The sequence below is a fragment of the Streptococcus sciuri genome, from assembly GCF_024814375.1.
In the GTDB taxonomy this organism is placed as follows: Bacteria; Bacillota; Bacilli; order Lactobacillales; family Streptococcaceae; genus Streptococcus; species Streptococcus sciuri.
The window spans coordinates 1-57,671 of sequence record NZ_JANUXX010000003.1; the positions used below are offsets into that span (position 1 = coordinate 1).

Annotated in this window: 49 protein-coding genes and 1 tRNA gene (1 of these 50 running past the window's edge); 9 read left to right on the forward strand and 41 right to left on the reverse strand. The window is 38.2% G+C overall.

Annotated elements, in window-relative coordinates; all coding sequences use genetic code 11:
• Positions 1-250, reverse strand: a 250-nt coding sequence (locus NXS10_RS03310; RefSeq protein ID WP_259137635.1) for a hypothetical protein, incomplete at its 3' end; no start/stop codon positions are given.
• A gap of 174 nt (positions 251-424) precedes the next feature.
• Here NXS10_RS03310 and NXS10_RS03315 point away from each other — a divergent pair.
• Both NXS10_RS03315 and NXS10_RS03320 read left to right on the forward strand, forming a co-directional pair.
• Positions 425-495 (forward strand) — tRNA-Thr (locus tag NXS10_RS03315).
• Between the two features lie 1,190 nt (positions 496-1,685).
• Positions 1,686-3,803 (forward strand): AAA family ATPase, encoded by a 2,118-nt coding sequence (locus NXS10_RS03320; RefSeq protein WP_259137637.1) that lies wholly within the window; start codon positions 1,686-1,688, stop codon positions 3,801-3,803.
• A gap of 871 nt (positions 3,804-4,674) precedes the next feature.
• Here the strand turns inward: NXS10_RS03320 and NXS10_RS03325 are convergent.
• The 21 genes from NXS10_RS03325 to NXS10_RS03425 form a co-directional block, all read right to left on the reverse strand.
• Entirely contained in the window at positions 4,675-5,721 is a 1,047-nt protein-coding gene (locus NXS10_RS03325; RefSeq protein WP_259137639.1) for a D-alanine--D-alanine ligase, read from the reverse strand.
• Between the two features lie 71 nt (positions 5,722-5,792).
• Positions 5,793-7,769 carry a transketolase gene (gene tkt / locus NXS10_RS03330; RefSeq protein ID WP_259137641.1) on the reverse strand — a complete coding sequence of 659 codons (1,977 nt, stop codon included), beginning with the start codon at positions 7,767-7,769 and terminating at the stop codon, positions 5,793-5,795.
• A 184-nt stretch (positions 7,770-7,953) separates the two neighbouring features.
• Positions 7,954-9,045, reverse strand: coding sequence for an L-ascorbate 6-phosphate lactonase (gene ulaG, locus NXS10_RS03335; protein ID WP_259137644.1), 1,092 nt, complete (start codon positions 9,043-9,045; stop codon positions 7,954-7,956).
• A 181-nt stretch (positions 9,046-9,226) separates the two neighbouring features.
• Positions 9,227-9,430, reverse strand: coding sequence for a hypothetical protein (locus tag NXS10_RS03340; protein ID WP_259137646.1), 204 nt, complete (start codon positions 9,428-9,430; stop codon positions 9,227-9,229).
• A gap of 105 nt (positions 9,431-9,535) precedes the next feature.
• Positions 9,536-11,053 carry an FGGY-family carbohydrate kinase gene (locus NXS10_RS03345; protein ID WP_259137648.1) on the reverse strand — a complete coding sequence of 506 codons (1,518 nt, stop codon included), beginning with the start codon at positions 11,051-11,053 and terminating at the stop codon, positions 9,536-9,538.
• 54 nt (positions 11,054-11,107) lie between these two features.
• On the reverse strand, positions 11,108-12,091 hold the full coding sequence (locus tag NXS10_RS03350) for an amidohydrolase family protein (protein ID WP_259137651.1): 984 nt from the start codon (positions 12,089-12,091) through the stop codon (positions 11,108-11,110).
• Between the two features lie 59 nt (positions 12,092-12,150).
• Positions 12,151-13,599, reverse strand: a complete 1,449-nt coding sequence (locus tag NXS10_RS03355) for a PTS galactitol transporter subunit IIC (protein ID WP_259137654.1) — start codon at positions 13,597-13,599, stop codon at positions 12,151-12,153.
• Between the two features lie 85 nt (positions 13,600-13,684).
• Positions 13,685-14,641, reverse strand: a complete 957-nt coding sequence (locus NXS10_RS03360) for a 2-hydroxyacid dehydrogenase family protein (RefSeq protein ID WP_259137657.1) — start codon at positions 14,639-14,641, stop codon at positions 13,685-13,687.
• On the reverse strand, positions 14,634-15,662 hold the full coding sequence (locus NXS10_RS03365; RefSeq protein ID WP_259137659.1) for a hypothetical protein: 1,029 nt from the start codon (positions 15,660-15,662) through the stop codon (positions 14,634-14,636). The genes NXS10_RS03360 and NXS10_RS03365 overlap by 8 nt, the downstream gene beginning before the upstream one ends.
• 177 nt (positions 15,663-15,839) lie before the next feature.
• A complete protein-coding gene (locus NXS10_RS03370; protein ID WP_259137662.1) occupies positions 15,840-16,820 on the reverse strand; it encodes a LacI family DNA-binding transcriptional regulator in 981 nt (326 codons plus the stop codon).
• A gap of 801 nt (positions 16,821-17,621) precedes the next feature.
• Positions 17,622-19,283, reverse strand: coding sequence for a BglG family transcription antiterminator (locus NXS10_RS03375; protein WP_259137926.1), 1,662 nt, complete (start codon positions 19,281-19,283; stop codon positions 17,622-17,624).
• Between the two features lie 84 nt (positions 19,284-19,367).
• A complete protein-coding gene (fsa, locus tag NXS10_RS03380) occupies positions 19,368-20,012 on the reverse strand; it encodes a fructose-6-phosphate aldolase (protein WP_259137666.1) in 645 nt (214 codons plus the stop codon).
• A 138-nt stretch (positions 20,013-20,150) separates the two neighbouring features.
• Complete coding sequence (locus tag NXS10_RS03385) at positions 20,151-20,867, reverse strand: L-ribulose-5-phosphate 4-epimerase (RefSeq protein ID WP_259137670.1); 717 nt, start codon at positions 20,865-20,867, stop codon at positions 20,151-20,153.
• A complete protein-coding gene (locus tag NXS10_RS03390) occupies positions 20,867-21,730 on the reverse strand; it encodes an L-ribulose-5-phosphate 3-epimerase (RefSeq protein ID WP_259137672.1) in 864 nt (287 codons plus the stop codon). Before NXS10_RS03390 ends, NXS10_RS03385 begins: the two co-directional genes overlap by 1 nt.
• Before the next feature lie 3 nt (positions 21,731-21,733).
• A complete protein-coding gene (locus NXS10_RS03395; protein ID WP_259137674.1) occupies positions 21,734-22,399 on the reverse strand; it encodes a 3-keto-L-gulonate-6-phosphate decarboxylase UlaD in 666 nt (221 codons plus the stop codon).
• Positions 22,400-22,440: 41 nt separating this feature from the next.
• On the reverse strand, positions 22,441-22,923 hold the full coding sequence (locus NXS10_RS03400; protein WP_259137677.1) for a PTS sugar transporter subunit IIA: 483 nt from the start codon (positions 22,921-22,923) through the stop codon (positions 22,441-22,443).
• Between the two features lie 145 nt (positions 22,924-23,068).
• Positions 23,069-23,350: a PTS sugar transporter subunit IIB gene (locus tag NXS10_RS03405; RefSeq protein WP_259137678.1), complete on the reverse strand. Its 282-nt coding sequence runs from the start codon at positions 23,348-23,350 to the stop codon at positions 23,069-23,071.
• 63 nt (positions 23,351-23,413) lie between these two features.
• Positions 23,414-24,865: a PTS ascorbate transporter subunit IIC gene (gene ulaA, locus NXS10_RS03410; RefSeq protein ID WP_259137680.1), complete on the reverse strand. Its 1,452-nt coding sequence runs from the start codon at positions 24,863-24,865 to the stop codon at positions 23,414-23,416.
• Positions 24,866-25,053: 188 nt separating this feature from the next.
• On the reverse strand, positions 25,054-26,778 hold the full coding sequence (gene ezrA / locus NXS10_RS03415) for a septation ring formation regulator EzrA (RefSeq protein WP_259137682.1): 1,725 nt from the start codon (positions 26,776-26,778) through the stop codon (positions 25,054-25,056).
• Positions 26,779-26,912: 134 nt separating this feature from the next.
• The gene (gene gyrB / locus NXS10_RS03420) at positions 26,913-28,859 is read right to left on the reverse strand and encodes a DNA topoisomerase (ATP-hydrolyzing) subunit B (protein ID WP_259137685.1); all 1,947 of its coding nucleotides are present in this window, start codon (positions 28,857-28,859) and stop codon (positions 26,913-26,915) included.
• Positions 28,859-29,419 carry an HAD-IA family hydrolase gene (locus NXS10_RS03425; RefSeq protein WP_259137687.1) on the reverse strand — a complete coding sequence of 187 codons (561 nt, stop codon included), beginning with the start codon at positions 29,417-29,419 and terminating at the stop codon, positions 28,859-28,861. The genes gyrB and NXS10_RS03425 overlap by 1 nt, the downstream gene beginning before the upstream one ends.
• 171 nt (positions 29,420-29,590) lie before the next feature.
• Between NXS10_RS03425 and adhP the strand changes: the two genes are divergently transcribed.
• On the forward strand, positions 29,591-30,607 hold the full coding sequence (adhP, locus tag NXS10_RS03430) for an alcohol dehydrogenase AdhP (RefSeq protein ID WP_259137689.1): 1,017 nt from the start codon (positions 29,591-29,593) through the stop codon (positions 30,605-30,607).
• A 32-nt stretch (positions 30,608-30,639) separates the two neighbouring features.
• Here adhP and NXS10_RS03435 read toward each other — a convergent pair whose 3' ends face one another.
• Positions 30,640-31,833 (reverse strand): FtsW/RodA/SpoVE family cell cycle protein, encoded by a 1,194-nt coding sequence (locus NXS10_RS03435; RefSeq protein WP_259137691.1) that lies wholly within the window; start codon positions 31,831-31,833, stop codon positions 30,640-30,642.
• 208 nt (positions 31,834-32,041) lie between these two features.
• Positions 32,042-33,412 carry a 23S rRNA (uracil(1939)-C(5))-methyltransferase RlmD gene (gene rlmD, locus NXS10_RS03440; RefSeq protein WP_259137695.1) on the reverse strand — a complete coding sequence of 457 codons (1,371 nt, stop codon included), beginning with the start codon at positions 33,410-33,412 and terminating at the stop codon, positions 32,042-32,044.
• A 620-nt stretch (positions 33,413-34,032) separates the two neighbouring features.
• On the opposite strand from rlmD, the gene recX reads away from it, so the two are divergent.
• The 3 genes from recX to NXS10_RS03455 all read left to right on the forward strand — a co-directional run bounded on the left by recX (position 34,033) and on the right by NXS10_RS03455 (position 35,827).
• A complete protein-coding gene (gene recX, locus NXS10_RS03445; protein WP_259137698.1) occupies positions 34,033-34,806 on the forward strand; it encodes a recombination regulator RecX in 774 nt (257 codons plus the stop codon).
• A 118-nt stretch (positions 34,807-34,924) separates the two neighbouring features.
• Positions 34,925-35,458 (forward strand): nucleoside tri-diphosphate phosphatase, encoded by a 534-nt coding sequence (gene ntdP, locus NXS10_RS03450; RefSeq protein ID WP_259137701.1) that lies wholly within the window; start codon positions 34,925-34,927, stop codon positions 35,456-35,458.
• Positions 35,459-35,518: 60 nt separating this feature from the next.
• Positions 35,519-35,827 carry a DUF960 domain-containing protein gene (locus NXS10_RS03455; protein WP_259137703.1) on the forward strand — a complete coding sequence of 103 codons (309 nt, stop codon included), beginning with the start codon at positions 35,519-35,521 and terminating at the stop codon, positions 35,825-35,827.
• A 36-nt stretch (positions 35,828-35,863) separates the two neighbouring features.
• Here NXS10_RS03455 and thiI read toward each other — a convergent pair whose 3' ends face one another.
• Positions 35,864-37,078, reverse strand: a complete 1,215-nt coding sequence (gene thiI, locus NXS10_RS03460) for a tRNA uracil 4-sulfurtransferase ThiI (protein WP_259137706.1) — start codon at positions 37,076-37,078, stop codon at positions 35,864-35,866.
• 1 nt (position 37,079) lies between these two features.
• Positions 37,080-38,225 (reverse strand): cysteine desulfurase family protein, encoded by a 1,146-nt coding sequence (locus tag NXS10_RS03465; protein ID WP_259137709.1) that lies wholly within the window; start codon positions 38,223-38,225, stop codon positions 37,080-37,082.
• A gap of 224 nt (positions 38,226-38,449) precedes the next feature.
• Between NXS10_RS03465 and NXS10_RS03470 the strand changes: the two genes are divergently transcribed.
• Together NXS10_RS03470 and NXS10_RS03475 are read left to right on the forward strand one after the other, a co-directional pair.
• Positions 38,450-38,908 carry a DUF6556 family protein gene (locus tag NXS10_RS03470; RefSeq protein ID WP_259137711.1) on the forward strand — a complete coding sequence of 153 codons (459 nt, stop codon included), beginning with the start codon at positions 38,450-38,452 and terminating at the stop codon, positions 38,906-38,908.
• Positions 38,909-38,965: 57 nt separating this feature from the next.
• Entirely contained in the window at positions 38,966-40,207 is a 1,242-nt protein-coding gene (locus NXS10_RS03475; protein WP_259137713.1) for a bifunctional folylpolyglutamate synthase/dihydrofolate synthase, read from the forward strand.
• Between the two features lie 19 nt (positions 40,208-40,226).
• On the opposite strand, the gene gorA is transcribed toward NXS10_RS03475, so the two are convergent.
• The 8 genes from gorA to NXS10_RS03515 form a co-directional block, all read right to left on the reverse strand.
• Positions 40,227-41,579: a glutathione-disulfide reductase gene (gene gorA, locus NXS10_RS03480; RefSeq protein WP_259137715.1), complete on the reverse strand. Its 1,353-nt coding sequence runs from the start codon at positions 41,577-41,579 to the stop codon at positions 40,227-40,229.
• A 118-nt stretch (positions 41,580-41,697) separates the two neighbouring features.
• On the reverse strand, positions 41,698-42,033 hold the full coding sequence (locus tag NXS10_RS03485) for a YlbF/YmcA family competence regulator (protein WP_259137717.1): 336 nt from the start codon (positions 42,031-42,033) through the stop codon (positions 41,698-41,700).
• 17 nt (positions 42,034-42,050) lie between these two features.
• Complete coding sequence (locus tag NXS10_RS03490) at positions 42,051-43,157, reverse strand: prephenate dehydrogenase (RefSeq protein ID WP_259137721.1); 1,107 nt, start codon at positions 43,155-43,157, stop codon at positions 42,051-42,053.
• A 25-nt stretch (positions 43,158-43,182) separates the two neighbouring features.
• Positions 43,183-44,349, reverse strand: coding sequence for a chorismate synthase (aroC, locus tag NXS10_RS03495; RefSeq protein ID WP_259137723.1), 1,167 nt, complete (start codon positions 44,347-44,349; stop codon positions 43,183-43,185).
• Between the two features lies 1 nt (position 44,350).
• Complete coding sequence (gene aroB / locus NXS10_RS03500; RefSeq protein WP_259137725.1) at positions 44,351-45,418, reverse strand: 3-dehydroquinate synthase; 1,068 nt, start codon at positions 45,416-45,418, stop codon at positions 44,351-44,353.
• A 24-nt stretch (positions 45,419-45,442) separates the two neighbouring features.
• Complete coding sequence (locus NXS10_RS03505) at positions 45,443-46,312, reverse strand: shikimate dehydrogenase (protein WP_259137728.1); 870 nt, start codon at positions 46,310-46,312, stop codon at positions 45,443-45,445.
• The gene (aroD, locus tag NXS10_RS03510; RefSeq protein ID WP_259137730.1) at positions 46,302-46,979 is read right to left on the reverse strand and encodes a type I 3-dehydroquinate dehydratase; all 678 of its coding nucleotides are present in this window, start codon (positions 46,977-46,979) and stop codon (positions 46,302-46,304) included. Before aroD ends, NXS10_RS03505 begins: the two co-directional genes overlap by 11 nt.
• Positions 46,976-48,136, reverse strand: a complete 1,161-nt coding sequence (locus NXS10_RS03515) for a class I SAM-dependent rRNA methyltransferase (RefSeq protein ID WP_259137732.1) — start codon at positions 48,134-48,136, stop codon at positions 46,976-46,978. Before NXS10_RS03515 ends, aroD begins: the two co-directional genes overlap by 4 nt.
• A 136-nt stretch (positions 48,137-48,272) precedes the next feature.
• On the opposite strand from NXS10_RS03515, the gene NXS10_RS03520 reads away from it, so the two are divergent.
• Entirely contained in the window at positions 48,273-50,444 is a 2,172-nt protein-coding gene (locus tag NXS10_RS03520) for an LTA synthase family protein (protein ID WP_259137734.1), read from the forward strand.
• Positions 50,445-50,495: 51 nt separating this feature from the next.
• On the opposite strand, the gene NXS10_RS03525 is transcribed toward NXS10_RS03520, so the two are convergent.
• From NXS10_RS03525 to NXS10_RS03555, 7 genes are all read right to left on the reverse strand, one after another.
• Positions 50,496-52,931: an LTA synthase family protein gene (locus NXS10_RS03525; RefSeq protein ID WP_259137736.1), complete on the reverse strand. Its 2,436-nt coding sequence runs from the start codon at positions 52,929-52,931 to the stop codon at positions 50,496-50,498.
• A gap of 55 nt (positions 52,932-52,986) precedes the next feature.
• On the reverse strand, positions 52,987-53,766 hold the full coding sequence (locus NXS10_RS03530) for a glycosyltransferase family 2 protein (protein WP_373317985.1): 780 nt from the start codon (positions 53,764-53,766) through the stop codon (positions 52,987-52,989).
• On the reverse strand, positions 53,759-54,112 hold the full coding sequence (locus tag NXS10_RS03535; RefSeq protein WP_259137740.1) for a DUF2304 domain-containing protein: 354 nt from the start codon (positions 54,110-54,112) through the stop codon (positions 53,759-53,761). Before NXS10_RS03535 ends, NXS10_RS03530 begins: the two co-directional genes overlap by 8 nt.
• Positions 54,112-54,834, reverse strand: a complete 723-nt coding sequence (locus NXS10_RS03540; protein WP_259137742.1) for a glycosyltransferase family 2 protein — start codon at positions 54,832-54,834, stop codon at positions 54,112-54,114. Before NXS10_RS03540 ends, NXS10_RS03535 begins: the two co-directional genes overlap by 1 nt.
• A gap of 5 nt (positions 54,835-54,839) precedes the next feature.
• Positions 54,840-56,099: a lipopolysaccharide biosynthesis protein gene (locus tag NXS10_RS03545; protein ID WP_259137744.1), complete on the reverse strand. Its 1,260-nt coding sequence runs from the start codon at positions 56,097-56,099 to the stop codon at positions 54,840-54,842.
• 172 nt (positions 56,100-56,271) lie between these two features.
• The gene (locus NXS10_RS03550; protein WP_259137746.1) at positions 56,272-57,054 is read right to left on the reverse strand and encodes a glycosyltransferase family 2 protein; all 783 of its coding nucleotides are present in this window, start codon (positions 57,052-57,054) and stop codon (positions 56,272-56,274) included.
• A gap of 54 nt (positions 57,055-57,108) precedes the next feature.
• Positions 57,109-57,671: the 3' portion of a DUF2142 domain-containing protein gene (locus NXS10_RS03555; RefSeq protein ID WP_259137749.1), read on the reverse strand. The gene runs 949 nt beyond the window's last position; only the last 563 of its 1,512 coding nucleotides appear in the window; its start codon lies off the right edge, out of view; it ends in the stop codon at positions 57,109-57,111.

The window sequence follows — 57,671 nt, forward strand, 5'->3', positions numbered from 1 at the left end:
CATTCGCATCTGTTGTCAATTCGTATGGTTGACCTGCTACTAAAACGTCTACTTTTGTACCTACTACTGGTTTACCATTTTGGTCTACAACGCTAATACGAGTTGGAGATACTGTTGATTCTGTTGAAACAGTAGTTGGAGCTACATCTGTGTCTGCGTGAACATCAGTCGAATATGCTACCGCTGCTCCCAAAATCGCTGTACTGGCCAAGCTTACCAAACCAGCCCGAAAAATTTTCTTCGTCTTCATGTGACATCCTCCTGTTAATATACATACTATTAACAAATATTATTTGTATACCATTATTCTACCCCCCCCCCCAACATTTTTGTCAAGTATTTTAAGCGTTTTTTTAAGTTTTATTGATATTTTTTTCTAAAAAGACTTGCCTAAAAAAACATTTCATGATACTATTAAAAAGTCGCCGCTATAGTTAAATGGTATAATAGAGCAATGGTAATGCTCAGTTCCGAGTTCAATTCTCGGTGGTGGCAGTTTTTGATTCTTTGAAAGCCTTGTTTTAAAGGCTTTTTTCTTTTTTGGCACAAATCACATTTTCGTTAAATAAAATCGCATTGCCAATAGATAAAATAGAGAGGCAATTAAATTAAACTATAGCAATTTTAGATTTCTTGATTGAAAATCAATACATAATACGTCATTCTGGGTCAAGAGCAATAAAAAGACGGATAAAGAAAAAATATTTTTCAAAGATAATTGGTATATAGTCCTCACATATGACTAAAATACCGTAGAATTTTTGTTGAAAAATATAAATTCTTTTAAAATATAAAGATGATAAGTCAATAAATCTACCCTTTGGGTATCACTATGAACTTCCTATAGCGAGAATTTAATAAAACGAAATCATACAGACCCTCAGCTAATAGATAACATTTCTAGTACTTCTTTTATATCTATCCAACTCTAATAAAAAAGCTATGCTACAAATATGACTTTTAACTCACCTATAGAACCTACTTCCCTCACCGCAAGGGGCTTCAAATCTGAAATAGAGTAACCGTTATATTGTAAATAACACAGCACCTATCTTCATACTATACTTGAATAAGATAATGAGCTAACGGAATCACTTTGATAGCTCTCATTCTCATCATTTTCTTCTTTTTAAATTAAAAATGTGATTGCTAGAGTTCATTTAGATAATCTTGGTGATTTTCTAGATAGAGTCTCACCTCTTTTAACTGTTTTCGTACTAATTTTTACCTGCTATACTAACTGCTCCCATCAAAGGCACAAGAATAATAGTTAGCAGTAGTATTGAATATTTTTGTTATTTCACTATACTTTTGAGTGTAGACTCCGTTCTCCCATTTTGCATAAACACTTTGTCCAATACTAAGTCTATTGGATTTTTTTCTTGTGTATAATCCTCTTGTTTTCTTTTCTCTTTCAAGCGTTCAGGATAGAAATCTCTATCTTGTTTTTTGTTTCGTTTTAACCTTGTATCGTACGATAGTATCATTTTTTACTCTATTTTTTTATTTTTAGGGTTGACTTTTTTGTTAAATAAGAGTATAGTATTAGTTAGAAGGCGGTTGAAAAACCTAAATTTTACCACTAAAAACACACCTCTCAAACGAACTGGATAAAACCAACGTGGTAAACCTTCGAAAGTTACACTATCATATGATAGTATCATTTTTTACACGAGGTATATATTATGGCAAATAACACTTATGGACGCGATCCTTTTGGAAGCATGGATGACATTTTTAATCAACTCATGAGCAATATGGGAGGATACAATACAGAACGTCGTCGCTATATGATTAACGGACGTGAAATAACTCCTGAAGAATTTGAAGAATACAAGAAAACAGGCAATATTCCTAGCAACACGAGTCAAGTTTCTGCAGCAAATGCCAAAAAAACAGATGGCATCTTAGCTAAGCTGGGGACTAATCTCACTGAAAAAGCTCGACAAAATGAGCTTGATCCTGTTATCGGACGTAACAAAGAAATCCAAGATAGTGCAGAAATTTTGGCACGTCGTACCAAAAATAATCCTGTGCTTGTCGGAGATGCTGGAGTCGGTAAAACCGCCGTTGTCGAAGGTTTAGCACAAGCTATTGTCAACGGAGAGGTGCCAGCTGCTATCAAAAATAAAGAAATTATTTCTATTGATATTTCTGGACTAGAAGCAGGCACACAATACCGTGGAAGCTTTGAAGAAAACATTCAAAACCTCATCAAAGAGGTCAAAGAAGCTGGTAATATTATTCTCTTCTTTGATGAAATCCATCAAATTTTAGGCGCTGGATCAACTGGTAGTGACAGTAGCTCTAAAGGTTTAGCTGATATTCTAAAACCTGCGCTTTCTCGTGGAGAACTAACTGTGATTGGTGCGACGACACAAGATGAATATCGTAATTCTATCCTGAAAAATGCCGCACTCGCTCGTCGTTTCAACGAAGTTAAGGTGAATGCTCCTTCTGCTCAAGATACCTTTAACATTTTGATGGGAATTCGTGATTTATACGAAAAGCACCACAATGTGGTTCTTCCAGATGATGTACTGAAAGCAGCTATCGATTACTCTGTTCAATACATTCCACAACGTAGCCTACCAGATAAGGCGATTGACTTGATTGATATGACAGCTGCACATCTGGCAGCTCAACATACTGTGACAGATGTAAAAACCATTGAAAATGAGATTCAGCACCAAAAATCCATTCAAGATAAGGCTGTCGCCGACGAAGATTACGAAGTGGCACTCAATGCTAAAACACGTATCAAGGAATTAGAAAAACAAAAAGACAATCACACAGAGGGGCAAAAAGTCACAGCAACTATCAACGATGTAGCAGAATCTGTTGAACGTCTAACAGGTGTTCCTGTTTCTCAAATGGGTGCCAGTGACATTGAACGCCTCAAAAATATGGCAAATCGTCTTAAAGGGCGCATTATCGGACAAGATGAAGCGGTTGAAACTGTTTCTCGTGCTATTCGTCGCAATCGTGCTGGTTTTGACGAAGGCAATCGTCCTATCGGTAGTTTCCTCTTTGTCGGACCAACTGGTGTCGGTAAGACTGAGCTCGCTAAACAACTCGCTCAAGATATGTTTGGCTCTAAAGAAGCTATTATCCGCTTAGATATGTCTGAATTTAGTGACCGTACAGCTATTTCAAAACTTATCGGTACAACAGCCGGTTATGTTGGTTACGATGATAATAGTAACACCCTAACTGAGCGTGTCCGTCGCAATCCTTACGCTATCATCCTACTTGATGAAATCGAAAAAGCTGACCCTCAAGTCATCACACTTCTTTTACAAGTTCTAGATGATGGTCGCCTAACGGATGGTCAAGGTAATACCGTTGACTTTAAAAATACTGTCATCATCGCAACCTCTAATGCAGGATTTGGCAATGAGCGCTTAACAGGTGATGCAGACAAAGACTTAAAGATTATGGAACGTATTGCTCCTTACTTCCGTCCCGAATTTTTGAATCGTTTCAACGCTGTTATTGAATTTTCACACCTTACCAAGAATGACCTCAACGATATTGTGAACCTTATGTTGACAGAGGTCAACCAAACGATTGCTAAAAAGGGGATGGATTTAAAAGTAAGCGAAACTGCTAAGACTTATCTCATCGAAAAAGGATATGACGAAGCCATGGGAGTTCGTCCACTACGTCGCGTTATAGAACAAGAAATCCGTGACCGCATCACCGATTATTATCTCGACCACCTTGACAGCAAACATCTTCTAGCTAATCTTGTTAATGACTCAATCGTCATTAGCGAACAGCAGGAAACAAAGAATGCATAAAATGTAAAACACCTCTTCTACTAAATAAAAGAGGTGTTTTTATACCTACATTTCAGAAATATTGAGACTAATATTGTAAATTGTCTCCACCATTACAGTACTACAATTCTATGGTCAACTTCCAAAGATTTGTCATATCCTCAAATTCCTAAAGTTTTTTTCTCAAAAGCTTCCTGTTATTCTCTGATCAGAGCCATCTGATATTCAAAGAAGAGCTTGTCATGCCCTAAAAAATAAATACTGAAAAAACACATTCAGAATCCGTATCGTAAAAACTGTAAGAGTAAACTTTACCCTTATAACTCAAATCTATCTCTCTAAAAGGGGCAAACAGTCTAGCGCTTACGTGTGAGTAAAGACTTTCAGGATAGATTACACATCACTTCTTTTTTACTTGAGTCGCAAAAATCTCTTCGTTTAGAAAATCATTTATTTTAGGGTAAATATCCGTTGAAATCAATATAGTAAAGAAAACTGAAACACCAACTCGCAGACGACATCTGCGTTTTTTCATTTTTCAAAAAATTAACTCTCTAACATCAATCAGCCAAATGAAACCAATAAAATCAAAGTATATCACTGTACGAATGATTAAATTTGTCTCAATTAAAAGTACAGTATTTTGGAATTTTGTTTAACAACATAGTTCGACTGTAGCTTATTTGTCGAAAAAAAAAACTCAGCTATGAATCGCCTAATAAAATATTATTATCAGGTGCAAAACAACGCTTTTTATAACTATCTAATAACTGTTTTTGAATGTCTTCTAAAGTTTTCATTCTTATCTTTCTTCATAGAAAAAACAGGTCGGAAAAGACCTGCTCTCTCGATTTATTGTGGTGTTTAACTTTTATTAGCTAAACTTTTTTGCTTACAAGAGATGGCTTTCGCGTTTTTCAAACATCTCTTTAGCTAATGTAACCAACTCAGCAATCACATCCGTATAGTTTATTCCCATATTCTCCCAGAGAAGAGGATACATAGACCACTGAGTAAACCCAGGCATCGTGTTGAGCTCATTGAGATAAATCTGACCTTCCTCAGAAAGGAAGAAGTCACAGCGTGATAAACCACAACCACCAATTGCCTTAAAAGCTTTACAGGCATAATAACGCATTTTTTCAGCTATCTCTGTTGGGAGTTCTGCTGGAATCGCCATAGTGACTTTATTATCAACATACTTTGCCTTGTAGTCATAAAAGGCAACATCTTTTACCACCTCACCTGGCATAGTTGCTCTAACATCTGTATTGCCTAAAATACCAAGCTCAATCTCACGCGCCACAATACCCTGCTCAATCAAGATACGGCTGTCGTATTTGAGCGCTAAAGTCACTGCTTCAATCAACTCAGTATCATTTTGTGCTTGAGAAATGCCGACACTTGAACCCATATTAGCTGGTTTAACAAAAACAGGATAGTTCAGTTTGTCATGAACATCTTTTATCACCTCATCCAAACTATCTCCATCTATATACGTTACATAGGCAACCTGTGGTACTCCTACACTTTCTAAGATATGTTTAGTTGTAATCTTGTCCATAGCAACGCTTGATGATAGAATGTTAGTACCAACATAGGGCATTTTTAAAATCTCAAGAAAGCCTTGGATAGAGCCATCTTCTCCCATCGGTCCATGGAGAACTGGAAAGACAATCGCCCCTTTTTCATAGATAGCGCTTGGGCTGATGATTTTCTTTTTATCAATCGTTTGATTAGTCATCAGCTTGACATCCTTAGTCGGTGTTTCTGTAAATTCTTGCGTTTTGACAAATTCACCATCTTTGCTGATAAAGTACGTTTTAACGTTAAATGCATCATAATTAATCGCTCTCATGACACTCTCAGCAGACAAGACCGAAACTTCACGCTCTGCAGAACGCCCTCCATACAAAATAATTAAGGTTTCTTTAGACATAAGGTATCATTCCTAACTCTATTGGTTTTATTAACTATCATACCACAAATGACTTAAAGTTTCAAAATGACCTAGTCTAAACCTTTAACCACTTTCACAACGTTTTCAACGGTGAAGCCGTATTCTTCGATGACTTTATTGGCTGGAGCGGATGCGCCGAAAGTATCAATACCAAGGACTGCTCCGTCAAGACCGACATACTTGTACCAACTTTGAGTCGCTGCCATTTCGATGGCTACACGACGACGAACTGCATTTGGCAAGATTTCTTCCTTATAGGCTGCGTCTTGGGCGTCAAAGAGTTCCGTTGATGGCACGCTGACCACACGAATTTTTTGACCTTGAGTTGCCAATTCCTTGGCTGCTGCCACTGCCAAGTTGACTTCAGAACCTGAAGCAAGGAGAATGGTGTCAAAGCCACCTTCTGTTTCATAGACCACATAAGCACCTTTTGCGACCTTATTGAAATCTGTTCCTTCTTCCACAGTCAAATTTTGACGGGTAAGGACAAGGGCTGATGGAGTAGACTTGCTAGTCAAGGCAAGATACCAAGCAGCTTGAGTTTCACGAGCGTCCGCTGGGCGGAAAACATTGAGATTTGGCATAGCTCGAAGTCCTGCTAAATGCTCAATTGGTTCATGAGTAGGACCATCTTCACCGACTGCAATCGAATCATGAGTAAAGACATAGGTCACTGGAAGTCCTTGAAGAGCTGACAAGCGTATCGCTGCCTTGAGATAATCAGAGAAGACAAAGAAGGTACCACCGTACACTCGAAGACCACCGTGGGCTGCCATACCGTTCAAAACAGTTCCCATAGCAAATTCACGGACACCAAACTGGATATTGCGGTTGAGGCGATGATTATCGTCTTGAAGTCCATCTTCCTTGATATAGGTCATGTTAGAATGAGCAAGGTCTGCTGAACCTCCAAGGAAGGTTGGCAAAACTTTTGCTGCTGCGTTAATTGCATCCTGACTAGAATTACGAGTTGCTTGTGAGAATCCTGTAGCATAATCTGGGAAGTCCGATACTTTTAACTCAACAGTATCACGTCCCTCAAGGATAGCAGTCACTTCTTCTGCCAATTCTGGGTAGGCAACTTTGTAGTCTGCGACCAATTTTTCCCAAGCGGTATAGGCTGCCTGACCACGATCTGCGACCTTTTTCTTAAAATCAGCATAGACTTCTGCTGGTACTTCAAATGGAGCGTAGTTCCAGTCAAGAGCCTTGCGGGTTGCTTCTGCCTCTTTTGCACCTAGTGGAGCACCATGAACAGCATTCGTTCCTTGTTTGTTTGGCGCACCATGTCCTATGATTGTTTTCACTTCGATAAGAGATGGTTTACCAGATGCTTTAGCTGCCTCAATAGCTGCATTGATAGCTTCAACATCCGTTCCGTCTGCAACAAAGTCAGTATGCCATCCGTAAGCTGCGTAGCGAGCACGTACATTTTCTGTGAAAGCATCGTCAGTACTACCGTCCAGACAGATATTATTTGAATCGTAAAGAACAATAAGTTTATCTAGTTTTTGAAGACCAGCATAGGAAGCTGCCTCACCAGAAACTCCTTCCATCAAATCCCCGTCTCCACAAATGACATAAGTGTAATGATCAAAGATTGAGAAACCATCACGATTGTATTTGGCAGCAAGGAAACGCTCTGCTTGAGCAAAACCAGTTGCTGTTGCAATACCTTGACCAAGAGGACCTGTAGTCGTATCCACACCAGCTGTATGTCCATACTCTGGGTGACCAGGTGTTTTAGAGTCCCATTGGCGGAAATTTTTGATTTCCTCAAGAGAAACATCTTTAAATCCAGAGAGATGAAGGATTGCATAGAGTAACATCGAACCATGTCCAGCAGAAAGAATAAAACGGTCACGATTAATCCAGTTAGGCTGCTCTGGATTGATACGCATTTGTTTAGCGAAAAGGCTGTAAGCCATAGGTGCAGCACCCATAACAACACCTGGATGACCAGATTTTGATTTTTCGATTGCATCGACACCCAAAAAACGAATCGCATTAACAGATAAATTAGACATATATTTCTCCTTTTTTACTTCACTTATCATCATACCATATTTTTGACTTCTTTTAAAATATCCGCACATCGTGCGATATGCGGATATCAATCGTTTGGTTTTAAGTACATTACTATCTCACATACTCTGACAACTCAATTCAACTCTCTCCTATAGGAGGAGCTATAAATTAGAGGGAGAGTTCTTATAGAAGAGCTTTGAATTGGATGTTAGAGTCGTGTTCAAAAGCATCGTCAAAACCACGTGGGTGGTGGTATTCAATTCTGTCTTTATCTTGTGGATAGGTGTACTTGCCACCAACCTCCCAAATAAATGGGTGAAAATTGTATTGAAGGCGTTCTTTTCTCATCTTCCAAAGAGCCAAAATTTCATCAGTTGATGCCATAAAGTTTGACCAAATATCGTAGTGAACTGGGATGATGACTTTAGCACGAAGATTTTCAGCCATACGAAGTAAGTCAATAGAAGTCATCTTATCTTGGATACCGATTGGATTATCTCCATAATTATTAATAGCTACATCAATATCAAAATCTTTACCGTGTTTAGCAAAATAGTTTGAGAAGTGAGAGTCCGCACCATGGTATATAGTTCCGCCTGGCGTTTCAAAGACATAATTAACTGCTTTACGAGCCATTTCTTCATCAGTTACAGCAAGACCTTTAAGGTTATCGTCATTTTCTTTAGCGCCTTCAACTGGAAGCGTTACAAGACACGTACGGTCAAAAGATTCTACAGCTGTTACTTTAACATCTTTAAATTCAAAGCTATCACCTGGTTTGATGACGATGATACGATCTTCTGGTACACCCCACTTTTTCCAGATTTCGCCACATTCGTAAGGTCCTACGAATTTCACGTGATCAAGATTTGGATTGTTGACAATTGCTGCCGCTGTGTTGATATCAATATGATCACTATGGAAGTGAGACACAAGATAGTAGTCTAATTCATTGATGGCAAATGGGTCGATAACCATCGGTTGTACACGAAGGTTTGGTTGTAATTTACGAACCCCCGCCATGTTTGCCATTTGGTGTCCCCAGACCATGTCTTTGACTTTTTTAGTGGATTTACCACGATTTGACCAGAGATCCATCACAATATTGGCACCACCTGGTGTCTTAATCCAAACCCCACAGTTACCAAGCCACCACATGGCAAAATTATCTTCTGGCACAACTTCTTCTTCGATTTCTTCATTGAGCCAAGTTCCCCATTCTGGGAAGGTTGATAAAATCCATGATTCTCTTGTAATATCTTTCACGTTAGCCATTTGCTAATTCCTCCTTGTATTTTGTTACTTTTTTCTTACACTATTAGTATAGCTTTTGTAAACGCAAACAAAAAGGCCAAATAAAACACAGGTATGTGTTCAAATTTGGACTATATAAAGAAAAAATACTTGCAAAAGCAGGGACACTTACTCTGACAAAGACAATTAGAGTGTTTTGAATTTAGATTAAGACATCATTCATTTGTCTTGAACAATTTTTTATAGACTGTTCTTTCAGAGGAAGTAAGAGCGCATCATCTTGAATAAAGTCTTCATTGATACTGTAAAAAAGAGATAATCCTAGCTCATCGGCTTTTTGTTTGATAGCAGGAAGTTCTGCATTGATATTCTGGAGAAATTCCCACCAAATTTCAACTCGCTTCAAACCTAAATCCTTAACCTTACCTAGCAAATCAACTTGAGAGATTCCTCGGTCTAAATCCTTCTTAAATACAATCGTGTTTATAATAATATCTTCTTTTTTAGCATATCATTCCTTTCTTAATTCACAAAGATCAGACCAGACAGGAGTTAGAGCTTCAAGGAGTTTTTGGTAAAGGCGATATTTCTTCTGGTACATTTGACTTTCAGCTAATCGAGGTTCAAACCGCTCCTTGACACAAACCATTTTTTCCATACTGTCTGTCAAGTCTAGCTTATCCAGTGCTTGAAGACAGGCTATAGCTCCTCCTAAGCCACCAACTTCAGTAGCCTCTGTAATTTCAACTGGAAGTTCCAAAATATCTGCAAACATCTGCATCCAAGCTGGAGAATTAGTCCCTCCTCCAGACAAACGCAAAACTTTAGGAGACTGCTCTACAGTCTTGAGCAAGTCCTCCACATGCTGCTTGTGAGCATAGACTATCCCCTCATAGACTGCTCGCACCATCTCAGACTTGCTGGACTGAGTAGTCAATCCAAAGAAACAACTCTCGGCTTCCTGACCAACATTACTACCATAAAGGAAAGGTAAGAAGATAATCTTACTGTAGCTTGCAGAAGTTGCAACTAACAACTCCTCCAAGCTATCATAAATAGATCGACCGTTTTCTTTATGATTTCTGATTTCCTCCTGCGTAAGCATTTTTAAAATAGCGTCTAAGTTCCCCGCAGAAGTTGGACTGCTAGCTTCAATTAAAAAATCTCGATTTGGGAAATAGGAATTCATCAAGCCAGTTGAACGAGAGGCAGAAGTCTTACTCGGGTAAACATTAATGCTCCAAGTTCCTGCAATAATACCAAAAGTTTCCGCATTCAAAACTCCAGATCCGATCGCACATGCATCAATATCAAAAAGTCCACCAATGACAGGCGTTCCTGCTACCAACCCCGTTTCTGCAGCTGCTTCTGAACTAACACCACCGACAACTTCCGCATAGTCAACCAGAGGAGCTAAAACATCTGCCATTTCTTCAATTCCGAAAAATTCAGTAATTTGCTCATCATACTGCCCCGTTTCAAAATTGATCCAATGATTACCTGAAGCATCACCTATTTCCTGCTGAACTAAACCTGTCAACTTAAAACGAATATAATCTTTTGCAGATAAAACTGCTCCTATCTGCTCATATATTTCGGAATCATACTCTTTGAGCCATCTGAGTAGGACAGGACTTTGGGGAGCCACTACATGCTGCCTAGTTAAGGACCAAATTTCCTCTAAACGTGCTTCAAATTGACTAGCTAACTCGCTCCCTCTACTGTCCGCTGATAAAATTCCGTTAAAAAATTCCTTATGATTTTTGTCCAAGAGATAGAGACCCTTACCGTGACCAATACAGGCTACCGCTGCAATCTGTTCAGGTTTTAGCTGACTGAGTTTCAAGACGTTCCAAATCGCATAACTGATGGCTTTCCATGTCTCTTGCAAGTCAACTTCTCGAAAACCAGCCCGCTGCTCAATAACCTTAGTCGAAAAAGCGGAACTTGCCAGCTGCTGACCACTTTCATCAAAAATGACCGCCTTGGTATTCGTCCCACCATAATCTATACTTAATAAATATCGCATATTTACCCTTTCTATACAAAAATAGAGAAGAGGGAGGACTCCCTCTCACCCTATTTAGAGAATATCTTTAGTCACTGAATCTTCGGATTCCCTATTAGCTGCAACAGCAGATGGTTTAAAGTAAACGCGTTCAGCGTTATTGTAAAGTACATCTTGCAACTCTTCTGAACTAAAAATATCCACATGCTCTAGCCAAGTTGCCAATTCTTCATAGGTGTTGAAGGTTGCTGACCACGGAGAATCTGTTCCCCAGATAATGCGTTTCGCTCCCAAAATTTCCTTGGCAATTCGAACACTTTGTTCAGATTTTGGAAACGGAAAAACATCTGGGCTATCAATATCCTGGATAGCAGAAATATCAGTGTAAATATTATCATAATCTTTCCACATAGACAATTCCGCCCGTAAACGATCTTGATTTGCCACATGTGGAAAAGATAAATGGCAGACTACAAAATCAAGGCTAGAATAATGACGAGCAAGGTTGGCAATAGCATCTGGCTGATGACTAATTTGGTCATAATTACCATAATCAACAGTGACGACAAAGCCTGGATAATCTAACAAATAAGTCAAAATCAAGCTAACATGTGGATCGGTATCCAAACGAAACGGTGTTTTTTGTCCACGATAACCATGAATTCCGCCTCCTTGACTGATTTCAAACTTAATCGCTCTAAAGCCCAATTCTTCAACATGACGACGAACAATAGTCATGGCATTTTCCACATAAGGATCAACCGAGAATGCTCCTGTAAAACGGTCTGGATATTGCTTAATAGCTTGGTAAGTATAGTAATTTTGGTAACCGTTGAGATGACCTTGAAGAATAACGGCCTTTTCTACTTCATTTGCGTCCATGAAGGCTAGGAGAGATTCTGCCTTGAAATCCACAGAACCATAGCCATCTGGAATCAATTTAATCAAATCACCATCATCCCAAATGGCATAACCATCACTAAGCGCATTTAAACGCCCCTTGCCATTGAATCCTGCAATTGCATTAACAATATGAGCATGTCCATCAATTTTTTTCATGCTTTTGTCCTCCTTATTAACAAAAATGAATCTTACAAATTCTGTGATAAATACTTAATCTAATCTTCTCCAATAAGAATTTTTTCCTTGCTGCCATCAAAACCACTGTTTTTATCAGCCATAGTCTTAAGATAACTATAAATAGACTCACGCTTAGTCCGAAGCAAGAAGAGAGAAACAAGATAAACAGCGATAGAAATACCAATGTAGAGAGGATTTCCAGAAATCCAAGCAAAGAACACGACAGCAGTCAAAGGGTGAGCCAAGAGGTTAAAACTCATGATGAGGGTTACACCTGCTGGCAAAGCTGCTCCAAACTGCTGAACAGCATCGGTATAGATAGGACCTAAGGCACTAGCTGCATAAAGTCCAAGAGAGAACCAAACAATTCCATTTAGGATAGCTTTCAATATATTTCCCTTAGTCACGGCAATCATCGCTTCGATCATGAAAGGAATGGCAATTAAGTCAACAACTGGTAGAGCCTTATTCCCTGGTAAAAGTAGGGAAATAAAAACCATAATAGGTACTAAAATCAAACCTGCAATAATTGTCGCTGGTTCTCCAAAACCAACCCCATCATCCACAGCAATAAACCAACGTTTCTTATCTACCTTTCTTTCTGATTCACTTTCTTTTTTCTTATTGCTTTCCACTGCAGCAGCAAGCGGTGCAAAAGCAGAGGCAAAAACTCCGGTAATCAATGGGAAGATAGTCATAACAGCCGCTAGGGATACAGCGAAACTAAGTATTCCACCCCAAGCCTCAAAATTTCCCAATTCTTTCAAACTACCAAGAACTCCGATAATCATTCCAAGGATAAAACCAAGAACCATCGGCTCTCCAAAAATACCAAGTTTATTTTTCAAAGACTCTGGATTAAGCTTCACCTTATTGATACCCAACATATTCCAAATCGGGTCAAGAATCAAAGCAGGAATTAGCGTTTCAATATTATGAATGGAATTGATAGTAGCATTTTTAACCCCGTAATAGTCCGCCCAACGGTCAGCCAAGACTTCTGACATGACCAATGAATAAAGAAGTACAAAGACCATAAAAGCAAAGGAAAGAGCAAAATTTCCCGTTGTAGCATAGGCCATGGTTCCCCAGACCATGTATCCAAAGTTATTCCAGAGATTAGATGGAACAAAGACACGAGTAATACCTACTAGGAAAAGTCCTAGTTCAATCAAAAGACCAAAAACAAAGAAAGACAGACCAATTTCAGAAGAGAAAGCGGTCAAAGAACCTGCCTGCCAACCAATATCCACAATTGGAAGATTGAGACCTGTAGTCTCAACCATTTGTTGGATATACTTGGTCACCAAGGGAGCAAAAGACGAGATAACCCAGCCAAATCCTGTCAAACCAACTCCTGCGCGCAAGGCACTGAAAAAAGCTTTTTTAGGATTAACTTTTAGGAACAAGCTGACAATGAAAATCATAGCTGGAACAACAGTTGATGCGCCAAATACATCAAAAAACTTATGAAGTGCTTCTAACATACCATTTCCCCTTTTAGTTAAAACGCTTACATTATGGTTGAAGAATGAAGAGATAGAATCCCTATCTCCTAGTTCCTATTCTCTATTAAGGGTTCACAATATTGACTGGTTGACCCGCAAAGAATGCTCGAATATTTTCTGCTGCTTCTTCTGCCAATATCCGACGTCCCTCAATCGTACCAGTTCCAGCATGAGGAGCCATAATAACATTATCCAAGGCTCTTAATCGTTCAGAAACTTGTGGCTCAAACTCAAAAACATCCAAGCCAGCTCCAGCAATTTCTCCACTTTCAAGAGCTTCAATCAAGTCTTCCTCAGACACAATCGGACCGCGAGCTGCATTGATAAGATAGCTACGATTCTTCATTTTCTTAAAGACTTCCTTATTAAACTGATGCTTAGTTGATGGTAAGAATGGAGCGTGAATAGTAACGACATCAGATTGCTCTACTAATTCGTCAAAAGAAACATAAGTTACACCTAATTCTGCCTCTTGCTCTGCTGATAATTGATACACATCATGGTAAAGCAAGTTCATGCCAAAAGCTTTGGCAAATCGAGCTACAGTTGAACCGATACGACCCATACCATAGATTCCCAGAGTCGCTCCTTCCAAAGTTAAACCTTGATAGCGACGTTCGCTCGGATCTAGCCAGTCACCTCTGCGAACTACTTGATCATAAAAAGCCAAACGTTTGGTTGCTGCAAGCAAGAGGGCAAACGTCATCTCAGCTGTTGGTACTCGCACCGCCTGTGGTGAATTAGAAACCACAATTCCCTTGCTCTTAGCATATTCAATATCCACATGGTCAAAACCAACTGCATTGAGAGAGATCATTTGTAAATTTTTCCCTGCATCAATCATTTCTCGGTCACCCTTTTGCCCCATGAGAAGCCAAGCATCGTATTCACCTAAATGCTCCAAGACATACTCACGAGAAAATGGCTCTCCATCTGAGTAAGTCACATCATACTCCTCCATCAAGGTTGTCAACCCTTCCTTAGGAACAATTCCTGTTACTAATACTTTTTTCTTAGACATCTGTATTCTCCTTTTTCATTTCGTACAATCCGACGATATGTTGACCATTATTTGCTGAAAAAATATAGGCTTTCCCTTCTTTTTCAAAAGCCAGACAATTACTAGACGCAACCCCTGCCTCAATGACTTCTTGAACAAACCTTCCATCTTGGTAGTGAAAAGCAACAAAGTCTTTCTTACCTGCTCGCCAACCAAAGAGAAAGACCTCTTTTCCTAAAAGAGAACCTGCCCAAAGAGCATGCCCAAATGGTGTAGCTTCGGGGTAAGTAAAACGTTCCTCCTTGAAATCCTCTGATAAAATTCTAAATCGATCTCCGTGAAAGTCCTGAATGATGGCATTTTCCAAACGTCCATCTCCGTCCACATCTAGTTGAACAATGTCGCTGGTTTCCTCTCCAAAAATCTTGGTTAAATGCCACTGTCCATCTTCTCCAGGATAGTCCAAACGAAAAATCCCTTCAACTCCTGTAATCAAGGAATAGGCTTGATCATGAACTTCATAATAGCCATGATTCTTCTTCAATCGAAGAGACAATTCTTCCAGATTTAAAATATTGTTTTTCTTCGTATCAAATTGACCAACGAAAATCTTACCATCATCAGACCAATCCTCAGAAAACGCCTTAGAATTGGCAATAGTACAGCCTATAAAGAGAATCTTTCCACCATGTTCCACCAAGTCAAAGCGATGCAAATAGGGGAAAGAAGTCACTTCTGAAATCTCCCATTGACCAGCTCCTTGGAAAGTTCCACGGACAATACGGCAACTAGCAGCGTCAAATCCAGGATAGAACCTCTGGGTCGCTAGAAAATCCATACTTTCAGGAATCTGAATGATAGACATCGTACCACCAACTTCACCCCAAACCTGAGTCTTTTCAAAGTTTCGATTGACATCATAAGCCAAGCAAGCTTCCTCCACCTCAGACGCTACTAAAAGATAATCGTGAGAACCATGATAGATACGAGAGACTGCATAACAGGATGGTAAAACATCTGATAAAACCTTTGTAAATTTCACTTTTTCTCCCTTCTAGTCAATCGTTCAATATCTGGTTAAACGATTAACCTAAATTTAAAAAGAAATAAGTAATTCCTGTAAGAAACGACTTTTATAAAAGCAGTTAAACGTTTCACTTGTTTTTATAAATCTATTCTACACTATTTTCTCTTGGATTGCAAGCGATTACATATTTTTTTAAAACGAATCCCTCAGAACGACCAAACTAGGAACGACCAAGAGTTGTGGAGGATTGATTGGTATCTCATCTTTTAACTTTTGAATCAAGTGCCTGGCTGCCAATTCTCCAATCTGATAGGATTCTTGACGAATGCAGGAAACCTTAGGACTTAACACCTCCATCCACTCTAAATCCTCATAAGACCCCAGACCAAAATCTCTAGGATAGCTATAAGGTGAGTTATTGACAATCTTCATAAATGCTAGTAGGGTTGGACCATTCATAGTAAAAAAGGCTAGCTTTTCTGTTTTCTGAGCAATCAAATCTAAAATCCTATCTTCAATGCCCTCCTCTCCCAAAATCAGAAGCTTTTCAGGATTATCTGAAACAACTTCCTTAAAACCTTGATAGCGTTTTTCTCGAGTTGAAATACCTGCTAAAGGAAAAGAGACAAAGTAAATATCTTCGTAGCCAGCAACTTTCATCTTCTCTAAAAAAGCCTTGGTTGAGGCGATATTGTTGGATACTACAGTATCCAAAACCAAATTCTTAGCTTCTCGGTCAACCATGACAACTCTAGTATTGTCCAATTCCTGCAAAAAAGGACGATTAGCGTCTGTCGGATCAATAATCATGCCAGACACATGTTGTTGCTCCAAACGATGAATATTTTCCTCCTCAATCAAAGGATCATTATCCGAATTAGTAAAATTGACTGTGTAACCATAGATTGTACAGGTATCATGAACCGCTTTCATAACCGTACTAATAAAAGGGTTCGTAATATCCGCAATAACTACACCAATAGTCTTGGTATCACGAGTCACCAAGCTCTGAGCCACCTTATTAGGTTGATACCCCGTTTCCTCTATCACTTGACGAATCCGTTCGCTAGTTTTCAGCGACATCTTATGAGTATTTCCATTGAGATAGTAAGAAATAGTCGCCTTAGACACCCCAACCTGCCTTGCAATATCGTTAATCGTTACTTTTTCCATTTTCTCGCTTACCTCTTTAAAATCGTTTTAATTATATCATGTTCAAGTACAAATTTCTAGCCTATCTAAGCTACATCAAAATATGAATGTTCACTCTCAAAATGTAGGCACACTTTCTAAATAGTGCAATATCTTTATATGACTCTTTAAGACTATGATATTATGATTTTTTAGGATTGAATTTTAACAACAAAAAAGATTGATGGAAATTGTGAACCTATAATATCCATAGGAGGTAGTTCCACTGTAGAATCATTAGGCTTTTTGAGCATAACGAAAAAGTGCCATATCATTTATAATGAAAAACAGCCAAACCATCATAAAAAACATATGGAACATGTCAAAAATACCTCACTTTTATTCCGATTGAAAGATCTAACTACAATCATCTTGTTCTTCCTCAAACACAAGATTCCTATTGAGATTAGAGCAAAGCTAGATTACACGACCAGCCTACACTCGTTGTCAAAGATAGCACTTCCTATCCAGAACTTTTGACAAACTCTAACGTCTCAAGAGTTTGTTCAGAAGAGCTTATTTTCACTTAAGTTGCACTATTACTACGATTATCAGCTACTGATTCAGGATAACTCAGAATTTTCTAAAGTATGAAATCTATATCACCAACAACCTTACCAAAGACATCGAACAGATAGCTTTTGGCTTTTGAAACTTCAAAAACTTTAGAGCCAAAAGCTCATCGCTTTGAACATGCAAAAAGAGAGAACGAATCTCGTCCTCTCCTCGCACATAGTTTTTCATCAACCCACTACAGTTGACAATAAGATAAATACCAAGCTTTTACTTTAAGTGTCGTAATAACTCATCGCGAAAAACTTTTTCTAATTGATTACGCAAGACATACCGTTCAGACTCATCCTTGATATGATTTCCCAATAATTGATCCAAATCCTGCGATAAATCATCGTGTGTCCTCTTGCCATTGGAATAGACAAAAGACACTAGACGAATGATGTCATCATTGGTCAATACAGAATTAACTACCAACATAGGAAGTTTCGTCTCAATCCCATCGCTTGTTGCAATAACAGCATCAGCTGAGACAATATCTCTGACACTATTAAACTGTTCAGAGGTAAAAACCGCTTCGATGTTTGCCTGAGGAATGTAGCGCTGGCATTGCTTGAGCAAAAACTTACGAGAGCCTATGCCTTCATCACATACTAAGATAAGTCTAGGTTGATAGTGATCCTGCACTCCAATATGATAAAGAGCCCCTCCGAGATGAATGGTCAAATAAGCGATATCATCGTCATTCAAACGAATAAACCAAGCGTCCTCCAAAATATGAGCACATGACTTTGTCATGGCAAAAAGATTGCCATATTTGGATTTTACTTGTTCTGTCATCGGATTTAATGAGAAGATACCATAAGTCTTTCGGTAAAGTAGAGCTTTGCAATGAGTGAGCAATTGATTATTCAATTCATCCTTGTGCTCAAAAGAAACGTGATAAGTCCTTTCGCAATCATCTAAAAAGTCCTTAATCACATTGCGCATCGCATCAAAATCAGAACTACCATTGTGACTATCCTTATCTTTTCTAAAAGAAAGGAGTAACATAGCAATGATGCTGATTTCAACATCATCATAGGCAACATGAAACCTTTCTTCAAAGTCTTTTGCAATACGCTCAGCAATATGATACTCAATACGCTCTTTTGCCAGTAAAAATTCTTTTTCTAAGCGTTTTCTTTCATTGGAGCTGATAACCATATTGCGATAGCTCATCAATAGATACGGTAAAATATTAAACATAAACGCACTATCTTGCGTATTCAACTTTTTACCAAGTTCTTTTTTAGACTCATCTAATAATTGACGTAAATAATCAAGTTTAGGTTGAGAAAACAGCTTATCATAGCCTGTAGATACCACTATCTTATCATGCATGATTTTTTGAAAGCTACCAGACTCTGTGGTATAGATGTTGTAGAGAGTCCGATGAACAAACTGCATTTTAGCCAAAGGGTGAGCTTCTAAGTAATAACCTCTCGTCTTTGTCACATGAATTTTCACATTATACTGATCTAAAGATAAGCGTTCACGCAAGCTATTAAGATCATTGAGCACAGTGTTTCGTGAGACTTCTGTCAGCTGCATAAGCTTCTCAAGGGTCACACGGCTATCAGCCACTGCAATGTAAATCAATAGCAAACATATCCGCTCGTGACTACTCATAACATAGCTATAAGCATCTAGCTCCTTTAGTAGCTTTTGGCAAGCCTTTTTTTGATTCTCACTCAGAACAATACCCACACGTGGAAAACTCACTATCTTTTCCACATCATCTGATAAAGATTCATTAATCTTATCTAAATGATAATAGATTTTTCGTCGTGACTGTCCTAAATGTTTTGAAATCGCCATAACCGTCTCTGGTTCATCAAGAGAAATCAAGTAAGACAGTAGTGCCGAACTCTTCTTATCAAGCACAATCACCATGTGTTCTCCTTTTATGAAATTACTTACATTATATCATGTTTTTCATAAAAATGCTTGCGTATAATTGACTCCTTAAAAAGCTTATTTTTTAAAAGCAGCCCAGTCTTTCATAAAGGTTGCAATACCTTGGTCTGTTAATGGATGTGAGAAAAGTTTGGCAAAAACTGTATCTGGGATAGTTGCAATGTGTGCACCTCGCTTAGCTACACCTTCCACATGAGGAAGCCCACGAATACTTGCTGCAATAATCTCAGCGTTATAACCGTAAAAATCAATAATATGGCGCAAATCTTCTATAAGAGCATAGGCATCTGTCCCTATATCCTCTAATCGTCCGATAAATGGACTGATATAAGTCGCACCAGCTTTAATAGCTGAGAGACCTTGAGAGACAGTAAAGATAAGGGTTACATTCGTTTTGATATTTTCTTTTGAAAGGACATTTACTGCAGCTAGTCCTTCTTCTGTCATTGGAATTTTAATAATAACATTATCAGCCCATTTTGAGATGTTACGGGCTTCTTCAATCATCTCTTCACGTGTAAGACCTGTTACTTCTGCACTAACAGGTCCATTCACAATAGTACATATTTCTTTGATGACAGTCTCAAAATCACGTCCTTCACGTGAAATGATAGTCGGATTAGTCGTTACTCCATCCACAATTCCTAATGCATTTAAGCGTCTGATTTCATCAACATTGGCAGTATCTAAAAAGTATTTCATCTATAGTAATCCCTTTCATTTTTTTGATAAGAAAAGCGAGATAGGAAATTTATCTCGCCAATAGTGGAGATAGTTATGCAAAAATAGTGATAACTGCTTACTATACAGCCACAACTATCTGACAATAAGGAAGAAGTACTAGTGGTTATCTCCTTTTTGACCGTAATAAGCATTTGGACCATGTTTTCGAAGGTAGTGCTTATCCATAATGTATTTTGGTGCAGGTTCAACCCGTGGGTTGATTTGCTCGGTTAAACGGTTCATCTTTGCAACTTCTTCAAAAACAACTGCATGGTAAACTGCTTGTGCTGGATCTTTACCCCAAGTAAATGGACCGTGATTGCGAACAACGATACCAGGAACAGCAACTGGGTCTAAGTCACGATTTGCAAATTCTTCAATGATGACTGTACCAGTTTCTTTTTCGTAAGCAGAGTTCACTTCATCTGCTGTCAATGAACGTGCACATGGGATTGGTCCATAAAAGTAGTCTGCGTGTGTTGTCCCGTAAAATGGAATATCACGACCTGCCTGTGCCCAACCAACTGCTTCTGTTGAGTGCGTGTGCACGATTCCACCAATTTCCGGCCATGCTTTATAAAGCTCAACGTGTGTAGGAAGGTCAGATGATGGATTGAGGTCTCCTTCAACGATGTTTCCATCAAGATCGGTCACTACCATGTTTTCTGGTGTGAGTTTGTCATAATCAACACCTGATGGCTTGATAACGATAAGCCCTGCTTCACGATCAACTTCTGACACATTACCCCAAGTAAATTTAACTAAGCCATGTTTTGGTAGGGATACGTTGGCTTCGTACACACGTTGACGCATTTCTTTTAGTGATTTTGGCATTATTTTAACCCCGCTTTCTCAATCAATGGGTAGAGGAAGTCCTGTGCTTCTTTAATAGCTGCACGTGTTTCTTCTACAGTTTCACAATTTTCAGACCACATTTCAATCAAGAAAGGTCCTTGATAATTGGTTTGTTTCAAGACAGCAAACATGTTGTCCCAATCCACACAACCTTGTCCAAATGGCACATCACGGAATTGCCCCTTAGAAGTTTCTGTTACAGCATAGGTATCTTTCAAATGAAGGGCTGCAATAGAGCGATGTCCTAGATAAAATTCGCTATAAATATCATTATGCCATGCAGAAACATTTCCAGTATCTGGATAGACAAATAGATATGGTGAATCAATCTCTTTTTCTACTGCCAAGTATTTCTCAATCGAATTGATAAATGGGTCGTCCATAATCTCAATCGCTAACATCACCTGTGCTTGCTCTGCCCAATCACATGCTTGACGCAAGTTCTTGATGAAGCGAGCACGGGTTTCTGGTGATTTTTCTTCGTAATAGACATCATAACCTGCAAGTTGAATGACACGAACACCTAAATCTTGAGCCAACTCGATACATTGTTTCATGGTTTCAAGGGATTTAGCTTCAAGAGCTGGGTCATTAGAACCTAGAGGGTATCTGCGGTGTCCTGAGAAACAAATGGTTGGAATACGAACGCCTGTCTCATAAATCGCCTTAACGACTTCTAGACGCTCTTTTTTGGTCCATTCTAAACGAGCCAAACGTGCGTCGCTTTCATCTACTGACATTTCTACAAAGTCAAAACCTAACTCTTTAGCAAATTGTAAACGCTCCAGCCAAGTAAAATGCTTGGGCGTTGCTTTTTCGTAAATTCCAATTGGTCTAGCCATGGTTTACCCCCAAATACGACGAATTTCATCCTTAAATTCACGAGCTGCTGCTGCTGGATCCGGTGCCTCAGTGATACCACGACCAGCGATAAAGGTAAAGACATCTACACCTTCAAAGAGTTTCAAAGTGGCCACATCAAGACCACCTGTTACAGAAACACGGAAGCCCATTTCAACCAATTTTTTCACTTTGTTAAGGTCTTTTTCACCCCAAGTTTCTCCAGCAAGAAGGGCATCACGAGATTGGTGATAAATCGCTTGAGAGATGCCAGCGTCAAGCCATGCTTGCGCATGTTCATAAGTCCAATCTCCGTAAAGTTCTACTTGGATTTCTCCCTTATCACCACGAACTTCTTGGATAGCTTTCAAAGCTGCTTTCATGGTTGGAATAGTTGCTGAACAGATACAAGTCATCCAGTCTGCACCACGAACAGCATTATTTTTAGCAACAGTTCCTCCAGCGTCCGCACATTTTGTATCAGCTACGATGATTTTATCAGGGAAAAGGTTACGTAATACTTCTACCAATTCACTACCAACTTGGAGAAGACAGACAGTACCTGCTTCGATAACGTCTACCTCATGACCAACAGACACTGCTGCTTTAATGGCACCTTGCAAATCAGAATGGTCGAGAGCTACTTGTAAATTCGGTAATTGTTTTGTCATTTCTAATCGCTCCTTTTTAATGATATAAGTCTTTCTAACCTTTAGTCAAAGTCAAATCCTTCAAGATATGGACTGTCTTTAGATTCCTCAACAAGAGCAAGTACATCTTCAGGACTCTTGCAAGCAAGTAGGCGATCAATAGCATTGTCTAACTCAAATAAAGCAATAATTTGAGGAATAGCTACTGATGCGTGAATAGCTGAACTCGTTGCAGCAAGCGTCAATAAGACTGACACTTCCTTGCCATCTGTAAAGGTAACAGGCTCTGTCAACGTAATCAATGAGAAAGCATCACGTTTTACACCAGCTTCGGGACGAGCATGTGGCATTGCCATACCTGGTGTCAAGATATAGTAAGGACCATGTTCTTTTGTAGAAGCAATGATAGCATCATAATATTCTGGAAGAACAGCTCCACTCTCAATCAAAGGGTCAACAGATAATTTAACCGCCTCTTGCCAATCAGTGGCTGTTAATCCAAGGCGAATAGAATCGTTTTCAATAAATGCCGTCTTTAAATCCATGATAAATCCTCTTTACTTTCTATCTTTCTAATAAATAAGGGAGTAAGTGCCACATCACTTATAAGATGACAACTCACCCCCTAAAAAACTATTGATACATCATTCTAATTAAAAATTCTTATAATACAGATTGTATCGTCCTATCTTATGAAAGAGCAGCTTCTAGTTTCGTTTTGATTTCATTATCATCCATGAGATTATCAAGTCCGATAAGTTTACCATTTGTACGTCCATCCAATTCATGGATAAGATGGTTAGATGCGACAACGATGTCATAACCTGAAGCCAATCCTTTTGCCTCACCAACTGAGCAAGATGCTGATTCAATACTTGTAACACCAAGTTGACGAAGAGCGTTCTCAACTTTCATTTTAATAACCATTGATGAACCCATACCGTTTCCACATGCTGTAAGTACTTTAACCATAATATTTTTCCTCCGAAATTTTATTTATTTTATTTTTTATAAAGAGTTCGACACTACTAAGCATTACTCACCTTGAGCTTCGCCTCGATAGTAAGCTTCTTTGTCTTTTGCTTTGGCAAATTGAAGTTGCGGAATAATAAGTAAGAACAAGCAAACCACCACGTAACCAATAACACCAAGGTACTTGAAGAGATAAGCAAATGGTAGCCAAGGAATATCTAAATCAATATTTCCATGATAACCACCAACGAGACCCAAAAGGCTAACAGCTAAAGCTCCCAGTGCAACTTGAATAATACCTGAAATGAAAGAAAGTATAAATGCTGCTTTCCAACCACCACGTTTGTCAGCATATACTGCAATTGCTGCATTATCAAAGAATACAGGAACAAAACCAGTGATGATAAGAACAGGATTTTTAAAGACAATCAAGAGCACAATTGTTATCAATTGACCAACAAGACCAGTTGCAAAACCAAAGAGAACGGCACTTGGTGAGCCAAAACCAAATGATGCTGCAACATCGACTGCTGGAAATGAACCAGGAAGTAATTTATTTGAAATACCTTGGAAAGCATTGGTCAATTCACCAACGAACATACGCACACCTTGCATCAAGATAAAGAGATAAACTGAGAACGTAAATGCTGTCTGTAAAACATACATGAAGAACGCTTGTTTTTCAGGATTATAAAGTGTCCCTGATGTGATAACTTTAGCATTCGCCATGATGTCTGGACCTAGTACGTATAGAATAGCCCCAAAGAATACAAGCATCAAGGTTGCTGAAGCAACAACTGTATCGTGGAAGATATTCAAGAAAGTCGGTAATTTGAGATTATCTAGATTTTCCTCTTTTTTGCCTAGCTTTGGTGCAACTTTATCGACAAACCAGATAGCAAATTGTTGTTGATGACCGATAGCAAAACCGCCACCACCCGTTAAACGTTGCGTAGGTTCAACAGTCATATTTGAACTGACCGCCCAGTATAAACCACAGACAATACCGACAGCTAGAGTTGCTACTAATTCATTAACTTGGAAAGTTGGAATAAGAAGTACCATAACAGTGATTGTCGCAGCCTGTTGCACCATGATATGACCTGTGATAAATAGAGTCCGAATCTTTGTCAGCTTACGAAGTGCAACCAATAAGATATTGATGAAGAAACCTACCAACAAAGCTGATGTAGCCACACCAACAAATTTTGGAAATGTTTCTGCAATTTTTTCATTAGCAGATGTTAAACCAAAGTAAGGGTCGATGACAGCTGCACCGATGTTAAATTTGTAGTTCAAAGCTGTTAAGATTGGACGGAAAGTACCAACCAACCCCCCAGCAGCTACATCTAAAATCATGTAACCAACTGTTGCTTTTATAAACCCAGCAAAAACATCATACCAAGGCTTTTTCAGTAACGCATATCCTATCAAAACCAAGATACCAACGAAGAAGGCGGGTTTTTGCAGAATGTTTTGCGAAAACCAATTGAGAATATCCATAAGGAAACCCATAACATTTCTCCTTTTTAATTTTTTAGTTGTCGAACGTTCTTACAATAGTAGTATACAAAAGAATACGCTTACAAAAAAGAGCAAAAAACACACAGTTATGTGTGCAAAACTAGACTCACTAACCTCCCCTTGCTGTTTTGCTTGCTTTTTGAGTTAATCATAAAAAAATAGACTGGATAACCAGTCTATTATAAAAATATTCTCTCACGTGTTTTTTCATAAGAGCTAACAAAGCGATCCGTCACACCTGATTCTACAAGTTCCAGCGCATTTGAAATTTCATCAAAAGACGCAGCGTAGTTATTATCCACTTCAAACAATCTGAGCGCATGCTCAAAACTTTGCTGAATACTAGGTTCAAAACTACGGTAACGATTTGAATATTGAAGCAATTGCTCTGTAAGCACGGCATCTTGCACAACCTGATAGGCAGATTCTTCCAGATTATGAATGGCATTTGTTGCTACTTCAGACAAACGGCTCACCGACATAATATCAATGCGTTCACGACTCAACTCATCCATCAGAGCTTCTAATTGTGAACTTGTTGTAAAGAAAAGACTCATAAAATCTTGAGGAATTCCCGGTAAATTACGTTTTTCCATGAAACGTTTGATAACATACAGACGATTGATGTAGTCATCAACATTTTGTCTAGCCATTACTTCGATTTTTTTCAAATCCTGAATCTCGTGATAAAGATCCATCTGCTCATTTTCAACTTCACCAAGCTTTTTCAAAGCCTTATTAAAAAGGACTTGTAATTCTGAAAATGGCTTATCAGCTTTTTCAAAGGAAGTCACAAATGGTATAACATCATGCTCGATAGTTCCCAGCTCACGTACGAAAGGACGGACAGTCAAGTTATTATTTTCTGTTAGAATATAACGAATAGATAAGCGATGAATCTCTTTTTCTAGTTTCGTCGTATTTTCCTTAGCATGTGCAAGATATTTTGGCAAACGTTTACTGTCACGCCTAGCGACTTTTTGTGCCTCTATTTCACGCTCAAAAAGCTGATAAAGTGCATCAATCTTAGCTTGAATGCTTTCATTTTCCTCATGCGCACGATCAAGATCTAGTGTCACTAACTCAGAACCATTTGCTCGAATATCATCACGAACTTCTTGAAAACGTGCTTCAATATCCTTTTCAGGAAAATGATAGTTAGCCTCCAGAAGGTGTTTGTAACCATTTTCTAAATCATCCATCTGATCAGGAAAATCATCCTCTAGCTTGGCGACAATCGCTGGGATTTGTTCAGAAATCTGACCTAGCGCAATCGTATGCTCTTCAGCTCGATCTAACACTTCTGAAGCTTCCAAGGGATCACCTGTTGAGTTTAAAGTGACAAACTGTGAAAATTCCGCTTCGATGTTATTCAGCTGTTTTTCTATTTCTGGCATGGTTGTGCCAAAATTATCTTCATTTTCCTTGATATTTTTTTGAAGCAATTCATACAAGTCGAGTGCATGTGTCACACGTGCGCTATTTTTTTCTTCCTGCTCTTTTAAGATGGACAGAGCTTCACGGATGGCAGCAATATCCTCTTCAGCAAGAGTGAGTTGGCTATCAGCATTGTCAATTTCATGCTTTGCTTTAATAAAATTAAAAGTATTATTGAAATTTTCTGCCTCTAAGGCATGTGCTTCAATTTCGGGAAAGACATTTTTAGAAACATCTGACCATTTTTGACTCCATTCTCTAAAGGTCGTCTGACTTTGACCTATGAGATGGAGTGCTTTCACCGAATCAATTTCGTCTTGAACTGGCAAATCAAGTAGAGCTTGCTTGCGATCATCAAGGTTAGAGATGAGTGATTCATTACGCTTACGTAGAATCACTCCTGCTAGATAAGCTACTACCACAATAAGGACAATAGCTACCAGCAGCAAGATAAGTCCGCTAGACATGAGTTTCTCCTTCATCATAATGAAGTAGCCTTATAAAACATAGGCTACTTTTATTTTTTTATGCAGCGTTTTTTACTAAAATGAACGTCTACGATTATACCATATTTCCCTGTTTTTTTCAAAAAACTTTAGTATTAAATATCGAGAGTGCTATAAACAGCATTTTCTTCGATAAACTCACGACGTGGCTCCACACGATCTCCCATCAGCATATCAAAAATTTTATCTGCTTCTGCCGCATCATCCACAGATACACGTGCCATTAGACGATGTTCAGGATCCATGGTAGTCGCCCATAATTGATGGTCATCCATCTCCCCAAGACCTTTATAGCGCTGAACAGTGGGTTTAGTTCGACCATTATTATAGCGTTCAATGACCGCTTGTAGTTCTTGTTCCTGATTATTTCCCGGTTGAATATACTCTTTAATTTCACTTCCTACCTTGACACCATAAATCGGTGGTTGGGCAATATAAACGTAACCAGCCTCAAGAACAGGACGCATGAAACGATAAATAAGAGTCAGTAAAAGTGTACGAATATGAGCCCCATCAACATCGGCATCTGTCATAATAACAAGCTTATGATAGCGTGCTTTTGTCACATCAAAGTCTGCACCAAATCCAGTTCCCATAGCAGTAAAGAGGCTTCTAATTTCATCGTTTGCCAAAATCTTATCCATACTGGCTTTTTCAACATTGAGAATTTTCCCTCGGATAGGCAAAATGGCTTGAAACTCACGGTTACGTCCAGACTTGGCTGATCCACCTGCTGAATCTCCCTCGACAATGAAAAGCTCATTTTGAGCAGCATCATTTGATGAGCAGTCAGCTAATTTTCCAGGTAAGTTTGAAATTTCTAGACCAGACTTTTTACGCGTCACTTCGCGTGCACGTTTAGCAGCGATACGTGCCTTTGAAGCAAGAATTCCTTTCTCAACAATTTTTTTAGCAATCTGAGGATTTTCAAGTAAAAAGCGGCTAAAAGCATCACTAAAGAGACGATTAGTAATTTTCACTACTTCAGAATTACCCAATTTAGTTTTCGTTTGTCCCTCAAACTGTGGATTAGGATGTTTTACCGAGATAACTGCTGTCAAGCCCTCGCGAACATCGTCTCCCGTTAGATTATCATCGTTTTCTTTTAAGAGTCTATTTTTCTTAGCGTAGTCATTGATAACACGTGTCAAAGCAGTTCTAAAACCTTGCTCGTGTGTCCCTCCTTCGTGGGTATGGATGTTGTTGGCAAAACTCATAATCGTTTCGTGGTAACTCATCGTGTACTGCATAGCCACCTCAACTGTGATGCCATCCATCTCACCATCTGTATAAATCGGCTCTGCAAAGATAAGCTCCTTGTTTTCATTGATAAAGGAAACATAAGAAGCTATCCCCCCCTCATAGTGGAAAGACTGTGTCTGCTCTTTTCCCTGACGCTTATCCGTTATAGAAATTCTAAGCCCACGATTCAAAAAAGCAAGTTCTTGAACACGCTTTGCCAATTTTACAAAGTCATAAGTCGTTGTTTCTGTAAAAATAGCACTATCAGGTGTAAAATGAACAGTTGTTCCTGTACGATCCGTCTCACCAATAACTGCCAAATCTGAAACCACTTGCCCACGCCTATACTCTTGAAAATAAATGTGTCCATTCTTGTAAACTTTCACATCTAGCTGGGTTGATAAGGCATTAACAACAGATGAGCCCACACCATGCAGACCACCAGAAACCTTGTAGCCACCTCCACCAAATTTACCACCAGCATGAAGCACGGTAAAGACCGTCTCAACAGCAGGGCGTCCCGTCTTTTTTTGAATGTCAACTGGGATACCACGCCCATCATCAATAACAGTGATTGAATCATCAGACTCAATAATAACTTCGATATGGGTTGCAAAACCTGCTAACGCCTCGTCAATAGAGTTGTCCACGATTTCCCACACAAGATGATGTAAACCTTCTGACGAGGTTGAACCAATATACATCCCTGGACGCATACGAACAGCTTCTAGTCCTTCTAAAACTTGAATCTGGCTAGCGTTATATTCTTGTGCACGTTCTTCTATTTTTTCTTTTGTCATTATCTTACTATCTCCATTAAGGATTTTTTCCCATCAACTAATAAAGTCGCAAAACCTGCCGCTTCTCCAGCTTGGCAGTCAATCTTACGATCACCAATCATAACACCATTTGTTATGTGATATTTTTCTCTTAAATAAATCATACTTTCAGGACTGGGTTTCCTAGCAAAACCATTTTCAGAAGTGACTATTTCTGTAAAATAAGCTGATATTCCCGTCTTTTCAAGTAAAGAGATAACTTGTTTATCACGATGTGACACTAAAAAATTGCGCCCACCAGAAGCCACAATCTTTGTGAGCAATTCCTTGGCTCCTGAAAACAAAATGGGATGCTCTAATCGCTTTGCTTCATTCTCCCTATAAAGTTGCAAAAATTTGTTTTCTTTTGGGATAAAATGAGCAATCGCTACTGCAGTAGATTGCTTAAGATAACGATAGACCTCATCATGAGAAGCACTCAATCCAAAAGATGCTAAAGCTTCAATAAATGCTTGGGTTGACAACTCATAGTTATCTAATAGCGTACCACCTAAATCCCAAATATAATCGTCATAATACATACCTATTATTATACCATATTTTATATAAATAGTGGATTTCGATACTAATTTCCCAAAAATTTACGTGTCTTTTTCTTTAAGAAATACAGAAAAAGGTTGACAAACTTTGTGAAAAGATATACAATATATTTGTAAGCGATTCCAAAGTGGTTTATATAAGGAGGTATTATCATGAAAGCTGTCGTTGTAAACCCAAACAGCACTGGAGTTGAGGTTGTCGAACACGACATACCTGAAATAGGTTATGGTGAAGCTTTGGTCAAAGTTGAATATTGTGGTGTCTGTCACACCGATTTGCACGTTGCACATGGTGACTTTGGTCAAGTTCCAGGGCGTATTTTAGGGCACGAAGGCATTGGGATTGTCGAAAAGCTCGGTGAGGGAGTCACATCGTTAAAAATAGGTGACCGTGTTTCTATTGCGTGGTTCTTTGAAGGATGTGGTCATTGTGAATATTGTACGACTGGACGCGAAACACTTTGCCGTTCTGTCAAAAATGCCGGCTACAGTGTCGATGGAGGTATGAGCGAGTACGCTGTAGTAACTGCTGAATACGCTGTCAAAGTTCCTGAAGGTTTAGATCCTGCACAGGCTTCTTCCATCACTTGTGCTGGTGTCACCACCTATAAAGCCATTAAAGAATCTGGTGCAGCTCCTGGTCAATGGATAGCTGTTTATGGCGTTGGAGGACTTGGAAACCTCGCTGTCCAATACGCTAAAAAGGTCTTTAATACTCATGTTGTTGCTGTTGATATCAATCAAGACAAGCTTGATTTAGCCAAAGAAGTGGGCGCTGATTTGATTGTTAATGGGCATGACATCAAAGATGTCCCTGCCTACATCCAAGAAAAAACGGGTGGGTGTCATGGTGTTGTCGTCTCTGCTGTCTCTAAAGTTGCTTTCAATCAGGCAGTAGATAGCGTACGTGCCGGCGGAACGGTTGTTGCTGTTGGTCTCCCATCAGAATATATGGAATTAAGCATTGTCAAAGCAGTTCTTGATGGCATTCGTGTGGTCGGTTCACTAGTTGGTACACGTAAAGATTTAGAAGAAGCTTTTGCCTTTGGTGCACAGGGATTGGTTGTTCCTGTGGTTGAAAAAGTCCCAATAGATAGTGCTCCGCAAGTCTTTGAGGATATGGAACACGGACGTATACAAGGGCGTAAAGTTATTGATTTTAGTTTGTAAAACATTAAAAAAGCTAGGTTTTCCTAGCTTTTTTAATGTTTTTTCTGGTAATAATACTCATTCAAAAGATTTTGATTACTCATTGAAAGAACCAATCCAATGCCAATCATATTACTAATCAGAGAACTTCCCCCTTTTGAAATAAAAGGTAAAGGAATACCAGTCAGTGGCAAAATACCAAGCGCAGCTCCAATATTCTCAAAAATATGAAAACTAATCATCATGATAAAACCAGTTGAGATAAAAGTATAAAACTGATTATTGGACTTTAGGGTAACCAAAAGCATACGGTAAATAAGAAGTAAATAGAGAAGTAAAATGATACTGCTACCTAAAAATCCAAAATCCTCAGCAATCACAGTAAAAATCATATCACTTTCGCGTACAGGAACTGATAAATCTAAAACATTAAAACCTTTTCCAAACGCTCCTCCGCTACCGATGGAAATCATACCCTGCGTTTGCTGATAAGCAATGCTCTCAGAATATTTAAAAGGATCAAACCATGCTGATAAGCGATTAATCTGATAGGTGTCCATTCCCATCTTGTAGAGAAATTCCTTTCCTCCAGGAATGAGAAAAATAATCAAAAAAGCAGAGACAATAACTAACACTGCCATAATCATCGGAATTAAAATGCGACTCGAAATTCCAGAGAGCAAGACTACACCTGCTAAAATAGCCATAAAGACTATCGCTGTTCCTAAATCTTTTTGCAAAGCCAGCAAAATCATAACAGGCAGAGTTACCAATCCATAAAAAAGAAGAAACAACCAGTCATCTCTCAAATTGTCTGATGCAAATAACTTAGGACGCCACCAGACTGTCACCCTTGCAATCACTAAGATATAAGAAATTTTCATAAACTCTGAGGGCTGAAATAAAGGGGTATTAGCAATCGTTACCCAGTTTTTCGCCCCAGTCGAAGCTACCAAAGACTGACTATAAAAAATCAAGGGAAGAATCATCAGTAAAAGCCCTAACACATAAAGATATGGTGTTGCTTTCCATAAAAAAGAGGTTTTAAACATCATGACTAAGTAAGCCAGACCTCCACCAAGCAAAATCCAAACAACTTGTTGCGCCATCACGGATATTACTGTCTTTGGGTAATCATTAGTTGTTGCTATATAGATGACAATCAAGCCAATTAAAATCAAAAAAAAGACTGGCAGCAACAGACCGTAATCAATATTCTGTTTAAAAAATTGCTTGTATTTTTTCATTGTTTTCCTCTCTAAGCTTTCAAGTAAATATTATACCACTATTTCAAAAAATCTTGACAAAATTTTTAGCATTTCGCTTAAAAATAAAAAAGGAAAATACTTTTTCTTTATTCTCCTCATCTATTATTTTTCACCCAATTTATCATCGATTAAAAATAACAACTCCACCGATTATTTTATGTAAATCTCCATTCTTACACAAAATGGTTTATTCATTCTTATCTTCATTCCTTTTTTGTAGTTTCACTACAGCCTCAACCCTAGCAGTATGAGGAAACATATCTACAGACTGAATATAGTCAATCTTATAAACAGTTGCTAATGTTACAAGATCACGCGCAAGTGTTGAAGCATTACAGGAGACATAGACCATTTTTTCAGGTTGAATATCTAAAATAGTTTTGAGCAGTTTATCATCTAGTCCTGTCCGTGGCGGATCCACGATTAACGCATTTGCACAGTAGCCCATTTGATACCAGTGAGCAATTATTTCCTCTGCTTTGCCTACTTCATAAAAAGTATTTTTAAAACCTAACTTTTTAGCATTTTCCTTAGCATCAGCAATCGCCTCTGGGATAATGTCCATTCCTCGAACTTCTGCTACCTTGTCTGCAAAAATAAAACCAATTGTTCCCACACCACAATAGGCATCAATCAGCCGATCACTAGGTGAGATATCAAGGGCTTTAGCGACCTCGCTATAGAGACGATTAGTCTGCTTGGGGTTGAGCTGATAAAAAGCTCTCGGTGATAATTCAAAACTGTAATGCAACACTTCTTCTGTGATTGTTTCTTCTCCCCAAAGAATGGTGGTCTTATCCCCATAAATAGCGCTTGACTTGCTGGTATTTAGATTGAAAGCTACCGTTTTTATCTGAGGGAATTTTTGAGTCAATTCTGCAATAACATCGTCTAGATCAAGAATCTTACTTGTGATAAAAATCAACTGAATGTGATTGCTTGCTTGCCCCTTTCGTATCATGACCGTGCGTATTCCAGCAATCTTACGTTCATTGTAAATCGGAAGGTGGTACTTATCCAAGAGTTGCGTAATACGATTGACAATAGCCTGTGTCAACTCATCTTGCACTAAACAATCCGTTAATGAAACCAAGCGGTGAGAATCCTGCTGATAAAGACCTGATTTGACACTACCTCCAAAATAGCGCGTCTGAAACTGCAACTTGGCACGATAATGCCAAGGATTATCCATTCCAATCGTTGGACGAATGTCATACAACTCATAACCCTGAGGTTTAAATTTTTTCATCGCTTGTCTAATGACATCATCCTTATAAACAAGCTGCTGATCATAGCGCAAATGCATAATCTGACAACCACCACAAATTTCATAAATCGAGCAAGATGGTTGCACACGATAAGGGGAAGATTTGTTAATCGTCAAGAGACGTGCTTGAGCAAAATTACGTTTGACATCTGTAATCTGACAATAAACATCCTCTCCTGCCAGAGCACCCTCCACAAAAACGAGAGTCTTTTTGTAAAAACCGATTCCCTCTCCATTAATTCCCATCCGCTTAATTTTTAGCGGAATTCTTTGCTTTACCTTTACATTCATACTGCCATTATACCACACATCACCCAGCAGTCCAATTATCATATATAAACAATCATTCCTATAAGCTAGTAAGCCTATCTTTAGAACTTTGAATCGAGGAAAAGTGTATTTTCATTTCGAATGCCTTTCTAAATGTTTATCACACTTATTTAAAATAATCTAATCTTTTTCAAGACATCTCTTTAATTTTATCTATTTTGAGGTTTCCATCTAATTTATATTTCACATTAATTCAATATCTACAATTTTTATGGTAATATTTAGAAAATCTCTGCTAAAATTTCATCTCTCCAACAATTTAAGATTTGACGAATTGAGTCTTTATAATGATTATTAACAGCTAAAAAGATTTTTTCTTGCCTAATACATTTCAATAATTCAACAACCTCTGATATACTTAATGCAAAAATCTTTAATCCCTTAACACTGTCGGAAATTAACGTGCCATTTAATTCAATAAAAGAAGTAGCTCTAAAGAGATTTATCACATTGTCATCTAATTCATTGGCGCTTCAAAAAACTATTCGAGACACAGGAGTTATCATTCCACATTGCTAGACAATGAGAAATTGGACAATTTGTGTTAAAATAAAGACAAGAAATCGTTTTAAAGGACTCATATGAAGATTACAAAGCTTGAAAAAAAGAAACGACTCTACCTCCTAGAATTAGATGATACTGAACGTCTCTACATCACCGAAGACACCGTTGTTCGTTTTTTTCTTAGTAAGGAAAAAGTTATCAGTCAAGATGAATTAGAACATATCAAGGACTTTGCACAATTTTCCTACGGTAAAAATCTAGCTCTCCATGCTCTGTCTTTCAGACCCCGTACTGAAAAGGAGACTCGTGATTACTTGCTCAAGTACAAGGTTGATGAAGGCGTCATTACCAAAGTTATCAACAATCTTAAGGAAGAAAATTGGCTTAACGATGCTAGATATGCCAATACTTTTATTGAACAAAGATTAACATCTGGTGATAAGGGGGCATATGTCCTCCAGCAAAAACTAAAGCAAAAAGGAATTCATCAATCTATTATCGAAGAAGCCTTGACAGATAGAGATTTCAGCCCAGTACTCGAAAAAGTCGCTACAAAACTGGTCAAAAAATATCAGGACAAACTACCGGTAAATGCACTCAAGACAAAAATTAAGCAGAGCTTAACCACCAAAGGTTTTTCTTATCAAGAAGCTAAAAAAGCTGTCGATAACTTAGATCTTGAGCGAGATGAAAGCCAAGAAATAACACTTATCGAGCGAGATCTCTACAAACTCCATCGTAAGTATAGCAGACGTTATGACGGCTATGAGCTCAAACAACGTCTCATTCAAGCACTCATGCGAAAAGGCTACGATTACGCAGACATCAAATGCCATCTGAGAGATTATTAATCAGTATCTGCTATAATCTTTAAGAAATCTCTGATAATCATGCTCTCAAAGGTGCGATTTTTGTCAAATTATGGTAGACTATAGAGGATAAGTTTTAATTGTAGAAAGTTGGTAAGCCATGAAATTACCCAAGGAAGGCGACTTTATTACAATTCAAAGTTATAAACATGATAGCAGTTTGCACCGCACATGGCGCGATACGATGGTACTAAAAACAACAGAAAATGCTCTCATCGGTGTTAATGACCATACTCTAGTCACCGAAAGTGATAGCAGGCGTTGGGTAACGCGTGAACCTGCTATCGTTTACTTTCACAAGAAGTATTGGTTCAATATTGTTGCCATGATACGAGATAATGGGATTTCCTACTACTGCAACTTGGCTAGTCCTTATCTTCTTGATGAGGAGGCTCTCAAGTATATAGATTATGATCTTGATGTCAAGGTTTTTGCAGATGGTGAGAAAAAATTGCTAGATGTAGATGAATATGAATCTCACAAACGCAAGATGGGATACTCAGCAGATATTGATTACATCTTAAAGGAAAATGTCAAAATCTTAGTGGATTGGATTAACAACCAAAAAGGACCATTTTCTTCAGCCTACATCAACATTTGGTACAAACGTTATCTTGGACTGAAGAATCGTTAAAGTTGACAAAGAGGCTAGAGAGATATCTCAGTCTCTTTATTATTTTAAAAGGAGGGACTTATGGCATTTGATAATACACGTGAACGCTATACGAGTTTTGGGGTTGCGACATCATTATCACATGATTTGATTAATACGATTTGGGATATTTTGGATAATTATTTAAAGGGTGTGGTATCACTTGATGAACAATTGACTTTCCACTTGATTAAAAATGGAAACAAACTCTCTATTCAATACGTTGATGATAATAGCAACATCAGTATTGTTTTTGACTATATGGTCACTTTTGATCCTTTCTTTCCTCGCACTATCTATCTAATCGACGAAAGCGGAATTGAGACTATCTTGTTACCTTATGAATTGTAAAAAAGCTTGGTGTTTTTCCAAGCTTTTTTGTCTACATTATAGTAAATCATCAATCAATTCATCAAGCGCATCATCGGTAGCTTGTGGTGTGATTTCTATGATTTTAATGCCTGAAACAGCTCGATTAACAAGCCCCTCAATATCCAAGCGTGCTTCATATTGCTCCACATTTTTAATTTTAGGATTCGTTTTTGGACGATCAGGTGCAAAAATCGTACAACAGTCCTCAAACGGTTGTATCGAAAGGTCGAAAGTGTCTATTTTTTGAGCAATATTAATAATCTCAAGCTTATCCATGGTCACTACTGGACGGATAACAGGCGTTGTTGTTACAGCATTGATGGCTTGCATAGATTCCAAAGTTTGACTGGCAACTTGTCCTAAGCTCTCACCATTGATAATCACAAGACCACCACGCTCTTGTCTGATACGATCTGTAATACGCATCATAAAACGACGTGTCAGGGTCATAAGATACGCTTCAGGGACTTTGTCTTTAATTTCCTCTTGAATCTCAGTAAATGGTACTTCAATAAATTGGATATTCCCACCAAATTTAGTCAACTTACGAGTGAGTTCTTGCGCTTTTTTTAGCGCACCTGGGCTGGTGTAGGGAGGACTAGCGAAATGCACAGCTTCAATATCGACCCCACGTTTTAACGCAAGATATCCTGCAACAGGAGAATCAATGCCACCGGACAACATCAACATACCACGCCCAGCCGTTCCTACTGGAAGACCACCTGCTCCCTTAACATTTTCATAAGAAAGATAAGCCGCTTCTTCTCGAATTTCAATCTTAAGGTTGATGTCAGGCTGTTTCATTTGTGCTTTTATCTGTGGCAAAACATCAAAAACAGCATTTCCCATGATTTGATTGAGCTCACGACTATCTAGCTCGAAGGTATGATCGCTACGCTTTCCTGTAATTTTAAAGGTCATCCCCTCTTGATAAATAGATAACATGACATCTTGAACTGCCTTTTTGATAGCTGATACCGTCTTTTCCACCCTATAAACAGGTGAAAAAGCTTGAATTCCAAAAATCTGCTCAATCGACTCTGCTACTGGCTGATAGTTTGTACCATTAAGGTAAATATGAGCTCGGTCACGTTCAGCTTGTACGGTCACATCTGGATAAACAGATAAAACATGTTTCATATTGCTTTTAAGTTTATTAATAAAGCGCATACGGTTTTTACCCTTGGTTGATAATTCGCCGTAGCGTATCATAATTTCAGAATACTGCATACTACTTTCTAACTTTCTGTGTTTTCGTATAAATATGTTTAAAAATCGTCAAAAATTGCTCTACTTGACTCATATCATTATCATCGTCTAAACTGATACGAATTGCTGTTTGAGCTTCTTTTTGTGGCACTCCCATAGCCATCAGAGTACCCGCTGGTCTGCCTGCTTTTGAGGAGCAAGCAGAAGTTGTTGAGACGTAGATATCATGCTCTTCAAAAGCATGCACAATAACTTCACCACGTACCCCTTTGAGTCCAAAAGTGATGATATTAGGGGCAAAGTCTTGATTGCCTGAAAAAAGATGCACACCATCAAACTCTCCTAACGCTTGGAGAAGCACCTGCTTCATCTTAGAAATCTTAGCAAGAGCAATTTCTTCCTTATCAAATACCATACGCAGTGCACGTGCACTAGCTGCAATACCTGCAACATTTTCTGTCGTTGATCTTAGATGATGTTCTTGCCCACCGCCTGTAAGAAGCGGAGCAAGGCGTTTACCTTCTTTTTTATAAAGAATCCCAACGCCACGTACACCATGGAACTTATGTGATGAAAATGACGCCAAGTCCACACGACTGGTGAGATACCAACTAACAGGAATCTTGCCGATAGCCTGCACAGCATCTACGTGAAAAGTAACAGTTGGTTTATCATCCAAAACCTCTGAAATTGCTTTTATAGGTTGAATAGAGCCAACCTCATTATTGACCGCCATGACAGATACGAGAATAGTCTCCGGTGTGATGAGTTCAGCCAATGCCGCTACATCAACAAACCCACGACTATCCACTGGTGCATAGTCCACCAAAAATCCATGTTCACTAAGCCATTTAGCAGATTCCTTGATTGCTGGATGTTCAATATCTGACACGATAATATGACGCCCATACCGCTCTTTTTCAAACGCCACCCCTTTTAGCGCCCAGTTATCACTCTCAGTACCACCTGATGTGAAAAAAATTTCATGATATGACACACCAAGTAAATCCGCTACTTGCTTGCGACTCGCCTCAAGGATACGAGTCGCATTACTTCCTAAGTGATGAAGGCTCGAAGGATTGCCAAAAATTTTCGTTGCTACCTCTTGATAAGTTCTTAAAACCTCATCATAGGGACGTGTCGTTGCAGCATTATCAAAATATATCATTTTTTATCTCTTCTCGATGTAAATCTTTTGCGAGTCAAACTCGTTAATCCTTATCATTATAACATATCCTGAGACTGCGGTCAGCATTTTAAAATGAAGTTTTTGATCGCTTTTTTTATCGAAAAATCATATAATGAAAATAGACTTTCTCTTATCATTGAAAGTTAAGGATTATTTTCAAAATTATCTTGACTGGCCTCTCAGTCTTAAAGGAGTATCTTCTCATGTCAGAACATTATTCAAGACAAAATAAAAACACAAAAAGAACTACTCAATCTCTCAAAAAACCAGCAAAACATATCAAGACCGGATTTTCAGCACTTCAAAAAACTGTAGCACTTATCGGTAGTATTTTGAGTATTATTGTTGCAGGTATTACGATTAACAATGCTATAAACAACTCAAAAGCAAAATCTTCTAGTGGTACGTCAACCACTAAGACTGTCATTATCAAAGAAAAAGATGCTAACAGCAATACAAACACATCTTCTAGCAGTGCTACAACCAATAATCACGTCACAGATGACGAAGACAAACAAACCTACACCTCAGATAATACAACGGCATCTAGTGATGCAACTGTCAGTTCGTCTGCATCTCAAGCAAGTAGTAACGATGCGACTGTACCAAGTACAACAACTTCTGATGTAGATGACAGCACCGCAGGTACAGCGAACTCTTAAACTTAAACCATTTGAATCATCAAATGGTTTTTCAGCATTTTTTGATTATTAAAACTTATGATAACAGATACACTTAACTGGATTCATTCCTATAAAGCAAATGGACGACGTCCTGATAAAAAGCGCCTACTCACTCTACTATCTTTTATGGGCAATCCTCAAAAACAAATGCCCCTCATTCATGTTGTTGGAACAAATGGTAAGGGCTCAACCACCGCTTACTTACAGGCACTCTTTACCACTAGTGGATATCGGTGTGGTACTTTCACCTCACCTTATATCACTCACTTCAACGAGCGCATAGCAATTGATGGTTTACCTATTGCTGATAATGATCTTGAAAAACTGTGTAAAGAGATAAAACCACATTTAAAAAATATAGAAAGATGCTACGATCGAGTAACGGAGTTTGAGCTGATTACTGCTTTGATGTTTGCTTATTTTGCTAAAGAAAAGGTTGATCTTGCTATCGTTGAAGCAGGGATTGGCGGATTACATGACGCCACTAACTGTTTTATCGCACAAGCTGTTGTTTGTCCATCCATTAGCTTTGAGCATACAGAAATATTAGGGACTAGCTTAGCTCAAATCGCAAAACAAAAAGTTGGTGTCTTAGATGATTATGTACCTTTGATTTTTGGTAATCTCCCAAAAGAAGCTAGAGATGTTTTCTATGATAAAGCTAAAGAATTGCACTCATCTACTTTTGAGCTAGGACAAGACTTTCAGTTAATACGACATCAATACTCTTTTGACTTTCTTTATCACGACTTATCCTTAAACCATATCACACTCTCTATGGCAGGTCAGCATCAGCAAAACAATGCTGGATTGGCTATCATGACGTCACTTATCTTAAAAAAACATTTCCCAAAACTCAACCTTTATCTCTATCCTAAAGCTCTAAGTCAAGTACAGGTTAAGGGACGAACAGAATGGCTGCTTGATAATTTGGTTATTGATGGAGCACATAATGAAGGTGGTATCAAAAGCTTGCGTGACTGGCTGGCTAGCCAATATCCAAATCGCTCTGTTGCTATTCTCTTTGCAGGGCTTCGCAGAAAACCTCTCGCAAAGCTACTTAACCTTCTTTCAGATTACAGTGTATCAGTCACTAGCTTTTCTTTTTACGAAGCTGAATCACTAGAGAATTATCCAAAATATTATCCTAGAGTAACTAACTTTAAAGAGTGGTTTCAAAAAGCGCAATATAACCCTAATACACTTTACGTCATGACAGGCTCACTTTATTTTATCTCTGAAATAAGAGAGTATTTTTTTAAATCAAAAAAGAGCTAGACTTATCCAGCTCTTTTCTTTAACGCATAGTGACAAATTCTTCTGCCCCAGTTGGATGAATAGCGATGGTATTGTCAAAATCTTTCTTTGTAGCACCCATTTTAATAGCGACTGCAAAACCTTGAATCATCTCATCAACACCATAACCAATGGCATGAAGTCCTATAACTTTTTCATCTTTTCCAAATGTCACTAATTTCATCTTCACCAACTGACGATTATCAGTCACAGCGGTATACATAGAGGCAAAGCTTGAGGTATAAATATTGATATTATCCTTGCCATACATTTCTACCGCTTTTTCTTCTGATAAGCCGACCGTCCCAATCGCAGGATGCGTAAAAATCACAGAAGGAACATTGGTGTAATCTAACTTTTCATTAGTTTTATGGTTAAAAAGTCGCTCTGAGAGTTTACGACCTGCAGCAATGGCAACCGGAGTCAAAGCAATCTTACCATTAACATCTCCAATAGCATAAACACCAGAAACAGAAGTATTTTCATAGTCATCTGTTTTGATATAACCATCTTTTGTCAGCTTGATATCAGTATTTTCAAGTCCAATATTTTGTGTATTTGCCCCACGACCAATCGCCCAAATCACACGCTCTACTTCGATGGTCTCGCCATTTTCTGCTTCAAACAAGAGAGTGCCACGCTCCGTTTGCCTCAAAGATTTAGGGATACATGTTGGATACAGGGTAATGCCAGAACTCTCCATTTCAGACATAATCTGTTTGGACAACATACTATCAAAGTCACGTAATATACGCTCTCTACGGTAGGCAAGAACTGTTTTGACACCCAGTTCATTTAAAACACCAGCTAGCTCCGCTGCAATATAACCAGCTCCGACAATAAGAACAGAGTGCGGCAAACTCTCCCAATTAAAGAAATCATCAGATATCTCACCTAGATCACTTCCTGAAATATTGGGATAGAGTGGATGCCCTCCTGTAGCGATGGTGATGTGTGGAGCAGTGTAGAGTTCACCACTAACACTCACCGTATGATTATCCACAAAAGTCGCAAAACCATCAAGCCTCTCAACACCATTACGTTTGAAATTGTTTGCATAAGACTGTCTAGCCCGTGTGACATAACTATCTCTACTTTCTTTTAGTTTACTAAAAGAAAACAGACTGCTCTTTATATCATAACCATAATCACTAGCGTATTTGTGAAACGACTCAGATATTTGAGTTGCATACCACATGATTTTTTTAGGTACACATCCCACATTAACACATGTTCCCCCAATCTGCCCACCTTCAATCAAGAGTACCTTAGCACCATACATAGCTGCACGATTAGCGGTTCCACTCCCAGCACTACCACCACCGATAACGATATAATCATATTGTTTTACCATAATTTTCCTCATTCTTTTTGCTTTCGTTCTAATTTAACACAAAAATAGATAGTGCACAATTTTTTGCTATGACAGTTATATTTACAAAAAGCAACATCTTAAAAGGTGTTACTTTTGCTTATTGTAACTCTTGCAAAGGGGCAAAAATGATTTTTTCAATATCTGCAACATAAACGGATAATCGCTGTTGCGCATTGAGATAGGCTTTTAGTTGTGCATTATTATCAAAACTCTCAAGAAGTGCTTTATAGTTTTCTTGTTCTTTTTGAGTCGGTGTTTGGCCAGACTGCACTACCGTTTGAAGATGGGACTGTACTTTCGTAAATTCCTCCCACAAGTTCTTTGCATCACTATTATCAGCAATAGCTAATTTAGCTTCTAAGACAGCCTTATATTCTGGTAGTTGACGTAACTCACGCTCTAGCTGATTAGCAACATCATAAATATTAGACATAGAAACCTCCTAAAATATTATTGAATCATTACCTTATAGTGTGTGTGTCTTTCAATGACCTTTTGAGCATGGGCTTGATCTTTAGCATTTTTAAAAGAAATCTGCAAGATTCCATGAATATCATCACGATTCTTCTCATTGATACGAAGATTAACCAAAGATGTCCCACGTAACAATTCCAAAATCGTAAGAATGACATCCTCCTCATCAGGAATGTTGATAAAAATATCGTAGAAACTGTCCAAACCTCCACGTTTGTGAATTTCCATTTCTTGACGAATGGTCTTAGCATGACTAAAATACTGCCAAATACCATCAACATCTTGATTTTTTATCTTATCTGCGACACTATCTAAACGCTGCTTAAAATCCTCAATACGGTCTAAGACAGACTCTTTATTAGTCAAAAGAATGCTAGCCCACATGCCAGCCTCACTCTCTGCAATACGCGTCATATCTCTAAATCCACCTGCTGCAAAATGATTGGTCATCTCATGCTCTTTAGCATATTCACCTGCCTGCTCCATGAGACTGGCCGCAATAACGTGTGGAAAATGAGAGATTTGACTAGTAACACGATCATGCTCTGCTGCATCAATCGTAATAAAACGTGCACGTAATCCTGATAAATCCCCTTTGAGTTCCTCAATAGTTTCCTCTGTCGTAAGCGAGGTAGGAGTAAGGATATAGTAAGCATTTTCAAAAAGATTGACATCTGCAGCGATAGCGCCTGACTTATGGCTACCTGCCATAGGATGAGAGCCAACAAAACGAATGGGCTGATGTCTGAAATTGTGTTCCGCTGCTTTGACAATCTCAAATTTAGTTGAACCAGCATCTGTAATAAGAACATTCTTCTTGAGAGAAAGACGTGACAACTCCTCTATAAAAGCGATAGTTTGCTTGATGGGAACAGCTAAGATGATAACATCTGCTAAAGGTGCAAAACTCGTGAAATCATCTGTCACCTCATCTGCAATTCCACGCTCAAGGGCAATTTGACGTGACTTTTCCGAACGATTGTAACCTAAGATAGTATAGTCAGGATGATCACGCTTTATTCCAAGTGCTACAGAGCTTCCAATAAGTCCCAAGCCTGCCACATAAATGACTTTATGATCCATACTACCTCCTTGTTTTTCATTTAAATTAAAAATTTTTTAGATAAGTGCGGTAATCACTTACAGCTACTTTCAAATCCTCCATATTGTCTGACGAAAACTTCTCTAAAATCTCTGTGACAAGAACAGTTGCAACAACAGACTCCATAACAACTCCTGCTGCTGGTAGTGCTGTTGGATCTGAGCGCTCAACCGTTGCTTTATAAGGTTCATGCGTCTCAATATCAACAGACATCAACGGTTTATACAATGTTGGTATTGGCTTCATAACACCACGAATAATAAGTGGTTGTCCATTTGTCATTCCACCTTCAAAACCGCCAAGATTATTGGTACGACGTGTATAGCCTTCCTTTTTATCCCACAAAATTTCATCCATGACTTGGCTTCCTTTAAGATAGCCAGCCTCAAAGCCAACGCCAAACTCAACACCCTTAAAAGCATTGATAGAGACAACTGCTTGAGCAAGTTTGCCGTCTAACTTTTTATCCCATTGCACATAAGATCCTAGACCAGCTGGGACACCACCAACTACTGTTTCAATAACACCACCGATAGTATCGCCATCTCTTTTTATTTGGTCAATATAGTCTTTAATTTCTTGTTCACGATCTTGATTGACAATAGAAATCTCTGATTGGCTAGCACGATTTTTAATCTCTGCTACACTTAGATTGTCTGGAACATCAATCTCCTTACCTCCAAAAACGACTACATGATTCGCAATTTCAATATCTAATTCTGCTAAAATACGCTTAGCAACTGCACCAACGGCAACTCGCATAGTGGTTTCTCGAGCAGAAGAACGCTCTAGAGAATTGCGCAAATCCTCAAAACGATACTTCATTCCTCCAACTAAATCTGCATGTCCTGGACGTGGATGGGTGATTTTACGTTTACTTTTAAGGTTATCTTTTACATCTTCAACTGCCATGATATCTAGCCATTTTTGATGATCACGATTGATGACATGAAGGGTAATAGGAGCTCCTGTTGTCTTACCATGACGAACACCAGAGGTGATTTCAACCTGATCAGACTCTATTTTCATACGTCCTCCACGTCCATAACCTCCTTGACGACGCTTTAAGTCACTGTTAATATCAGAAGCACTCAAGGAAAGTCCAGACGGAATTCCTTCAATGATAGCACTCAAGCGTGGACCATGTGACTCACCTGCCGTTAAATATCTCATGTTATCTCTCCAAATATTCTTTCATCTCTTCTAGTGGAATCTGATGGATTGCTGCACGTCCTAACTCAGGTACGATAACTGTTTTTATGGTTTTACCTCGTGCTTTTTTATCATGTGTCAAAGCTGTATAGAGAATCTCAATATCCCAAGGATCATAGCTTATCGGTAGTCCAAACTTTTCACACATCGTACAAATAGATTTTGTCATCCCCTGTGGCATCAAGCCTTTTTTCTCCGCTACACGTGCCATCTGAACCATGCCAATTGCTACAGCCTCACCGTGCATAACCTGACCATAACCTGCTGTTGCTTCAATAGCATGCCCGATGGTGTGCCCAAAGTTAAGATATAGACGAACACCGTTATCAAGCTCATCCTCTACAACGACTTTACGTTTAACATTACAAGAGCGGTAAATAATACTCTCTGCATGCTCAAGGATACTATCGATAGAACCATCCATACGTTTCAATTCATCCCATAATTCAGTATCATTAATCAAACCATACTTAATGACTTCGCCCATTCCTTCAATCAACTCACGTTTTCCAAGAGTTTGAAGTGTGTCAGGATCAATCAATACACCGTCTGGTTGTGTAAAAGTCCCTACCATATTTTTAGCATATGGTGTATTAACTCCAGTCTTACCACCAATAGATGAGTCCACTTGTGCAGTCAAACTAGTTGGAACTTGAAGGAAGTGAATACCACGCATATAAGTAGAAGCTACAAAGCCTGCAAGATCACCAACTACGCCACCACCAAGCGCCACAATACCATCACTTCTAGTCATACCTGTCTTTGTAAGAAATTCATAGGCTTTATTAACTGTCGTTAAATTTTTACGAGCCTCACCCTCTAAAAAATCAAAAACAGCTACCTCAAATCCTGAATCTTCTAGACTCAACTTAACTTTTTCAGCATAGAGACGTCCGACATGGTTGTCTGTAATAATGACTATTTTTTGTGGTTTCCAAAGACTCTTAACCCATTGTCCCACTCTTAACAGACTGCCATGCTCAATAACAATATCATACGGACTCTGTGGTAAATCAACATGTAAGAGCATCTTATTCCTCCTAGTTCTAAAGGATTAGTGTACATCGTAAGTTTCGGTCAGTGCTTTCCAGATATCTTTAGTCGGCATTGTAACATCTGTCCAAGCTTCATAAGCTTCTGCTGCTTGAAAAAGAAGCATACCTAAACCATTAAGGGCAGTTAGTCCTTTTTTTCTAGCATAAGCTAAAAAGGGTGTTTCAAACGGCTGATAGATGACGTCAGCAACCAAAAGATTAGCTGGGAAAGTCATGTCAGATTTGACAATCATAGATTTACCATCCATACCAACACTAGTGGCATTGACCAAAAGTTGCGATTGAGCTGTTTTTTCTTCAATCATATCAAGGTCTTCAATTGGTAAAACCTCAAGCAATACGCCAGTTTTTTCTGCAATCATTTGAGCATAGGATTGCGTTTTTTCTAAGAAAGATGTTTGATTAAAAATGGTTACTTTTTTAGCAGCATTAAGAGCAGCCTGTGCAATAATCGCTGTAGCCGCACCGCCTCCACCTAAAATAGTCATCGTTTTGTCTCTTACATCAAAGTCTGCAAAAGTCGATAAACTTCTAAAAAAGCCAATACCATCTGTATTATGACCGATCAACCGACCATCACGATTGATGACTGTATTGACCGCACCAATCAACCGAGCGGACTCTGTTAGCTCGTCCATATAAGGCAGAACCGTTTGTTTATAAGGCATAGAAACGTTCACTCCAAACATGTCGTAGCGCTTGATATTATCTAGGCTAGCTACAACATCTTCTTCAGGAACATCCCAAGCAACGTAAACACCGTTGATACCAGTCTTGTCAAAAGCATAATTATGAATAAAAGGTGAAATCGAATGTTTTATCGGTCTTGCTACAACCGCTGCTAGACGAGTATGACCATCAATCTTCATTTAATACCTCCTGAATAACTTTCATATTATTAAGAGAAATTTGCCCAGGCGCACTGGGTTGGTCAAGGCTTGCAAAAGTCCAACTAGAGCCTGCTAAATCAGCCGCTAAACGAGAAATACGCCCCAATTTTCCCATAGACATAGTCGCAAACTCCTGTTCTGGGTTAATACTCTTAAAACCACGTGTATAATTCATCAAATCAAGCACTTCCTGCTCTGTCTTTGGCATAATGGCAATCTTTACCATACGAGGAGTAAGTGAGGTCAACTCTGAAAAAATTTCCATGATATTCTCTGGCATTTTCTCAAAGTTATGATAAGAAAGCACAAGATTTGAAAAATCAAGCATCTGTTGGAAAACTTCCTTATGAGAGTAATATTCAAAATCAATATAATCAGGATGATAAATAGTATCAATCTCACGAATCAATTCTATATATTCCTCACTTGTGAGTGTGAGATGCCCTCCTTCTTTGCTAGTTCTTATGGTAAAAATAATTTCATGACCAGCAAACTTTTCAAAAATAGCTGGGGCAACTGCCACAATCTCATCTTTTGATAACATATCTGCACGCCACTCTATAATATCAACACCTTGAAAGCGAGATACATCAATGGTCTGAGCTTCTTCCAAACTACGGGGCATTATAGGTACTACTATTTTCATTGCTCAACCTCCACTGTAAAGACTTTTAAATACTGGCTTTTTCTGTCTGCTTTATTGCTAACAAAATCAGCAGGCAAAGTCTTAAAATCTAAATAAGTATGTCTGATATCTCCAAAACCTTTTTCCAATTGCTTTTTAAATTGTACTTGACTGACATTTGCTGCGTTTGTAGAGGCAATCAATAACCCCTTTGGTGCTAACACCCCTAAAGCTTGGAAAACCAATTTGTGATAATCTTTAGCGACAGAAAACGTTTGCTTTTTATTGTGCGCAAAGCTTGGCGGATCAAGGATAATCACATCAAAACACAGTCCTTTTCTTTGGGCGTATTTAAAGTAATCAAAAGCATCCATCACCACAAACCGATGATTTTCTAAAGTAAGACCATTTGCTAAAAAATGCGCTTTCGATAAGTCACGAGAACGTCTAGCAAGATCAACAGATGTTGTCTCATACGCACCACCCATGGCTGCCGCCACAGAAAAAGCGGCCGTATAAGAAAACATATTAAGCAGACGTTTTCCCATCGCAAGACCATCAATCAAGTTAGCTCGAACCTCGTGCTGATCAAGAAAGATACCCGTCATAAGTCCTTCGTTGAGAAAAACACTATAAGCTACACCATTTTCTAAAATCGTGAAAGTCTCAGGTGCTTCCTGTCCATAAAGATGAGCGCTCTCGTAGTCAAGTCCTCTAAAGCGAATTTTTTCATAAGCCCCAACAAGATCGGGAAAAACCAATTGAAAAGCTTTGATAATAACCTGTCTGTTTTCATAAACAAAGACATTGTACCAAGAAAACAAAGCATAATCTCCATAGCGATCAATTGTCAAGCCACCAAAGTTATCACCATCTTGATTAAAAAGACGATAAGCAGTTGTTTGAGTATCGTTTTCATAAGAATGTCGCTTCTTTCGAGCTGCTTCAAACAACTCTACAAAATAGGCTACATCAAGTTTTATCGCTTTTGGCGATAAAAACCACCCCATGCCTTTATGCTGTTCAGATAAATAAGCTGTTCCCAAAAAAGCAGACGATGAATAAAGAAAGACCAACTGATTGGCTAACGAATGATTAGCTATATCGTGTTTATCAAGAAGCTGGACGCCGTTTGCAATCTTTTTTTGCACACTAGCATCGACAAATAGTTTACTCATGCTTTCTATTATAACAAAAATTCCACTATTTTCCCACCTAATTTACAATTTCAAATGATAACTTTCTCAAAAATATGTTATAATCATGTTTGAGATTTTAACTTTAGGAAATTGATAGCATAAGGATGTTCCTATTTTGAAAAAAATAAAAGAAACACTTTTCGGAGTTTTAAGTACACGTCTAGGATTTGTTTTGACACTAGTCCTATGTTATTGGCTAAAGACGATGTGGGCTTATCACACTGATTTTAGTTTAGGACTTGAAAATATTTACCAAGTTCTCTTATCCATTTTCAATCCTATTCCACTAACTCTACTCTTTGTAGGGTTGTCTCTTTATGTAAAGAAAACAAAGATTTTCTACACCGCAACATGGATTATATACACCTTGCTCAATCTTCTGCTAATTGCTAATGCCATCTATTACAGGGAATTTTCAGATTTCTTGACAGTTAACGCTATGTTAGCAAGCTCTAAAACATCGACGGGACTGGGAGATTCTGCACTCAATCTGATGCGCATCACCGATATTATCTATATCTTAGACTATATCATTTTAATCGCTCTGTTTGCTACTAAGAAAATCCAAACAGATCAGCGCCCTTTCAATAAACGTGCGAGCTTTGCTGTTACGGCACTCTCTGGTATGCTCTTTTCGGTTAATCTCTTTTTAGCAGAAATTGATCGCCCTGAGCTTTTAACGAGAAGTTTCTCAAACGTCTACTTGGTTCGTGCCTTAGGTCTTCCGATGTTTACTGCTTACAGTGGTAATCAGACCTACCAAGCACAAAAAGAGCGGAGCCAATCAACTGCTAAAGAGCTCAAACAAGCCAAAGCTTACGTTGCAAAGCATTACGCAGCACCTAATCCTAAATATTATGGCATTGCTAAAGGACGTAATGTTATTGTTATTCATCTAGAAAGTTTCCAACAATTTTTGATTGATTACAAGCTCAAGGTTGATGATAAAGAATATGAGGTAACTCCTTTTATCAACTCACTCTATCACTCAAACGAAACGATTGCTTTTTCTAATTTCTTCCACCAAGTTAAGGCAGGAAAAACCTCTGACGCTGAGACATTGATGGAAAATTCCCTCTTTGGGCTAAGCAGTGGCTCTTTTATGGTCAATTATGGTGGGGAAAACACCCAATTTGCCACGCCAAATATCTTAGCACAAAACGGTGGCTATACAAGCGCTGTTTTTCATGGAAATGTAGGAACTTTTTGGAATCGTAACAATGCTTATAAGCAATGGGGATATAACTATTTCTTTGACTCTAGCTATCTTTCAAAACTAACCAAGAAAAACTCTTTTCAATATGGTCTTAATGACAAATACATGTTTAAAGACTCTATCAAGTACCTAGAACATATGCAACAGCCGTTTTATGCTAAGTTCATTACGGTTAGTAACCACTTCCCATATACCAGTCTTGATGGTGATGCTAAGGAAAAAGGCTTCCCACTTGCTAAGACAAACGATGAAACCATCAATGGTTACTTTTCAACAGCCAACTATCTAGATTCTGCGCTACACGCTTTCTTTGACTATCTGAAAGCATCTGGACTCTATGAAAAGTCTATCATCATCATGTATGGCGATCACTATGGTATCTCAAATTCACGTAATACCAGCTTAGCACCACTTCTTGGAAAAAATTCTGAAACATGGACAGACTATGACAATGCAATGTTGCAGCGTGTACCGTATATGATTCATATTCCTGGCTATACAGAAGGTGGGATTAATGAAACTTACGGAGGCGAAGTGGATGCTCTGCCAACTCTTCTACATCTCTTAGGAATTGACACCAAAAGCTATACGATGGTTGGACAGGACTTGCTCTCACCACAAAATAGTCAAATTGTAGCTCTTCGTACCTCCGGTTATTTTATCACACCAGAATACACTAGCTATGGAGGACAACTCTACTACACCAAAAATGGGACTGAAATTACCAATCCTGATAATACCACAGCTGAAAAAGTTAAAGCTATCCGTGAAGCTACGACTGAACAACTGAAAATCAGCGATGAAATTCAAACAGGTGACCTGCTTCGCTTTGATACAGATAATGGGCTAAAGACTGTTGACACTAGCAAATTGAACTACACTAAGGCAATGAGCAAAATGGGAACTATCGAAAAGAAACTCGGTAATAAATCAACGAGCTTATACAGCCAAAATGGGAATAAGTCCACACAAAGCCTCTTCAATGCTCCAAGCTATCTGCAGTTGAGTGAAACTGTTATAAGTTCTAGCTCAACCAGTGAATCCACAAGCTCTAGCACTGAATCTGAGTAGTACCAAAAAAGAGTAACTAGCCTATCTAGACTAGTTACTCTTTTACTTAACTCACTTTGAACTTGTAAAAAAATCTTCATACTTGCTTACATAGTTTTTTCCTGTTGTTATATCATACTGAATCAACTTCAAATCTTCTTGTGTTTCCTTATCACGCTCATTTTGACGATCTGGCAGTGCTTTGGTCAAAAGAGCATAGTAAGGAGACACTTTTGAATTTGTTTCCTCAAGAAGAAGAGCTGGAAAATCGTTAGAGCGAATTTTAGGATAGTTGAGTTTTGGTGCCTCATAATTAGACCAAATAAAATAGTCTGTCAGGTACTGGCTTTCAGGATTAGCCACAAAGAAATTTTCAGGATAAATTCCTGGCAAGTGGTCTCCATAAAAGACTACAGTAACCTTCTTAGGATAGTTTTTTAACTTATCTAAAAATGCTTGGGTTGCCTTATCTGTTTCCACAATCAAATTGGTATAGTTGTGCAGTTGATGATTGCGACTCTCGTTAAAACCCTGACCAGAGATACTAATCGTATCACCTACATTAGCTAAGTAAGGACTGTGATTTTGCATGGTCATAACGGAGAAAAACTGATTTTGATTGCTATCTAACTTATCAAGAATATTTTGATATGTGGCTGCATCACTATATTGCAAACCAAAAATGTCAGTATCTGTCGGTTTATCCTTTGTCCCAGATAAAGCTACAAAAGTACCAAAGTTCAACCTTGAATAAACTAGTTTACGATTGTAATTAGCAGCGCTAGCAAGATGAATGGCAATCCGATTTTTAGCATTGTACTGTTGACTGAGTGTTGGCACATAAGACATATCAGGAAATACATCAGAATATAGTACAGAAACACCAGACTTAAAGTTAGTCATTGGAAGTCCTGTCAAGGACTGAAATTCCATATTGGCTGTTCCACCACCATAGCCATCTGATAGCATAAGACCACCCGTTGATTCGTTTTCAACCTGCGTGATATACTCCAGAGGATTCGCACTTGCACTAATCCCTGTAAGTCTTGTTGGATTGGCTAAGCTCTCACTCAAGATATAGATAACCGTCTGATCAGATAGTTTTTGTTGACGAGTTTTGTTCAAATCTGTTGCTATCTTTTTATACTTATCATAGATTTCTTTAATCTTAGTGCGATTATAATCTTTTGGGGTCGCCATTTTCTTTGTGGTGAGACTATTAACCCAAACATAACTTAACGATTGATAATTAGCTTTGGCATTGATACCACGCCAAGAAATGTCATAAAGATTATAGAGAGAAGATAGAACAGGCACACCTTTTGGAAAACTTCCTTCATCATGACTGCTGATATAGCGAATGCTAGTTATTGATACCAACAACATAATCATCACTACACTCAAACGTTCCCTCCATTTGCCCACGATAGCACCTGGGAGCACACGTCCTCTAGCCAAGAAAAGAAGTCCTATGATGACGCCTCCTCCGACTACGATAGCAACGATGATTTCAGTGGATACATACGCTTTAAAAAAAGAAATTTCTCGAATCCAAATCAAATCAGATGGTAAAAAAGGCTCCTGACGTAAAGCATATTTAGCTTGATTGACCACCGCGATAATGATTGCAAGTAAACTTACAAGCACTAAGGACGTGAGATAACGATTAATGATGAGAAAAATAACAAAGAACGAAAGCGTTAAAATAATAATCTGAAAAATCGTCGCTCCAGGAGCGGTATAGTAATCGTAATTTTTCCCCTTATCTGTGATACCTGCTTGAATGAAATAATTAGCGACTGTTGCGACCAATAGACAACTTGATAGTGCTAAGGACAAGCTAGGACGATTGGATTTGAGATGATGAAAAGCTTTTAAACAAAGATAATTGATACAAAAAAAGAGAACAAAGAAGGTCGATACATACTGAATAACTGACCAAATCTGTTGGCTCTCAGATACTCTCTTTCCTATAGGTAAAAGGTGATTGGATTGTAAACGGTCTAAAAAAACTTTTCCTGTCACATAAACTGATGATAACATACCTGAGAGAACAACTCTACGATTTACCCGTGATACTTCAAGACTAAAACGCTCTCTATCCCATCCAAGAGTGATGAAATACTGAAATCCATAAGCAACTACCATCATCACCATCGCTTCTAACAAGAAATTCATCTGCCAAAAGGACTTAAAACTTTCCCAGTGAAAATCCTTATTATTGAGCGAGAGGGTCATGGTCATCCAGTAGGAAGCTATCAGATAAAACACGTAACCACAGACAAAGCGCACCACAAAACGCCAAGTGACTAACCGACTAATCAAGAAGCCAATGATAATCACAATAGGCACTTGAAAGAAAAAGGGAAACACACGGCTCGTCTCGTTTTGTGCGACTGCTAGATTATTCCAAACAAGAGAGACACTCAACTCTAAAAAGAGTAGGAAAATAAGTACCTGATACCAAAAATTGCGTGAGATGACTAAGCTTTTTAAGAAGTCTATCATCTGTCTAAACAAACGCCTAAACCACTTGATGAAAGCTTCTTTAGAAAAAAATTCTCTATTTAGTATCGATAGTATTTGATTGCTGACTTTTTTCATAATAATTACTAATCCATTTTGCGATGGGCTTTGGCCAAAATTGTTCATACATGAACAAATCTTCTTTTGTGCGGGTATTATCCTTTATAGTGTTGCTCGTTTCTGACTCCTCATGGATACGGTGAAACATCAACTGTTCTGGTATATAGTCAAACCGCCCTTTTCTTTTAGCAATCTCCGACCAAGCAAACCAGTCAATGGAAACCTTCATTGTGGAATCAAATTGAAAGTCTGATAATTTTTCAAGATTATAAGTCACAGCAGGGCAAGAGATAGGATTTCCAAAAGATAGCACACGCCTACGCCACCACTTCCAAGACGGAAAAACTGCCAAAGTTCCTAACATAAGACGCTTAATTTTAAGGTTGGTATTTACCGTGACTTTTTGCTTATTTTTAAATTCATAGTAATCACTGTAAGCAATCAAGGTGTTTGAAGACATTTTTGCCATGATTTTTTGCGCATAATCCGATTCATAATAATCATCCTGATGAGCAATTGTCACATAAGGTGTCTTAACAAAGGACAGGGCTGCATTCCAATCTTTACCAATTGATCCCCCTGTTGCTGTGTAGTAAGGGAGGTGATAGTGTTCGCATAACTCTTGAATATAGCTACTTGGTGTCGAAGTATAGAGCAAGATCTCTGATGAATAGGTCTGTTGTTTGAGAGATACGATACACTCGCTTAGATAGGGACTATCTCCATAAGCGCAAATAACAAAACTATGATTAGTCACGTTTATCACCATCCTCTGCAACATCCTTTTTGACCATAGACACTTCTTGAATAAGGTCTTTAATCTCCTCTTTCTGCTTTGACATCTGAATGGTTTGTAAAAAGAGCAAGACCATAAGTACAATAACCGCTAAAAACAAAATAAAATTAGAAGTTAACTGAAAGCCCAATAGATTGCCAAACCATTCAGGAATAGACGGAAATAAAGCGCAAAATACCATTAAAAATCCAAGAAGCAACCACATAGCAGCTTGTTCAAATAAAATCTTGTTTTTATTGATACCTCGAATAACAAAATATAAAAATAACAAACTCGTCACTAAAATGACAAGAGAAAATATAGACATTACTCACTCTCCTTCATAAATACTGACACAACAATGGATAAGCAAACTTCTAACATATAGCGAATAGACTTAAAAGGGGTAATCGAAGATTGACCTCCTAATCGATCATGCATATTTGCTGGACATTCCATCACTCGTTTTTTCCGCTTTAGGACGTGCACCGTTGACTCTGGCTCTGGATATTTTCTTGGATAGCGCTTAACGAATTGAGCAATAATCTCTTTATTAGCCAGACGATAACCTGATGTGGTATCATAGATTTTTTGTCCCGTCACAAGCTTCATCATAAAAGAGATAACATTGATACCAAAGCGTCGCATAAAGGTCGTTTGAAACTCTGAACGAATATCTCCGACAAAACGTGAGCCAATCACAAGATCTGCTCTACCTTCTTTAAGCGGTTCTAAAAGACTCGGTAGAGAAGCAATATCATGCTGCCCATCTCCATCAAACTGAACCGCCACATCATATCCATATCTAGCAGCGTATTTATAGCCTGTCTGAACAGCCCCACCAATACCCAAATTAGCAATCAGATGAATCGCATTGAGACGATGAGCATCTAAAATCTCCCTTGTACTATCTGTGGAGCCATCATTGATAACGATGTAGTCCAAAGTAAAATCAAGTTGCTCACTCTCGCTAAAAGTTAGAATTGACTGGACTGTCTTTAAAATACTCTCTTCCTCATTATATGCAGGAATGATTACTAATACTCTCATCTTTATTATCCCTCATTTAATAGTTTCTTTGTCAGTAGAAAGACACCTATACTAAGCACCAAAAAAGCAATCATGGAAATCATAAAACTATAAGCAGCTCCAAGCATTCCGAAATTTGTAATTAACGGTGTTGAAATTGTCTTTGATAAAATAAAGGTCAACACATAGACAATCACAAAATTCACTTGCTTTCTAAAGATAGTCATCATATTACCAATAACTGAAGCTAACACATTCAAAATCCCTCCAACGAGTAAAATCACAAACTCCCATTTATACTGCGTCAAAGGAACACCGTACAAAAGCCCAAGCACTTCTGTTCCTAATACATAACCTGCTATCACTACAAACAGACCAAAACCCAGCAAAATCAGAATGAGCTTCAAAAACGAGCTATAAAATTGATGGTAGTCCTTATCTAGCCATACCCTTGACAAGTCAGTAATTAGAGGACGTAAAATCATCAAAAGCAAAGACATAATAAATGTAGGCATAAAAAGAATGTTAAAATCTCTCTGAAGACCTGCTTGCAGTTGCCCAGATGATAGTAAACTATCAATTACCAATTTAGGTTCATTGAAGATATAGTTAATCAAAAAACCACTCAAAAATAAGGGAAAGCAAGTAAGCAAAACAGACCAAATTTTCTTGATTTGTAAATGCTGTCGCCATACTATAGTATGGCTAAAATAACGTGATATATATCTAAAATCTAGCAAAAAGGTCAGCAAGACATTTAAGCTAAAAATACCTAGGCAAGCTATCAAAAGTGATCCTGTTGTTAGCAAGAAAAGATAGAAGCTGATCATAATAACTATACTTCTGAAAAAAAGAATTTTCCCAGCTAAGTCTGAGCGCTCATGTTGTTGGAAAAATCCCTGAAAAACATCTGAAAAAGCATCTATCGCACGACTCATAACCAAGACAAGAAAAATCAAGGTCTTTTCAGCAGTATAGTGACTAATCGCTGCAAAAACAAAGGTCGTTCCAATCATCAGTAAAATTGTCACAATCCTAGTTTCCAAATACACTTGAAAATCAAACTTTTCACGCACGTCAGTTGCTTGATAATCTCGTACCTGAAACAAGCCTATGACAAACAACTGTTGTCCCAAAGAGTAAATAATCCCAAATAAATCTGAAGAACTCGGAGATAAAAGCCTTGCAGAAAATAGCAAAAGGACTGTTGAAATTAAGGAAGACGAAATCGAACCAATCATATTCCAAATATAGTTGCGTTTTTCATCTGTAGCATTATATGTCATAAATTAGCCTTTACAGTAAAATAAAGCGAAAAGGGGAAGCAAGTGCCATTTTGCTAAGCCTTCAAAAATGAATATCGCAAGTTTATTTTTAAAACTCTCCTCACTTACCCTCTTATCAAAAGAACTCATGGTTGATACTAAATTATTCTCAGATAACCATTGTGTAATGCGACTATATTCTTTCAAAAAGACATCTTTTGAAGAATATCTTCCTGAATAAAGAAGGTAATATATATATCTTTTTATACAAAAACTTGTATAAGTCTGTCTCATTCACCTTTTCATGAATTGATTTTAAGATATAAAGAATATCTATCTCTTCTTTAATGCCTTTATGGTCAACACTTGTTATACTTAAAGGATTTAAATAATAATTATAGCCGACATATGAAATAGTTTTAACTTTTGTTGTTTTAGAGAGAGCAACGCTATTAAAATATAAATCTTCCATCGTGTAATCAATAAAATGCAAGCAATTATCAATCAAAAAATCACGTCTAAATAGCCTGCCCCAAGGAGTCATTAACATATATTTAGACCATTCTGTATTTCCTAGGACTGTCTCTGATAACACTTTTTCATCATCTACTCGACGAAAACCTGCTATCACTATATCTAAGTTTTCTAAAGAGATTGCTGTGTAAAGTTGTCTCAAATAATCTGAGTCAACATAATCATCACTATCAATAAATGTGATGTAAGTTCCTTTAGCTTGTTTTATGCCCTTATTTCTAGTCTTGGCTGCTCCTTCATTCGTTTTATCGACTACCTTAACTCTTTCGTCTATTCTAGCATAATGATTCAAAATACTAAGAGAATCATCTGTTGAACCATCATTTAACAAGAGCAACTCAAAGTCTGTAAAATCTTGCTCTAAAATAGAGTCAATACACTTTGCAATATACTTTTGTGCATTGTAAACAGGGATAACAATGGAAATAACAGGTTTTTTCATAACATCACCTTTCTGTAACATTCTTTTTTACGTAAAGATCTATCGAGTGTTGCATTAAAGCACATGAGGTACCTGAGTGTAAATGGCTACTGCAATCGTCAAAATCGTTAGATAGGCGATACTATATTGCATGAAACGGACAAATCTTTGGTCATCTTCTGCGATAAGGTCTGATTGTGATAAAAAGAGCTTTTGAGATGGTTCTGCTACCAACAGTGGTAAACTAGCTACCATAAAGTAATAGTAACGAGTTTGTACACCATTGACCAGTATATCTCCCATGTGATAAACACGAGGATCGCCTGCTATCGCATAAATAATTAAAAAACTGATGATAGCAAAAATTGTCCAAACCATTATTTTTGTTGAGCGTTTTAATGTTAGCCTGATACGCACAGAAACTCCCAATAGCAATAGCAAAAATAGCAGGTAACTAAAACTATTTAAAAAGTCCGAGTTCGCAATTGTATAGTGGAGTGCATTTGAAAAAGCACTGAGACTACCTATCATGGTGTTAACGAAAGTTCTTAAAAGAGGAAACGGATGTCTCATAAAATAGAAAAGAGATGGTCTCGTTCCTATATCCGAAACCAGTACACTGACTCCTGTCAAACGGG

Excerpts from the sequence above, each read along its gene's own strand:
- NXS10_RS03320 (WP_259137637.1), top strand. The coding sequence starts at position 1,686 with ATGGCAAATAACACTTATGGACGCGATCCTTTTGGAAGCATGGATGAC.
- NXS10_RS03325 (WP_259137639.1), bottom strand. The coding sequence starts at position 5,721 with ATGTCTAAAGAAACCTTAATTATTTTGTATGGAGGGCGTTCTGCAGAG.
- tkt (WP_259137641.1), bottom strand. The coding sequence starts at position 7,769 with ATGTCTAATTTATCTGTTAATGCGATTCGTTTTTTGGGTGTCGATGCA.
- ulaG (WP_259137644.1), bottom strand. The coding sequence starts at position 9,045 with ATGGCTAACGTGAAAGATATTACAAGAGAATCATGGATTTTATCAACC.
- NXS10_RS03345 (WP_259137648.1), bottom strand. The coding sequence starts at position 11,053 with ATGCGATATTTATTAAGTATAGATTATGGTGGGACGAATACCAAGGCG.
- NXS10_RS03350 (WP_259137651.1), bottom strand. The coding sequence starts at position 12,091 with ATGAAAAAAATTGATGGACATGCTCATATTGTTAATGCAATTGCAGGA.
- NXS10_RS03355 (WP_259137654.1), bottom strand. The coding sequence starts at position 13,599 with ATGTTAGAAGCACTTCATAAGTTTTTTGATGTATTTGGCGCATCAACT.
- NXS10_RS03360 (WP_259137657.1), bottom strand. The coding sequence starts at position 14,641 with ATGTCTAAGAAAAAAGTATTAGTAACAGGAATTGTTCCTAAGGAAGGG.
- NXS10_RS03370 (WP_259137662.1), bottom strand. The coding sequence starts at position 16,820 with ATGGAAAAAGTAACGATTAACGATATTGCAAGGCAGGTTGGGGTGTCT.
- fsa (WP_259137666.1), bottom strand. The coding sequence starts at position 20,012 with ATGAAATACTTTTTAGATACTGCCAATGTTGATGAAATCAGACGCTTA.
- NXS10_RS03385 (WP_259137670.1), bottom strand. The coding sequence starts at position 20,867 with ATGCCAAAATCACTAAAAGAAATGCGTCAACGTGTGTACGAAGCCAAC.
- NXS10_RS03390 (WP_259137672.1), bottom strand. The coding sequence starts at position 21,730 with ATGGCTAGACCAATTGGAATTTACGAAAAAGCAACGCCCAAGCATTTT.
- NXS10_RS03395 (WP_259137674.1), bottom strand. The coding sequence starts at position 22,399 with ATGACAAAACAATTACCGAATTTACAAGTAGCTCTCGACCATTCTGAT.
- NXS10_RS03400 (WP_259137677.1), bottom strand. The coding sequence starts at position 22,923 with ATGGATTTAAAGACGGCATTTATTGAAAACGATTCTATTCGCCTTGGA.
- NXS10_RS03405 (WP_259137678.1), bottom strand. The coding sequence starts at position 23,350 with ATGGTTAAAGTACTTACAGCATGTGGAAACGGTATGGGTTCATCAATG.
- ulaA (WP_259137680.1), bottom strand. The coding sequence starts at position 24,865 with ATGGGTTTCCTTATGGATATTCTCAATTGGTTTTCGCAAAACATTCTG.
- ezrA (WP_259137682.1), bottom strand. The coding sequence starts at position 26,778 with ATGTCTAGCGGACTTATCTTGCTGCTGGTAGCTATTGTCCTTATTGTG.
- gyrB (WP_259137685.1), bottom strand. The coding sequence starts at position 28,859 with ATGACAAAAGAAAAAATAGAAGAACGTGCACAAGAATATAACGCTAGC.
- NXS10_RS03425 (WP_259137687.1), bottom strand. The coding sequence starts at position 29,419 with ATGTATTATGACGATTATATTTGGGATTTAGGTGGTACGCTATTAGAT.
- adhP (WP_259137689.1), top strand. The coding sequence starts at position 29,591 with ATGAAAGCTGTCGTTGTAAACCCAAACAGCACTGGAGTTGAGGTTGTC.
- NXS10_RS03435 (WP_259137691.1), bottom strand. The coding sequence starts at position 31,833 with ATGAAAAAATACAAGCAATTTTTTAAACAGAATATTGATTACGGTCTG.
- rlmD (WP_259137695.1), bottom strand. The coding sequence starts at position 33,412 with ATGAATGTAAAGGTAAAGCAAAGAATTCCGCTAAAAATTAAGCGGATG.
- recX (WP_259137698.1), top strand. The coding sequence starts at position 34,033 with ATGAAGATTACAAAGCTTGAAAAAAAGAAACGACTCTACCTCCTAGAA.
- ntdP (WP_259137701.1), top strand. The coding sequence starts at position 34,925 with ATGAAATTACCCAAGGAAGGCGACTTTATTACAATTCAAAGTTATAAA.
- NXS10_RS03455 (WP_259137703.1), top strand. The coding sequence starts at position 35,519 with ATGGCATTTGATAATACACGTGAACGCTATACGAGTTTTGGGGTTGCG.
- thiI (WP_259137706.1), bottom strand. The coding sequence starts at position 37,078 with ATGCAGTATTCTGAAATTATGATACGCTACGGCGAATTATCAACCAAG.
- NXS10_RS03465 (WP_259137709.1), bottom strand. The coding sequence starts at position 38,225 with ATGATATATTTTGATAATGCTGCAACGACACGTCCCTATGATGAGGTT.
- NXS10_RS03470 (WP_259137711.1), top strand. The coding sequence starts at position 38,450 with ATGTCAGAACATTATTCAAGACAAAATAAAAACACAAAAAGAACTACT.
- NXS10_RS03475 (WP_259137713.1), top strand. The coding sequence starts at position 38,966 with ATGATAACAGATACACTTAACTGGATTCATTCCTATAAAGCAAATGGA.
- gorA (WP_259137715.1), bottom strand. The coding sequence starts at position 41,579 with ATGGTAAAACAATATGATTATATCGTTATCGGTGGTGGTAGTGCTGGG.
- NXS10_RS03485 (WP_259137717.1), bottom strand. The coding sequence starts at position 42,033 with ATGTCTAATATTTATGATGTTGCTAATCAGCTAGAGCGTGAGTTACGT.
- NXS10_RS03490 (WP_259137721.1), bottom strand. The coding sequence starts at position 43,157 with ATGGATCATAAAGTCATTTATGTGGCAGGCTTGGGACTTATTGGAAGC.
- aroC (WP_259137723.1), bottom strand. The coding sequence starts at position 44,349 with ATGAGATATTTAACGGCAGGTGAGTCACATGGTCCACGCTTGAGTGCT.
- aroB (WP_259137725.1), bottom strand. The coding sequence starts at position 45,418 with ATGCTCTTACATGTTGATTTACCACAGAGTCCGTATGATATTGTTATT.
- NXS10_RS03505 (WP_259137728.1), bottom strand. The coding sequence starts at position 46,312 with ATGAAGATTGATGGTCATACTCGTCTAGCAGCGGTTGTAGCAAGACCG.
- aroD (WP_259137730.1), bottom strand. The coding sequence starts at position 46,979 with ATGAAAATAGTAGTACCTATAATGCCCCGTAGTTTGGAAGAAGCTCAG.
- NXS10_RS03515 (WP_259137732.1), bottom strand. The coding sequence starts at position 48,136 with ATGAGTAAACTATTTGTCGATGCTAGTGTGCAAAAAAAGATTGCAAAC.
- NXS10_RS03525 (WP_259137736.1), bottom strand. The coding sequence starts at position 52,931 with ATGATAGACTTCTTAAAAAGCTTAGTCATCTCACGCAATTTTTGGTAT.
- NXS10_RS03535 (WP_259137740.1), bottom strand. The coding sequence starts at position 54,112 with ATGTCTATATTTTCTCTTGTCATTTTAGTGACGAGTTTGTTATTTTTA.
- NXS10_RS03540 (WP_259137742.1), bottom strand. The coding sequence starts at position 54,834 with ATGAGAGTATTAGTAATCATTCCTGCATATAATGAGGAAGAGAGTATT.
- NXS10_RS03545 (WP_259137744.1), bottom strand. The coding sequence starts at position 56,099 with ATGACATATAATGCTACAGATGAAAAACGCAACTATATTTGGAATATG.
- NXS10_RS03550 (WP_259137746.1), bottom strand. The coding sequence starts at position 57,054 with ATGAAAAAACCTGTTATTTCCATTGTTATCCCTGTTTACAATGCACAA.